Source organism: Saccharophagus degradans 2-40 (genome assembly GCF_000013665.1).
GTDB classification, from domain to species: Bacteria; Pseudomonadota; Gammaproteobacteria; order Pseudomonadales; family Cellvibrionaceae; genus Saccharophagus; species Saccharophagus degradans.
Genome location: NC_007912.1, coordinates 519043 through 576713 on the forward strand (window position 1 = coordinate 519043; position 57671 = coordinate 576713).

A 57671-nucleotide genomic window follows, 5' to 3' on the forward strand; every position below is an offset into this window, starting at 1 on the left:
TGGTTGTACTGCAACTTCGTAGGGCTAATAGTTAATATGAACTCGTCAACGAACCGCGTAATTATTGTTTACGATAACCGCGACTTAACCAATAGTGATATAGCCCCGTTTGTTGGTACCCGCCGCTACGGCGAAATTATTTACCAGCGCCAAACCTTAAAGCGAAAGCTAATAGACGCTTTACCACTTTGGGCGCAAAAAGAAATTGTATATTTAGAAAATAATGATGATGTCCAAGTACTGCGCGCCAAGCTAGAAGGTATAGGTAATGATGTTTCCCTGTTTGTTATGTCATCGGCGGCAGGCATTATTAATTTAGATGGTTTTGCACAACTGATAGAGCGCTTGCCCTATGCCGAAGAAGATTTTACCGATAGGCGATATAAGCCATTAGTGTGCTTTTTTAAAAGTAGTAAAAAGCTACTGGATGCGTGGCAGCAGTTCTTGGTTGCGCCTATCCATACTTGGACAGACCCGTGGTTAGACGTAGAGCAGCTATCCAGTGTGGATATTTTCGATTTGTCCACCATTCAAGACTTTCTTATGTTTATAAGTGGCGCAACGGAAGCGCGCCATTTTAATGCGATGAGTATTGGCACCTACTTCTATACCAAAACATCGACCGATAAACAGAAAATAGCTGCCGAATATACGTTTTTTAACTTGGTACCAGAAAGCATGCAGGTATGGCTAGTGCAGCCATTTGACTTTAAGCAAACGGTAGATAGTGCATCCTACAAAATGATGCGCTATTACTTGGCGGATGCCGCATTACAATGGGTGCATTCTGCATTTACCCCAGAAAGCTTCGAGCGATTTATAGAGCGCGTATTATTTTTTATCAATGAGCGCCCCAAAAAGCCCTGCGCGGCCAAAGACTCGCTTGCCTGTGCCGATGCACTGTACCTAGAAAAGCTCGACAAGCGATTTGGCGAATTAATTAATACCGCCGAAGGTAAAAAAGTAGATGCTTTGCTTAGTGGTGCGAACCCTGCACTTAACTTAGCAAATCAAATTACACGGTTAAAAACACTCTATACCAAATACCGGCCTGCATTCGCCGCAGAATATTTGGTAGTTGGCCATGGCGACCCGTGTTTCTCCAACACCTTGTACGATCAGCAGCGCTCAATATTAAAATTTATCGACCCCAAAGGGGCTGTGAACGAAGCAGATATTTGGACCCATCACCTCTACGATTTGGCGAAGATATCCCACAGCGTTATGGGTAATTACGATTTTATTAATAATGGCCTGTTTGAGCTGACGCTCGATAACGAAAACAATATTCAGCTGGCAACCCATGCGAAAAATCACGCACCGTTAAAAGCAATATTTCTGAACCACTTAAAACGCTACGGTTACGATTGGCGCCATGTAAGGCTTGCTGAGGCAACGCTGTTTCTTTCTATGTTGCCATTGCATATCGATCATCCTAAAAAGGTGGTGGCTTTTGTATTAACGGCGGCAGAAATATTAGACGAGATAGAAAATGACAAATGAATTGCACACCAACACTGATATGGCAGGGGGCAGTGCCCTATTAGACGATGCCTTAATTGACGGCGACGGCACCTTGGTTGTGGATATAGACGGCACACTTTGCCCCATTAAAGGTAAAGAAGAGTCCTATGCCGATTTAGTACCCTATAGCGATATGGTAGAAAAACTGCGCGCTTACCAAGCCAAAGGTTTTAACATATTGCTGTTTACTGCGCGCAATATGAATACGCATAAAGGCAACTTAGGTCGTATTAATAAATTTACCGCACCCGTGCTAATAGAGTGGTTGGCAAAATGGGATATCCCCTACGACGAACTTATGTTTGGTAAACCTTGGCCACAAAAGAAAGGCTTTTACATAGATGACAGAACCATTCGGCCACGTGAGTTTTTAGAATTGAATTTAGACGAAATAGAAGCGCTACTAGAGCGTGATAGGCTGCTTGAGCATAGTAAATAGTAACTCGGCAGCGGAAAAAGCTTTAATGCACAAATAATTAGTAGAATTTTATGTTAGAAAAAAACCACAGAACAAACGTTGTAATTACTATGGCTGGGCAGGGATCTCGTTTTTACAAGGCGGGCTATACGCAACCTAAATACGCTATTGAAGCCCATGGTCGTACACTGTTTGAGTGGTCGATGCTCTCCCTAAAAAATATTATTAACGCTGATAGCCGCTTAATATTTGTGTGCTTACAAGAGCATAACGCTACGACGTTTGTAAAAGAGCGTTGCTTAGCGCTTGGCTATAGCGATGTGCATATTGTAGAAATACAAGCCTTAACCGATGGCCAGGCAACAAGCGCTTTGCTGTCGCACCATTTATGGATTCCAAATACCCCTTTGTTAATTTACAACATAGATACGTATGTGCAGCCAAGCGCGTTAACGCTTAGCGATATGAAACCTGGCTCACAAGGGTGGGTGCCCTGTTTTCAAGTGCCGGGCGACCACTGGAGTTTTGTGAAGTTGGGCGAAGATGGATGGGCAACCGATTGCGCCGAAAAAACACGTATATCCGATTATGCATCTATCGGTTTGTATTGGTTTGCCTGTGGCGAAATTTATGCCGATGCATACCAAAAGTTTTTTAGTGATCCAGCCAATTTGGTAAACGGTGAACGTTACATTGCACCGCTATATAAGCAGCTTTTAGCAGATGGTAAAAAAGTTTCTATTGCTGATTTGCCCGTAACCAGCGTGCATGTAATTGGTACGCCCGCAGAACTAGATGTATTTAAAAATAAACCATTAGACCAAATTGGCTTATAACCTATTTTGTTTGCGAAGAACCATAACAATTAAAAAGTAAAATAAGCGCTTAAGCGTATTGTGGAAACATTAAAATGAATAACTCAATTAATAATACTGGCGATGTGGCCGCCGCAACCTTTGCTAATAGCGGTGGGTTTGCGGGCTGGTTAAAGCAATGTTTATGCTATTGTGTGAATCAGCATTGGTTCGCCATTAGTGCAGTTATAGCCCTTTCAACCATCGCTAATTTTATTTTAGTTTTTGGTTTTTCTGAGTATCAGCATTATTTAACAAGCGATATGCACGGTTATTGGGAGCGGGCTGTACAAATTTATGTTGGCGACGAGAAAACCCCCAACACTTGGGTGTCCAATGCACCTTTCTATCCGCGAGTTATAGCCGGTATATTTACATGGTTGAACTTGTTAGGTTTAAATGAATACCGATTAGATGTATTGCTATCCATAAATATTTTAATCTCCATTTTGGGTACGCTGGGTTTATATATGATAGGCCAGCAATTTAAGCCCAATACCCGCTTGGGTTTGTATATTGCTGGTGCCTATGCTTTTTCTTACCCCACAATGTACTTCAATACATTTTTACTTGGTGAGCCCTTTGCAATCCCGCTAATTATATTTTCAATAGCGTTATTATTTAAGTATTACAACAGCTATAAAATAGCGTACGTAGGCGTGCTTTTAGCGTTTGCGGTAGGCGTACGGCCATCGAATGGTTTGTTGGGCTTGCCTTTTGGTTTGTATATATTATTTGCAGGCATAAGTCTTACTTGGGCAAACAGAGAGCAGTGGATTAAGCTAATGTTCCCCCGCTGCTTAAAAGCAGGTGCTTTTTCGTTAGGTTTTCTAATAGTCATTATTGGTATTATCGCAGAGAACTACCGTATATCCGATGGCAAGCTACGCAATCTTACCGCCCACTCTGGGTACAATTTTTTCTTGGGGCAGTCGCAATCCCATAAAATTGTGAGCAGGTTTGAAGGCCTAGAATACGGCTTTGTTCCATCGCCTGTTGCCAATCATCCTGAATATGGCACGGTTTTTACTACAACGCCTATATACGATTCCAAAGCGTTCTACCAAATGGGGTGGGATATACTGCACGATCATCCGCATTTATATTGGAGCCACCTGTTAGACTATAAGAACCTCTATTTCGATAATCTATTCCCAGCAGTACCTAGCGTATGGGGGTTTAATACGCTTTACGATCCATTCCGGTATGTGTTGTTTATCCTTACTATTTTGTGTGGCTTGTTGTTTATACCGTTAAAAGAAAAAGATATTAAAGTAGCCCACGTGGCTTTCTTTACTGGATCTTTTGTTCTTTGTGCTGGTTCATTGTATTTCTTCACAATTACTCACCAATACTTTCAAAACTTTTCATACATTGTTTATGTGTTAGGTGTAACCGCCGCGTGGAGTTCTATACGGCACTATCATAAATATAAAAAAGGCATTTTCGTGTTCTGCGCTATTGTGGGTGTTGTAACTGCGGCTAACTACACTTACCAGTGGTACAGCAAAACTTTTTACACCCCTAAAATTGAGATAGTGGCCGAAAATAGTGATCAATATATTTATAACCTGTATCAAGATAAAAAAGTTAAAGATAGTAAAACCTTTACCGTAAACAACTTAGAGTTTTTTCAATCGGAAGATTTATTACACGGCACATTGGGTGAGCTAGGTTATAAAGATCATTTCTACCTAACGGCAAAAACCGTAATGCATGTAGAGAAAAGTGGTAGCTATACCTTTACGTTTTATGTGGACGACGGCTACGACGTACAAATTGACGGCAAGGTAGTGCATAGCGAGCCTGGGTTATCCAAACTGGATGAAGGTCAATTGCGTTTTACGCAATACTTATTAGAAGGTAAGCACGACATTGAAATTCGCTACTTTGAGAATGGCGTATTTTCGGGTTTGCTTGGCTACTATAAACGCGCCGATGCAACACCTGCGAAAGCTAGAAAAAGCCCATACGTGCCGCGTGGAGACAAAGGTGTATTGATTGGTGACGATAGCGAGTTTACTCGTTTCGAATTACCGAATTAAAAGCCGAATTAAAAGCCAAGGTAGAAAGCGCGGTAAAGGAAATGGTAACAGATACGATCGGAACCTAAAGAGCCGCTTGATAAATACCACTTCACCAAACTCAGTTGGTGAAGTGGTTGTATTGTTAAGCTACCGCATATAACGGTGCTAGTTCGCGCACTTTAGTTGGTGGCATGGGTGAAGGGGTTGTATCAGCCTGCTCGTGTTTATTTAGTTCATTCAGCTTACGAACTAATTGCTGGTTATCAATAGATGCAGTATTCGCTGTATCTAATGGGCTAGTTACCCCTCTTTCTTGTACCCCTACTACGTGTGTGTAAATTTGTGTTGTGGATATATCCGTGTGGCCTAGCATTTCTTGGATATTGCGAATATCCGTACCGGCACGTAATAAATTGGTGGCAAAACTATGTCGAAAGGTATGGCAGCCAGCTTTTTTATAAATACGTGCTTCTTTCAGAGCGATTTTAACCACGCGTTGCACGCTTTGCTCGCCCATATGATGGCGTCGTAATACGCCAGATCGAGGGTCCGTCGACAAATGATGAGCTGGGAACATATATTGCCAGGCTGGCTCTTTACTGGCGTTGGGGTATTTAACGTTCAATGCGTTAGGTAAATAGACAGAGCCATAACCATCGGCCAGATCTGCCTTATGTCGGGCTAGGGCTATGTCTCTATAAATGGTTAGCGGTTCAATCAACGATTTTGGCAGCAAGGTTCGTCGCCACTTCAACCCTTTGCTCTCACGTATCATCAAGCATTCGTTTGCAAAATCCACATCTTGCACCCGAAGCCTTACGGCTTCCATTACACGTAAACCACTACCGTACATAAGCATAACCAAAACTTGATGCACGCCCTGTAAGTGGCTGATTACACGCATGGCTTCATCATGGCTAAATACGGTAGGGAGTTTTTTATGCTTGCTGCTAGGCGTATAAGCCAAATCGCCGAGTTCGCGTTTTAAATAACGCTTAAATAAATAAGAAAGGGCATTAAGCGCAGTTTTTTGGGAGTTAACAGAACAGTTACGCTTGATGGCGAGGCTGCTTAAATATGCATCCACGTGCTCTGGCGTAAGCTCATCAGGGTGGACCATATTATTAAACCGAATAAAGTCCGCTATCCAATAACAATATGTTTTCTCGGTTTTATATGCCAACTGCCTACCGCGCATGTGCGCTCGCAATTTATCAAATAAACGAATGGGGTTATCTGGTAAATTTCCACGTACATCTCTCATTCTAAGCTATCTCCGTATATGTTTATATATACAGTATAGTTGCGGGGTGAAATGTGTAAAGTGCATTCCGCGCCAATGAGGGATAAAAATATTGAAAATTACGCCTGCTAGAAATACCTAATTATTTCAATAAGTTAAGCCCTAGCTAAGCGCATATATAAATAATTGATAGTTAGCCGTGCGACGGTATATTTACGGTATGATACTTATCGCATTAAGCTAGGAGGCAGGCTTTGCGTGACCTTCGAGAAAATCCATCGTACTATTGCAGGTACTAATCACACGTCGAGATACTAACTATTTTGAAATAAACGCCAATAGAGAGCTATTAACTGTGGCAATGAATCGATTGTTGCTAAGGTTTTGTTTTTACTAGGATATTTTCGTTATGAGAACTACAGAAATAAAATAGTTGGCTGATATTTGGTGTATTAAGATATTTTGGCGTTTGGACATATATTAAAATGTTATGTGAAAATTTGGAATCAGATAGAAAATGGAAATAATAGTTGGAGAAGACGATTTCGGAATTTTCGCAGAGGTTGAGAGCTATGATGACTTTGATCTATTAGAAGATATCCTCATTGAGAAATATTCAATTGATCCGATTGGTATAAAGCACGAAACTAAGGCGAAAGGATTAGGGTATAAGTTTTGGGTGTGCAAATCTTTAGATAAGCGAAAGTTTATTGAAGTCATAGATCAAATTCAAAAGTCGTACTAAAAGTTACTCACTTAACAAAGTTCGTTTAACTTATATGTATCAAAGTAATAGGTACACACATAACAAAACGCTAAAACACCGTTCCGGCCTATGGCCTCCACTGGACGCCCAAAGCTGCGCTTCTTTTGTGCATTTGCTTCGCAAATTATTGCACAAAAGCAGCTCTACTTTGTGCGCCGTTTAGCTATGCGTTATGAGCTACCAGCTATGTATCGCCAAGGTCGGTTTTAAGGTTTAAATTTAGGTTAATTTGTATGCGCTATGGAATGGCTTTTTCCTCGGTTTTTAACTTCTATTCCATCTGAAAAAGTACTAGGCTAAACGCAATTTTAGCGAGTATTTTCTTCGCTTTTTTGCAATTCCTACTTAAAGCGCAGAAGGTTGGTGCTACTGCTTTGGTGTAAAGGAAACGCGGCTATAAGCAAAATCAAAAGCATGTATGGGTTACTAATCAATTTAATTGGTAATAAAATATTTAAGGTGTTGCAGGTATGGTTCGTGGTCTCTCATAACAAAACGCTAAAACACCGTTCCGGCCTATGGCCTCCACTGGACGCCCAAAGCTCCGCTTCTTTTGTGCATTTGCTTCGCAAATTGTTGCACAAAAGCAGCTCCACTTTGTGCGCCGTTTAGCTATGCGTTATGTGGCCCCTTGGGTCATGAATATTACTTAAATGTATAAATGGCGAAAATGAAATTATTGGTATTAGTTTTAAAAATTATTGGGGTTATTCCAATTTTCATAGCCTTGATGGCTTTTGGTAGTGATCTTCTACCAGTAGGCGGAGTTCATTTTGGCGGTAACGAATCAATAGGTGGTAAGCACAAGTTTTATAAAATAGTACCAGCAGACGGTGTAAATCCTATTTATGTTGGTGTTACATTCTTAGTTGTTGGTGCCTGTTTAATTGGGGTATCTGCGCAAATAAAAAAATATTTGGTAAAGTAGCGTGGCACATAACAAAACGCTAAAACACCGTTCCGGGCTATGGCCTCCACTGGACGCCCAAAGCTCCGCTTCTTTTGTGCATTTGCTTCGCAAATTATTGCACAAAAGCAGCTCCACTTTGCGCGCCGTTTAGCTCTGCGTTATATTTTACCTAGATAAAGGAAGTGTAAGTGAGAAGAGTAATATTTTTTGTTTTAGCTATTTTTCTATCTATTAATAGCTTTGCTGGTGGTTGGACCGCGAAAGTAAAAATTGAAGGCGTTTACATTCTTAATGAGAATACAGGAATAATAAAACTGTCTAGTTTTAACGATCCTGAAGGTTGTTGGAAAACAAAACCTGGAAATGATATCGACGCTGGGCATGTCTATTTTGATCCTTCAGAGAAAAAATCATGGTACTCATTGATTTTGGCTACTTATATGGCACAAAAAGATGTAAAAATATATGTGTCTGGCGGATGTCAAGAAGTTTGGTCAGGTACTGGTTTTGCAAAGATGAGTCATTTTCGCAGTTACTAAAAATATAACCATCCGCTGCACCGGACAACCTTTGCTACGCTCAATTGTGTATGTCGCGGTGCTCCATTTTACACAATTGCTCTCCGCAAAGGTTGCCGGTGAGCTCAGCGTTATGAACTACCAGCTAGGTATCGCCAAGGTCAACATTAAGGCCTAAGTTTTGTATGTTTGTATTTGCTATGGAATGGCTATTTTCCTCTGTTTTTCACTTCCATTCCATTTATAAAAGTACTAGGCTAAACGCAATTTTGCCGAGTGTTGGCTTAGCCGTTTTATCGTTTCTACTTAAAGCGCAGAAGGTTGGTGCTATAGCTGTGGCTTTAATGCAACGCGGCTATAAGTGAAATCAAAAGCATGTATGGGTTACTAATCTATTTGGTTGGTAATAAAAATTTAAGGTAAAGCAGGTGTTATTGGTGGTCTCTCATAACAAAACGCTAAAACACCGTTCCGGCCTTCGGCCTCCACTGGACGCCCAAAGCTCCGCTTGTTTGTGCATTTGCTTCGCAAATTGTTGCACAAACCAGCTCCACTTTGTGCGCCGTTTAGCTCTGCGTTATGAGCTACCAGCTAGTTATCGCCAAGGTCAGTTTTAAGGCCTAAATTGGAATTGTTTTTTTAAGTGCTATGGAATGGCTATCTCCCTTTGATTTCCACTTTCATTCCATTTAAAAAAGTAATAGGCTAAAGCCAATTACAACGTGCTTTCGTAGCCCTTGGTTGGCAGTTTTAATCCGGTTTAACTAAATTGTAAAAACACACAAATTAGTTAAACCTCGTTGGTGTTAGTCATCAAGAGTGTGCCTGTTGGGTAAATAGTCTTCAGGCTCGTATTATTTTGTTGGCTTTTGAGCAACGCTGCTTTAAGTAAGGTCAAAAGCATCTATGGGTTACTAATCAATTTGGTTGGTATTAAAAAATAAGGTGTTGCAGGTGCGGTTAGTGGTCTCTCATAACAAAACGCTAAAACACCGTTCCGGCCTGTGGCCTCCACTGGACGCCCAAAGCTCCGCTTATTTTGTGCATTTGCTTCGCAAATTATTGCACAAAAGCAGCTCCACTTTGTGCGCCGTTTAGCTCTGCGTTATGAGCTACCAGTTAGGTATCGCCAAGGTCAGTTTTAAGGCCTAAATTGGAATTGTTTTTTTAGGTGCTATGGAATGGCTATCTCCCTTTGATTTCCACTTTCATTTCATTTAGAAAAGTAATAGGCTAAAGCCAATTACAACGTGCTTTCGTAGCCCTTAGTTGGCAGTTTTAATCCGGTTTAACTAAATTGTAAAAACACACAAATTAGCTAAACCTCTTGGTGCTAGTCATCAAGCTTGTGCCTGTTTGGTAAATAGTCCTCAGGTTCGTATTATTTTATTGGCTTTTGGGCAACGCTGTATAAGTAAGGTCAAAAGCATATTTGGGTTACTAATCTATTTGGTTGGTATTAAAAAATAAGGTGTTGCAGGTGGGGTGAGTGGTCTCTCATAACAAAACGCTAAAACACCGTTCCGGCCTTCGGCCTCCACTGGACGCCCAAAGCTCCGCTTGTTTGTGCATTTGCTTCGCAAATTGTTGCACAAACCAGCTCCACTTTGTGCGCCGTTTAGCTCTGCGTTATACGTAAAAATGAACGAAGAAACTCTACAGTACTTAGAAGCAAACTCACTAACTTCATTTATGAACAAAACGAAGTGGAATGAACTTGCCAATGGTCTTACATCTAACGAGCAATTTGAACCTGTTGTTAGTATCAAAATCTTGAGAGAGAAAGAGGCTTCCGGTTTTTCCTTACTGGATTGGGAGTGGGTAAAGCATGGAAATTCTAGCTGTATTGAGTGGATCGAAATAGACCCGATAAAACGAGAATCAATCGGAAGATTAGTGAAACCGAGAGAAACCGATTATTCGGAATTCGTATTGAGTGTTTTACTAAAGTTCAATATACCGTATTCGGTTAATGGTAATAATTATTTGGTGCGGGGATATGCAAGCGCTAATAATCAGCCAAAAAACGTATAACAATTCGCTCAAACACCGTTCCGGCCTACGGCCTCCACTGGACGCCCAAAGCTCCGCTTGTTTGTGCATTTGCTTCGCAAATTTTCGCACAAACCAGCTCCACTTTGTGCGCCGTTTAGCTATGCGTTATGTTTAAGTCGGCATGAACCAAATAAAAGACAATTGGCTATTTTACTCAGCGGGTATAGTGGTATTTTTATTGTTGCTCCGCTGGTTTGTCGTTTCTTCGTATCCGGTTCAGCTAGTTAATGAAGTTTACGAATGCAATTTGTCAATTTGCAAATATGAATTTGATCTTTTAAATAATTCAAGCCAGATTCAGAGCGGTGAGGTTTGGGTTAAGACCTATAGGAAAGGTGGCATTAAGTCTGACGTTTCGTTAGAAATCGTAGTAGAGCGTTACAGTTTGGCGGCCTATAGCAAACAAACTTTTCAAGGCTCAATCAATAGTGCTGGAGTAGTTGAAACACTTAGGTTTATTCATGCTAGTAAATAAACATAACAAAACGCTAAAACACCGTTCCGGCCTGCGGCCTCCACTGGACGCCCAAAGCTCCGCTTGTTTGTGCATTTGCTTCGCAAATTATTGCACAAACCAGCTCCACTTTGTGCGCCGTTTAGCTATGCGTTATATTTTCACCTATGAATAAACTTATCGTTTTGCTGCTACTTATTTCTAGTAATTCTTTTTCAATAGAAGATAATAATCGTTGTGCGAGCGAAAATGTAAGAGAAAAGCTTATTTCCGAAATATCTATTAGTAAATCGAGCCTCAGTAGCGGAACTATGGGGGTTGAGGTTTCGTTTCCAGAAGCTTATGAGGGCCTACCCTTCAATTTTACTTATTTGGTGTATAGTGCTGAAGGCGAAGAGGCACTTAGAGTCCCAATCAAAGATGAATCGCTTTCGGTTAGACCGAGTATCTATTTTACGGTAAATGAAAAACGTGCCGAATCTTTAGAGCTCGTTACTTTATATCGTAAGCAGTATCAAGAGGCTGCTTTTCATGTTCCGTACTGTGAAATTAACTTTAAAATATAACAAGGCGCATCAAGCACGCCACTTCGTGGCTGGACCTCCACTGCGTCGCTTGTTTTGTGGTTTAACGCTTACGCTACCACAAAACAACCAACTACGTTCCGGCCCTTGTGCGCGGCGTTATGCAAACTAAACCATGAATCAAGATAAAGTATTAGCCACTATAAAATCAAAATTTGACTTGGGTTATATCGTAGTTCTTGAAAGCGGAGAGGAAGCTCAGTTACGCGTTCTTGAGCAAAAAGGAAGAGAGCTTGAGTTCCATATTGCAGGCACTGAAGAAAAGCTCTATGGACAGCAAATTCTTGTATATATTACATATCGTGATGAAAGGTACTGCTCCGTAAGTCAGTTCTCACCAGCTGAAAGAGAAGAGCGAGAGGGACTCGAAAAGAAGAAAAAATATGCAAGGGAGACTTGTAAGGTTGGTGGCAGACATATTGTGGAGATAGAAAATGACTACGAGTGGGGATATCTATGTAGTGAAGTAAGTGGTTTTCTATCTGGAGCTATTAAAAAGCCAGCTCCATTACTAGTAGTTGGTCAAGTGATTGAAGCGGTAATAATAGGTAAAAACAAAAATGGGGCTCCGTACATGGAGGTCTATAATTCTAGCAATGCATAACAATTCGCTCAAACACCGTTTCGGCCTACGGCCTCCACTGGACGCCCAAAGTTCCGCTCGCTTGTGCATTTGCTTCGCAAATTTTCGCACAAACCAGCTCCACTTTGTGCGCCGTTTAGCTATGCGTTATGTGTAAGAAATAGTATGGGACCAAAAACTAAAGAGTTAGTAGAAGTTCTTGATCAATTGATCATTATCCTTGATGAAGATGAGATCGAAAATTGGGCTTCATACATGAGTCGGGCGCGGGAACTAATAGTCGCATCTGATTTTAGTGGTGTGGAGCGCGTGCTAAATGCATATGGCGGAATGGGTTCGTTTAATGATATTTCACTTAAAAAAATTACAAAGAAAAACTGTAATTTCAGCAAGCTTCATAATCGGGCATGGGAATTGTCCAAAGAGATTAGTCGCGCTCAATGAGCTATACACATAACAATACGCTAAAACACCGTTTCGGCCTGCGGCCTCCACTGGACGCCCAAAGCTCCGCTTGTTTGTGCATTTGCTTCGCAAATTGTTGCACAAACCAGCTCCACTTTGTGCGCCGTTTAGCTATGCGTTAAATTTCTTTTAATAGGATCGTTCATGGAAAATATAATTCTTGAGGCACCCAGTGGGGATGCGGTTGTAGGTTTTAAGCAGGTTGACGGATCAATATGCGATTATACATTTAATGTATCGGAAGATGGTGTGGTGCTAAATTACGTCAATTGTACAGCTGAAATATCGAAAACTGAGGATGGGGATCCCATAGCTGTGGATAGTGCTGGTACTGAATGGCCGTTTCTGGTTGTACGTGACCACACTATAATCTAGTGAAGAGTGTTGCTTGTAAAAAATTTAACAAGGCCCACCAGGCTCAGCCGCTTCGCGGCTTGGACCTCCGTTCCGGCGCTCGTTTTGTGCTTTTCGCTACGCTGGCACAAAACGTTCGCCTCCACTACGGCCCCTGTGGGCGGCGTTATGTTTAATCAGGTATATCAAGTATGTCATTAGCCCGGCATGGAAATCGTGTTATAAAGCTAAGCGGGGTAGTGTCACTCGTCACTTTATTGGGGTTTGTTTTATCTTGCTTGGTATCAATGCCGACAGCAAGCCTGTTAGTGGTTGGGGTAGTGTTGGCGGTATTTAATTTTTTATGTTTGGTTTTAAATTGGAGGTTTAACGGAGTATTTTACTTCATATATCTAATTCCGTTTATCGGACTAAGTATCTCGTTCCCCAACGGAATATTGGAAATATTGCAGTTATTTACTCTGGCTTATGGAGTTGCAATGGCGGCCGTATTTATATTAAAACCATTTATAGTAAAATATTTAGCGGCCAAAACATAACAAAACGCTAAAACACCGTTACGGCCTTTGGCCTCCACTGGACGCCCAAAGCTCCGCTTCTTTTGTGCATTTGCTTCGCAAATTCTTGCACAAAAGCAGCTCCACTTTGTGCGCCGTTTAGCTCTGCGTTAGGTGAGTCTGTGAAAGCTTGTCTCGTATTTGTTTTACTCTGTATTTGTTCTTGCTCAAGCAATAACGAGCTCAAGGTGGTTAATGATTTCTTTGATCTCTACTCAGAATACTCTAGGGATAATACGGAGGTAAAAATAAAAAGATGTACGCATAATGAGTATGTTAATAATTTTCATTGTGCTCCAAATGGAAAATCAAACAAGAATGGTTGTCTCGAACAAAACCTATTGAGTCAATGTCAATTTATATTGAGCGTTAGCAATGATGGGTGTCATTATACGGTTCTCAATGCTTTAGCATGCGAAAGTGGTATTTGTAAAAATATTTATGAATTTTATGGTGTTAATGTATGCAACTATTGCCGTACACACCTAACAAAACGCTAAAACACCGTTCCGGCCTGTGGCCTCCACTGGACGCCCAAAGCTCCGCTTGTTTGTGCATTTGCTTCGCAAATTGTTGCACAAGCCAGCTCCACTTTGTGCGCCGCTTAGCTCTGCGTTATGCACACACCATTCAATCAGGAATCCTAATGAAATTAAAGTCTATATTTTTATTGTTTGTTGCAATAATTGCAAATATTTCCAACGCAGGCGAGATGGTAACTTTGCCACTAAAAACCGAATTTGATTTGAAGGAAATAGAGTGGTTTAAAGCCGAAGGCTCGGCATCTATTACTGGAGAAGCAAGTTTGACTCTTAAAAATGGTACTATTTTAAATTGTAGCGGATATAGTATCGAGTTAATTCCTACATCAAAATATGCTGATGAACGAATATTTTTAACATATGGTAATAATGAATTTGGAAAAGTATATATTGAAGACAATCCACCAAAGTTCTCGCCTGATGCTCCTGAGTATCATTCAACTGTTAGAAAAACCATCTGTAACAGTGAAGGAGTTTTTAATTTCAGGAGTTTACCTGAAGGCAGTTACTATTTATTTGCTTTTTTATTCCCGCAAACGAAGAGTTCTGAAGATAGTACGAGAATTGAGGGTGGGGCTTTAATGCGTAAAGTCACTCTTCAAGAAAAAGAATATAAGAAGATCGAACTATTTAAGTAAGCTTGCATAACAATACGCTAAAACACCGTTTCGGCCTGCGGCCTCCACTGGACGCCCAAAGCTCCGCTTCTTTTGAGCATTTGCTTCGCAAATTTTCGCACAAAAGCAGCTCCACTTTGTGCGCCGTTTAGCTCTGCGTTATGTGCAAATCATGAAATGAAAGTATTCGATTTATTAAAGTGGATAATATGGCTTCCTGTACTAGCAATAGGTGTGGGAATCGCATTCTTTTCGCAGTTGCTTGAAAGGAGAATCAAAAGAAGTCGAGAGGAAGTGGAAGCTGTATTACTTAAAATGGAATCGGGAGTTGTAAGTGACGACCTTTGGGATGATTTCTTAAGTGTTCCAATTTTCGATAAGCAGCTCGATAAAGTCAGAGAGCGTGTAGAGGTTCTTTGGGCGTACGAAGATTTTCAAACAAAAAACGAAGATGGGTGCTACGTTTTGAACGAAAAAGGCCTGTTAGAACTCAGAGAGATACTTGGTGAACTTAGCAGTACATAACAAAAAGCTGCACCTGACAAATATTGCTACGCTCGTTTTTGTGTATGTCGCGTAGCTCCATTTTACACAAAAACGAGCGTAGCAATATTTGCAGGTGAGCTTGGCGTTAGGGCTCCCGTGTTGCGAGAGTTAGAATTATGAAATTAAAATTTATTGTAATTATATTACTTATAATCGTTTCACCATTTACGCGTGCCCAAGATACAGTTGGAATAATGCAAACGTTTTGCGAGCTACAAGATGGAAATAGCATGAAAACATACTGTTATTCTTATATTTCCGGAGTAATAGATGTTCAATCTTCATTTGGGTTAACTCACAAGAGTGAAACAATCTATACATGCTTTCCGGAGGGGGTTACCGCGCGGCAAGGTGCTGCAATATTTGTAAAATGGGCAAAGGAAAATCCAGAGCAGCATCATAAGCTCGCTCATTTTGGCGTAATAGAAAGTTTGAGAAGTGTATTTCCCTGTGGTCTCAAAAATTAGCCCTAACAAAAAGCTGCACCTGACATTTTTTGCTACGCTCAATTGTGTATGTCGCGTAGCTCCATTTTACACAATTGCTCTCCGCAAAAACTGCAGGTGAGCTTGGCGTTATGAGCTACCAGCTAGATGTCGCCAAGGTCGGTTTTAAGGCTTAAATTTAGGTTAATTTGAATGTGCTATGGAATGGCTTTTTCCTCGGTTTTTCACTTCCATTCCATTTGAAAAAGTACTAGGCTAAACACAATTTTAGCGAGTATTTTCTTGGCTGTTTTGCAATTCCTACTTAAAGCGCAGAAGGTTGGTACTACTGCTTTGGCTTTAAGGCAACGCGGCTATAAGCAAAATCAAAAGCATGTATGGGTTACTAATCAATTTAATAGGTAATAAAATATTTAAGGTGTTGCAGGTATGGTTCGTGGTCTCTCATAACAAAACGCTAAAACACCGTTCCGGCCTGCGGCCTCCACTGGACGCCCAAAGCTCCGCTTCTTTTGTGCATTTGCTTCGCAAATTTTCGCACAAAAGCAGCTCCACTTTGTGCGCCGTTTAGCTCTGCGTTACATGTAATCACTATGTCCGAAAAATATTGGCAATATCGCACTTGTAAAAATTGTGGTTTTGAAGAGCAGAGGGAAAATGAAAAACTTGTTGCTGCATTTGAATCAACAAGGAAGTGGGAGAGTATGTGTCCTAATTGCGGAGTGAAAAACGTAGAGCGTGCAGGATGGGCTATACCTGATTTAGATAGCGAATTACTTAGAGTGTGGGGAAAGGACGAAAGCCTACAATTTGACCAGCAAGATGAAGATATACTGCTAGCGGAAGAAGACAATATCGAGTTGCTTTTAAATGGCGTTGATTCAAAAGAATTACTCCATTCTAAAAGGTCAACATTGTTAGCTGCTTTATGCGTACTAGTTTATGATCATACTCCTGAAGGCGATGAGGAAGATCCAGATGTTAAACCGGAAATCTCTGCAAAAGTTACAGCAGAACTCAAAGATCGTATGCATCTCTTTAATGAATTGGATACAGTTTATATTTCTGAATATATTAAAGAGGTTGTGTATCCAAGGCTTGGCATTCCTCTGGCAAACATGTAACAATTTTGTCAGCAGGACATTTTTTGCTACGCTTCGTTTTGCGGTGGCTTCGCCACTTTAACGCAAAACTCCACTAGACAAAAAATGCCTGTTACAAAAGCGTTATGAGCTACCAGCTAGGTATCGCCAAGGTCGGTTTTAAAGTTTAAATATAGGTTAATTTGAATGTGCTATGGAATGGCTATCTTCCTTTGATTTTCACTTCCATTCCATTTGTAAAAGTAATAGGCTAAAGCCAATTACAACGTGCTTTCGTAGCCTTTGGTTGGCAGTTTTAATCCGGTTTAACTAAATTGTAAAAACACACAAATTAGTTAAACCTCGTTGGTGCTAGTCATCAAGAGTGTGCCTGTTAGGTAAATAGTCTTCAGGTTCGTATTATTTTGTTGGCTTTTTGGCAACGCTGCTTTAAGTAAGGTCAAAAGCATCTATGGGTTACTAATCAATTTGGTTGGTATAAAAAAATAAGGTGTTGCAGGTGCAGTTAGTGGTCTCTCATAACAAAACGCTAAAACACCGTTCCGGCCTGCGGCCTCCACTGGACGCCCAAAGCTCCGCTTGTTTGTGCATTTGCTTCGCAAATTATTGCACAAGCCAGCTCCACTTTGTGCGCCGTTTAGCTCTGCGTTATGTGCCTAAAGAGTTCACGTTAAAAATGAAAATTATATTTTTTATTCTGGTTATATTCTCCTCGGTTGATTTGTTAGCGAATGAATCTTATGTAGAGCGCTGGACTATGAGTAATGGGCTTGAGTGCTCAATAACTTTTGATTCGTCACATGAGCTTCGGTTGAGTACACATTGGGATGGCAATGGTGACCCACCAATAAAAATTAGTGAAGCCAAAAAGATAGTAAGTGATTGGGTTGCGAACGAATATCAAGGGAAGGTGTCAGAAGAAATTGTTCGTTATAGTTTAAGCTCGTATCGTGCTGAAGGCTTTAAAACTAATCAGTGGCTTTATAATATTAGTTTCGTGAAATTCCGTGGTGGTGAACCTGATCCAGATTTCAACGAAAATATTGTTGTTCTGATGGATGGTAGTACTTTAAGTAAACGGTGTAGAATCAAAGGCACATAACAAGTTTGTCAACAGGACATTTTTTGCTACGCTCCGTTTTGCGGTGGCTTCGCCATTTTACCGCAAAACTCCACTACACAAAAAATGCCTGTTACAAAGGCGTTATGAGCTACCAGCTAGGTATCGCCAAGGTCGGTTTTAAAGTTTAAATATAGGTAAATTTGAATGTGCTATGGAATGGCTATCTTCCTTTGATTTTCACTTCCATTCCATTTATAAAAGTAATAGGCTAAAGCCAATTACAACGTGCTTTCGTAGCCCTTGGTTGGCAGTTTTAATCCGGTTTAACTAAATTGTAAAAACACACAAATTAGTTAAACCTCGTTGGTGCTAGTCATCAAGTGTGTTCCTGTTGGGTAAATAGTCTTCAGGCTCGTATTATTTTGTTGGCTTTTGAGCAACGCTGCTTTAAGTAAGGTCAAAAGCATCTATGGGTTACTAATCTATTTGGTTGGTATTAAAAAATAAGGTGTTGCAGGTGCGGTTAGTGGTCTCTCATAACAAAACGCTAAAACACCGTTCCGGCCTGCGGCCTCCACTGGACGCCCAAAGCTCCGCTTCTTTTGTGCATTTGCTTCGCAAATTATTGTACAAAAGCGGCTCCACTTTGCGCGCCGTTTAGCTCTGCGTTATGGTTTGTATGAAAATGGACGATTGACGATGTTGGTAGGGTTAGCGATTTCATTTATGGCATTGATAGGTTTTGTATTCGCCATTGTCCTATTGTTAGCGGCTGCAATCAGATATGGAGTATTTCTATTTTCTACTAGGCAATCTACTTCGAGAGCCAAGCATGCAATTAGTTACATATTCTTTAAAGATCAATCTGATGATTTATCAATAGCAAAATTGTTTTATCTGTCGGTTTTTTTGTCTGTATTAGCCATTACAATGATCAGCATATTGGGCGGGTAAATTATTGGCTTCTAAGCACAAAAACCATAACAATACGCTAAAACACCGTTTCGGCCTGCGGCCTCCACTGGACGCCCAAAGCTCCGCTTCTTTTGTGCATTTGCTTCGCAAATTTTCGCACAAAAGCAGCTCTACTTTGTGCGCCGTTTAGCTATGCGTTATGAGCCCAGCACCGCTTGGATATGATATAAATGAAGAAGAAACGAAGAATACTAGCCATAAGAATCACATTGCTTATTGGAACTATCATTTCACTATTCTTCGTGCCATGGATTTTAGTAAAGGCTTGGATTTTACCGTTACCCGATACAGTTCAAGAGCAGGTGGATGAGGCTATTGGACACGGATTTGATGGCATGATTGTTTATGTGGACGAAGCAGGAAAACCTCCAGCGTTTTACACCGGTGGCTGGAAAGATCGAGAAAATAAAAAATCAGCAGACGCAAATTCCTTATTCAAAATTGCCAGTATTAGCAAATTGTATACGGCGGTAGCTGTAACAAAATTGGTCAAAGAAAAGCGATTATCCCTCGACGCACCCCTTGTAGATTACCTTCCAGAACTTAGAGGAAGAATCGCAAATTCAGAACAAATTACCTTAAAAATGATGGTTCAACATAGATCTGGAATTCCCAATTTCACAGATAATCCTGATTATTGGGAAAACGAACAGCAAAATGGTCATGCAGCCCTTGATTTTGCGCTCGACTTACCGCCGAGTTTTGAGCCCGACGAAGGTTATCAATATTCCAATACTAATTATTTGCTGCTTCGCAACATCATGGATGAGGTATTAGGATATAGCCACCAGCAATATATTAAGGAAAAAATATTGATCCCCCTCGAATTGAATAACACTTATTTTTCAATAAAGGAAGTTGACCTTGATGATGTAATGAGTGGGTATTACGTTGGACATGAGGAAGATTTTAAAGCTCGCGAGTATGGAATGTTAGCTACGGCAGAGGATGTGGGTATCTTCTTGCGTGCCTTAAACGATGGCTCAGTATTTGAAGAAGGAGAAGAGGAAATCTATCCTTATGTCTACGATCATGGAGGTTTGGTTGTCGGCTATCAGAGCCTCGCAAAATACAACAAAGATCTAGATGCGGTAGTGGTTCAATTTATTAATACGACGGATTTTAACGGATATGAATGGAATTTATCTGAAATTATAATTAACCGTATTATTAAAATACTGAGCAGAAAAAACTCATAACAAGTTTGTCAACCTGAACCAAATTACTACGCGGTTTTGTGTTCGCTGCGCTTTTAACACAAAGCCGCTCCGCAATTCGGTCCGGTTACAAAAGCGTTATGAGCTACCAGCTAGGTATAGCCAAGGTCGGTTTTAAGGTTTAAATATAGGTAAATTTGAATGTGCTATGGAATGGCTATCTTCCTTTGATTTTCACTTCCATTCCATTTGTAAAAGTAATAGGCTAAAGCCAATTACAACGTGCTTTCGTAGCCCTTGGTTGGCAGTTTTAATCCGGTTTAACTAAATTGTAAAAACACACAAATTAGTTAAACCTCGTTGGTGCTAGTCATCAAATATGTTCCTGTTGGGTAAATAGTCTTCAGGCTCGTATTATCTTGTTGGCTTTTGAGCAACGCTGCTTTAAGTAAGGACAAAAGCATCTATGGGATTACTAATCAATTTGGTTGGTATTAAAAAATAAGGTGTTGCAGGTGCAGTTAGTGGTCTCTCATAACAAAACGCTAAAACACCGTTCCGGCCTGCGGCCTCCGCTGGACGCCCAAAGCTCCGCTTCTTTTGTGCATTTGCTTTGCAAATTATTGCACAAAAGCAGCTCCACTTTGTGCGCCGTTTAGCTCTGCGTTATGCATAAAAAGGTACCGTTTGGTGGACGACTTATATAGCTTTAAATTAAGCAAAGCGGAGCTAGAAAAAATAAATAAAGATGAGCGAGCATTCTTTTTTGCTCTTGGTCATGTTGCGAATGAGATAACCATCTTGAGTAAGCAGACGGTTTGGTGTGAGAATAAAGTCGCCGTTGAAGATTATGACCGAAAAGCTCAAATAACAATGTCGCTATTTAATTATAGGATGCTTGCTGGAAAGCTAAACGAGGCTAACGAACTTATAAGGAAGTCCTTCCTGTCGAAACCATACTCCAAAATCTATATAGAAAAATTTAATGATGAGGCTAGTTCCAGCCTGGCTAAAATCAAGAAATATTTTGGATCTAAAAATGTCGTTAATATTATAAGAAACAATCACGCATTTCATTATTTGCAGGGTAATTACAATAGTTCATCGGACCAACTTCCAGAAGAGTTCGAAATGTTCATGCATAAATCACAGGGCAATTCGTTGTTCTATGCATCTGAAGAAATTGCTTTTAATTCGATGATGAATTCATTTCAGGAGAATGACTTATCTATCGATTTTGGTGAAGTGATAGATGAGCTTATAGCTATTTCCAAGATGATTATGTCGTTTTGCTACCAGTTTATTAATGCCTTTGTTACTGATTTTCATAGAGAAATAGTGAGTGATGAAATAAAGTCTATCAAAATAATAGATGCCACAAGATTTTTAGATGTCAGTATTCCTTGGTATGTAGAAATTGAAAAAGCATAACAAAGCAAATCAAAATCGCCAGCAAGCTGGCTGGACTCGCTACGCTCGCCTTTGTTTGCGGCGTTAGGCATAAATAGAATTTATAGTTTTATCAAAAAGGAGAAGTAAAATGAAAAAAAAGGGTATATCAATAATCGCTGGTACTTTACTTGGTCTGTCAAGTAGCATTGCTAATGCTTTGTTAATTGACCCATCTGATGATGGATCCATTTACAGTAACGGTAACGTATCAGATTCTGCATATCTAATGGCTAGCGGGTCAATTCAGGCTGTCGTAGAGTTTTCACTGAGTGGAGTTGGGAGCAGTGTTAGTAGTGCACAATTATCCCTCAACCCATACGGCTTGCCTTTATGGGACAAGACAGTAGATATATTTGGTTTTTCAAGTAATGATGGAATACTAACCTCATCAGATTATAACGCAGGTACTTTACTTGGGACGCTGACTCTGCGTGATGATTTGACCTACGGTGAAGATTCATTCTTTGATGTTACCGGTTTTATAAATTCTGTATCTAGCAGTTACGTTGGTTTCAATTTAAGAACTACTGGCACTGATGTGTTTAGTTCTCTTGAATACAATTATGGTCACTCTGCGCAGTTAAATGTTGAAAATGTAGACGTTCCAGAACCTTCAACATTAGCCATTATGCTATTAGGTTTAGGTGGTATTTTCACCACTAGATTCAAAAAAGCCTAACAAGTTGCTCCAGTCGGATTGCGGTGAACTGTCACCTCGTTTGCTACGCAGCGCGGCAAACAAGCCGCCAGTTCACCGCAACCGCTGAGCAAAGCGTTATGCTCGGCCATAGTTTATGAGAATTACCACAATAGTATTTATTTACTTTATGTTAAGCGGATGCGCTCACAAAGTCTTTGACGTTTCTTCTCATCCATATTTTTCTAATTACTCTGGTAATACTTTAAGCACTCAACGGGATGCGAAATTGTGCTTAAACATTGATGATAAGAACCACTTTACGTTTCGGCGCGTAAAGCTCGTCTCTGCAAGTGAGTGGTGCAGCTTTGAGGAATTAGCTATTATCCCTGCAGGTTCGACCGTATATGTTGAAGGAGTCAAAGAATACTGGGTTCCCTTTAGAGGTAGTCATTGGGTTGCTCTTGGTGTCGTAACAATTGCTGGTCAAACTTATAAATTTGAATTTATCTATGGTTACTTTAGTATTATTCGTGCTCCATGGGAAAACGATGAAGAACCTATTAGTAAGGCGGTACCGAAACAGTCAAAAGCATAACAATACGCTAAAACACCGTTTCGGCCTTCGGCCTACACTGGACGCCCAATGCTACGCTTGTTTTGTGCATTTGCTTCGCAAATTGTCGCACAAAACCAGCTACACATAGTGCGCCGTTTAGCTCTGCGTTATGAGCTACCAGCTAGGTATCGCCAAGGTCGGTTTTAAGGTTTAAATTTAGATTAATTTGTATGCGCTATGGAATGGCTTTTTCCTCGGTTTTTCACTTCCATTCCATCTGAAAAGGTACTAGGCTAAACGCAATTTTAGCGAGTATTTTCTTCGCTTTTTTGCAATTCCTACTTAAAGCGCAGAAGGTTGGTGCTACAGCTGTGGCTTTAATGCAACGCGGCTATAAGTAAAATCAAAAGCATGTATGGGTTACTAATCTATTTGGTTGGTAATAAAAATTTAAGGTAAAGCAGGTGTTATTGGTGGTCTCTCATAACAAAACGCTAAAACACCGTTCCGGCCTTCGGCCTCCACTGGACGCCCAAAGCTCCGCTTGTTTGTGCATTTGCTTCGCAAATTGTTGCACAAACCAGCTCCACTTTGTGCGCCGTTTAGCTCTGCGTTATGTGTGAATAGAAAAAATGAAAGTCGAACTGATAGAGAAAGATAGCCTAATTTATCAAAAAGCCTTAATGCTTCGATATGACCTATTTTTCAAAGAGCATAACTTGCCCTTTGAAATTCTCAAAGACGAAAACGAGGATAAAAGCTTCCATCTAGCCGCGTTCAATGAAGAATCTTTAGTGGGTTACAGCCGTCTTACTCGCTTCAGTCGTGATAGCTTTCAAATATCACAAATGGTTGTGTCGTCGAATTTTCAAGGTAAGGGTTGTGGTAGCCAAATGCTTTCAAAACTTATACAACTTGCACTAGGCCAAGGTGCAAAGAAAATATCATTAAATGCACGTAAATCGGCAATAGGTCTTTATGCTAGGCAAGGCTTTAATTGTGTAGGGGCGTATTTTTTCTCAAAACGTACAGGCGTTCAGCATATACAAATGGTTTACCATGCAAACACATAACAAGGCGCATCAAGCACGCCACTTCGTGGCTGGACCTCCACTGCGTCGCTTGTTTCGTGGCTTAACGCTTACGCTACCACAAAACAAGCAACTACGTTCCGGCCCTTGTGCGCGGCGTTATCACTAAAAGGACTCCGAGAAATGGAAAATATTCATATAGATAATTTCAAAGCAGCTATATCTAACTCAGAAAAGGCGATATACCTATCCTTCCTAATAGCTGTTTTTGTCTGGACAATTGCGCAATCACAGGCATTGAACGATTTTAACTTGCCAATACTGGGTTTTAATGTGGAAGCTAAAAAAGGGGTCCTAATTGTAATGTTGCTATATATGGCTCTAGGTGCGCAATCAACGTACTGCTTAAAAGTAGCAAAAGACAACATGAAAAAAATCAATTGCCCATATATACGTAGCGCGTTACTGATGTCTCCTTCGGTTCTAAACGGAGCTCTGCCAATACGAATATTGGCTGTTGTGGCTCCATTTATGGTACTTTTTTCAGCGATGTACATGGCTTTCGCTGGCCATGTTGGGCTTTCTTTTTTAGTGGCAGGTATATATTCAATATTCCATTTTGTCGCCGCAAGTTATTCTATTGAGGTAAAGTGATAACAATACGCTAAAACACCGTTTCGGCCTGTGGCCTCCACTGGACGCCCAAAGCTCCGCTTCTTTTGTGCATTTGCTTCGCAAATTTTCGCACAAAAGCAGCTCCACTTTGCGCGCCGTTTAGCTCTGCGTTATACGTAACTACAGATGAAGAGAAAACTGGAAGTAGAAGCTTTTAAGGAAGTGAGGAAAGTGGTTCATACATGGAAGCCAATAGCCTGGGCCGCTTACGATGATGATGAACCAGATTTAGACCCATCAGACCCAGATTATGAATCAGCTAAATCGATGTTGGAAGATGAACTTAATAGTACGATTAAATCTATTGTTAAGCAGCTTCATCGAGTAAAAACAGAAAACGATATGATATTTACACTTCATCGAGCGTTTACAGAGCTTGATAATAGAGTTGCGAAGATAGACTGTACTAAATATGGTAAAGACCTATTTTATACTTTAAAAAAAGTTGGAGCCATTTAGCGAGGTTACGTATAACAATACGCTAAAACACCGTTCCGGCCTTTGGCCTCCACTGGACGCCCAAAGCTCCGCTTGTTTGTGCATTTGCTTCGCAAATTTTCGCACAAACCAGCTCCACTTTGTGCGCCGTTTAGCTATGCGTTATGCGTCAATTCCAATAAAGGAGATAAAAATGAAGTTATGGAAACTGGTGGTAATTTCTTTAGTGTTGTTTGGGGCTGCTTGCTCTGACCGAACCACTAATGAATTAGAGCAGCCCAAAGAGACAAGTGGTGCGTTTCCCACTTTGCCTACGTCGTCGCACGAAGTTGTAACGTTATCTGGGAAAATGTCATTTTGGATGTACGAAGGGGACGCTGGTTGTTATGGGGCAATTACTGACGGCATAAATGAAATTCAGCTATGGGTTAATGTAGAAAAATGCGGAGATCGAGAATACGCAGAAAATGAAGCTGTATCGGTAGATGTAACTTTTAATAGCGATAACCAGTATGGTCCAGGTAAAACATACACCATCATTGCATTTAATTAATGCATAACAATACGTGTCAGTCGGACAGTTTGTTCCGTGGCTCTTTTTGTACTAGGCGCTACGCTAGCACAAAACGCCACTCCACAAACTGCCGCTGCACTCTGCGTTATGAGCTACCAGCTAGGTATCGCCAAGGTCGGTTTTAAGGTTTAAATTTAGGTTAATTTGTATGCGCTATGGAATGGCTTTTTCCTCGGTTTTTCACTTCCATTCCATCTGAAAAAGTACTAGGCTAAACGCAATTTTAGCGAGTATTTTCTTCGCTTTTTTGCAATTCCTGCTTAAAGCGCAGAAGGTTGGTGCTACTGCTTTGGTGTAAAGGCAACGCGGCTATAAGTAAAATCAAAAGCATGTATGGGTTACTAATCAATTTAGTTGGTAATAAAATATTTAAGGTGTTGTAGGTATGGTTCGTGGTCTCTCATAACAAAACGCTAAAACACCGTTCCGGCCTGTGGCCTCCACTGGACGCCCAAAGCTCCGCTTCTTTTGTGCATTTGCTTCGCAAACTTTCGCACAAAAGCAGCTCCACTTTGTGCGCCGTTTAGCTCTGCGTTCTGTGGCACCAAGAGTTTAAGTATGACAGGTCTAAATCACGATTTTCTTGTTATCGATAGTGAGAGCTTTTCTATCGATAATTATGAAGAATATAAGCAGAGCGATTACGTAGAAATTCATGATGATCTACTTAGTTATTTTGCTGACACTCTCGCTTGGCTTTCTTCATATAATCCGTGTATGGAAGAAGAAGCTACAGGTTTATGTTGGTATGGCCCAACGATAATTAAGTGCGAGAGTGCATCTAAGTTAAAATCAATACTGTCTGGGTGGTTACAAATACTATATGAAGCACCTGATATAGTTTCCTTAAAGGGAAGTTGGTCTTGGATTGAAGGAGAATCTCAGGATTCTGGAAGCTATGAAAAGCTGACTTTCAGTAAAAATGAGTTAGTTGTAAAACTAAAGAAATTGATATCTTTCTGTGAGTTGGTGAGAAGCAGCGGTGGTAATAAATGCTTACTTCATATCGGCATCTAGCACAGAACAAGTTGCTCCATTTGACGCAGCGGTCTACGTTCCTTTTGTGCCTTCGCTACGCTCATTGTTGCACAAAATCCACTACAACCGCTGCGCAAATGAGCAAAGCGTTATACACCCACATGCAGTTGAATACTTACAAATAGAAGCAAAGGACACACTCAGTTGAACAGTTTAAAACTAATAATCATCGTATGTATTTGCGCCTTAGCTGTACCGGTTATCGCGCTTGAAAGAGTTATCGGAACCAAAGTACAAATTGAACCACCTAGCTATCTAGAACCGACCGATCAATTTCCTGGCTTTGTAGATAGAGAATACGGTACATCTATTATGATTACTGAGATTCCAGGTCCCTTCACCAAAGTTTCACAGGGGCTTAATAAGAGCGAGTTAGCTAAACAAGGCATGACTGTAATTAGCAAGAAATCAATTAAGCTTGGGCAACAAGATGCTATATTGATTCGTGCTAGTCAAATAGCTTATGAGATTGCATTCTTAAAATGGATGATTGCATTTGGAGACGAAAACGAGTCTGTTCTAGTTACCGGTAGCTATCAAGAAGAATTAGACGAATCTCTTTCTGGAAAGATAAAAGAAACTATTTTATCGGTTAGATGGGCGAAAAACCAAGAAGTCGATATATTCGAAGGGCTAACATTTCGAATAAGTGAGACTAAAAACCTGAAAATTGCGGAAAAAATGGGAAACGCCATTATCCTTAACGTTGAAGGTCAAGTTCCGCAAATATCGGATATACAACCATATGCGATTATTGCCTCCTCATTTAACGATAATTTTAAAATAGACAACAAATTGGAGTATGCAAAAAAGCGGCTGAAGTCTATTAATAGCTTAAAAGATATAGAGATTGTTAGCGCCAAGGAAACCAAGTTAAGTAACGAGGACGCTATTGTTATCCTAGCCAATGCAATTGAAGGTAAATCTGGAAATGATAAATTTGTTTACTTTTCAATGGTGTACGCACACGGCGCATATTATGTAATGTATGCCGTATCCGAGAAAAAGGATAAGAACGAGTACGTAGGTGAATTTAAAAAACTTATTGATAGCTTCACTCTAAAAATATAATTCGTCAGGTATAACAAGTTTGTCCATTTGACGTTTTGGTCTATGCTCCGTTTTGGGGTGGCTACGCCACTTTACCCCAAAACTCCACTACAACCAAAACGCAAATGACAAAGGCGTTAGCTTCACGGAGCAAGTATGAAGTCACGAGCAAGGTCAATGCTTGATAAATCAATTGCGGCAATGCTCTCTGCAATTGAAATATATAATAAGCCTGACTTTAACTATCGGGAAGAGACATTCTCGGTGCTTTGTATTAATGCATGGGAGTTGCTACTGAAAGCTAAGGTTCTTCAGCTTGCTAGAAACCAAGTTACAAGTTTGTACGTCTGGGAATACCGAGAATTAAAGGCTGGCGGAAAGTCCAAGAAAAAATATATAAAAAATAATCGCGCTGGAAATCCGATGTCAGTAAGCCTCTTTGAAGCTCACAGAATAATTACAGAAGAGTACGGCGTAAAAATAAACAATGCGGTAAAAACTAATATAGCTACCCTTGCGGAGATACGTGACAACTCAATACATTTCATTAATGACGACCTTTCTTTATCTATTAAGGTTCAGGAAATCGGTACTGCTTCATTACAAAATTATTTGCATTTGGTGCAAGAGTGGTTTGGTCCCGTTTTAGATAAATACAACTTTTATCTTATGCCCATGGCATTCTTTAGGGGATTTGATTCTGTAAATGGTGAAACCCTTAATGCATCGGAGAAAAACCTCTTAAAGTATATTAAATCTGTAGAAAAAGAGTACGACAATGAGGCGCTTTCTGATTACAACTTGTCGCTGAGAATTGATGTAAACTTCAAAAAAGTTAAAAGCGGATCAGGTATCCCCGTTCAAATAACTAATGATGCAAAAGCCCCTGTCGTGAGGCTTGCAGAAGAAGAGATAATGGATAAGTACCCATGGGATTACGACGTTTTAACAACCCGACTGAAAAAGCGTTATTCGGATTTTAAGGCAAACGCCGAGTACCATTCAATTCGAAAATCCCATGAGAACAATGAAAAGTATTGCCACCAACGGTTATATAATCCATCAAACCCAAATAGTGGAAGCAAGGCGTACTTTAACCCTAATATACTGAAAGAATTTGACAAGCATTATACAAAGCAAAGCTAACAAACGGCTGCACCGGACAAATTTTCGCTGTCACCTTTTGTGCAAAAATACGCACAAAAGCCGCCATCAAAAATTTGCTCGGTGAGCCGGGCGTTATACGCCTGGTCGGCTTTAGTGAATATTAAAAAGGATTGGAAATGGATGTTAATAATTTGAATCAAGCTAATCCTCTGGGGCTTGAACCGAAAAGGGAAAAATCAGGAAGTGACACATTCCGAAAGTACAACTATCAATATCATTGGGCGTTCTGCCGCATCTTGGATGAGCATGAGGCTGGAAATGAGTTTGCTCTTTTTATTGAAGAGCACGAAGACGTTACTATTGCTGACTCACTTGATGTTAGCGAAACAGCGTTTGAACTGAATCAAGTTAAAGAGACATCCAAGAGACATACAATTCACAGCCTGACCAGCGTGTCCAAGGGTGAGTCCAAGTCCTTAATTGAGAAGTTAGCAGAGAGTTGTTGTGATAAGTCATATTCTCAGAGAATATCTAAAGTGAATTTTGTCTCAACTGGAGGTTACAGCTTTAATATCCATAAAAAAGGATATAGTTTTGAAGTAATTGGCTCTGGCGAGCTAAGCAATGAAGAAGTTAAAAAGGTAGAAGATACCATTTCAAACATATCTGGAGCCGAAGGTTTTATTCCTAAGTTAGCTTTTGTTATACCATCTTTACCTGAAAGAGGTTTTGATCTTGTTGTTGAAGGAAAAATTAGCTCGTTAATAAGCAAGATTGCCCCCGGACTAAAATACGATGCAAATTCTATATATGAATGTGTAATACGAGACCTCAACAGAAAAGGCGAGAATAGCTTTGACTATAAAAATTGGAATGACGCTCTTAAAAGAAAAGCCATAACTAGTGGACAATTATCTGAAGTTATCGAGCAGCATATTGGCCGAAAGCCAGATGAGAATATAGTTTCTGAGGTGATTCAAATCCTTAATGATGAATATTCATTAAAATCTTTAGCTAGAAGAAATGTTGTTAATGGATTTAATCGATACTATACGAGAAAGATTTCAAGCAGGGATTCAATTGTAAAAGAAGTTTCAAGCGATATTGTCAGATGCATAGAAAACAATGCTAAAAATCATACCAATGCGCGCGATCTAGAAGTTGATGTGAAGAAAGAATTAAGTGAAAAAACATTGGGTTTTTTTCAAACCCAAGAGGATATAACAGGCGCTTTCTTATATGAGCTTTTAGAGGGTGTTAAAATATGAGTGATGCTAAGTTTGATTATAAGAAATTAATTAGAAGTTTAAGGGAACGCGCTAATGAAAGAAATGTATTTCAATCGACTGACAATATTAAGCAAGACAGCCAAGAAAGCAGCCCAGTTCGACTTCTCAAAGAGCTACAACTTAATACTATCAAAACAAAAAAATAGCGTAGGTAAATCTTCGCTAGTAAAAAATATATTTTGGTGCTTTGGATGTGAGCCTCAGTTTGATGACAGCTGGAAGTCGCTAGATTGTCGTGTGATTTTGGATTTTGAGGTGAAAGGTAAGCTCTATCAAATTGCTAGGCATGGAAACCGATTTATTCTTAAGAACCATGAAGGTAAGTATAAAGTGTTTTCTGCAACAGGTGGTGATTTCTCAGTCGAGATCATGGCCTTGCTCGAGTTTGACGCTTTGCTGGCCGTACGAGATAAAGATGAAGTTGTAACACCACCACCAGCCTACTATTTTCTACCATTTTATATAGACCAAAAGCAAAGTTGGGCGAATGCTTGGTCTAGCTTCAATAATCTTGGTCAGTTCCCAAGTTGGAAAAAGACCGTAATACCTTACCATACTGGAATGATTGGAAAGGAATATTTCGATAAAACAAAAGAAATATGCTCAAAAAAAGTTGAGATGGCAGAAACTAATAAAGAAATAGACCGTTTTGACACCGCAATTTCTGTAGTAAGTGAGTTTTCAGCCAATAGCGGCATAGTTATCGAAGAAGTAGAGCTGGATGAAATTGAAGAAGAAATAAGTGTCGACATAATGGATCTACACTTCCAACAAGAAATTCTTTTTGAAGAGCTGGCAAACCTACGGGCAGAAAAGGCTCATGTAGAATCACAAATTGTCATAGCTAAACAATCGTTGGAGGATGTTGTTGCGGACTACGAATTTGCCGAATGTTTAGATGAGGATATCGAATGCCCCACGTGCGGCGTGGTTCATGACAATTCGATAGTGAATAGGTTCTCATTGTATCAGGATAGAAATCAAGCTGAAGAGATCATTAGAAGGTTTCAATCCGACTTAGTGCATCTAGAAGAAGCTATATTAGCTAAGGACTCTGCCTTTAAATCTGTGAGAGAGAAGATAGATCAATTAGATGAGAAATACTCCTCAGAGCAGGATGGTAATCGAACATTATCTTCTGTTCTTGATGCGATTTCATCTAAATCAGTAAGAAAGAAGGTTGAGGCTAATCGAAGTATAAAAATCGAGTCTTTACATCAGCTAGATGTCGATGAAAAGTTATTGGTTAAAGAGCGCACAGCTGCATCAAAGGAAACCAGAAAACTAGTTAAGGATGCTTTCCAGGAGTACTTCCCGCGATATCTTTCCAAGCTAAAAGCATTTGGTGTTAACACTAACTCCGTTAAGTCTCCAGAGAACCACGCAAAAGTTGCAGAAAGCGGTGGTGCCGCAGAATCAACAAGAGCAATGCTTGCTTATTACCTTAGCGTGTATAACCTTATTCATAAGTTTGGAAATCACGTTCTAAGTCCGCTTGTTATTGACACTCCAAATCAACATGAGCAAGCTACAAAGCATTATGAGAGTATCGTGTCGTTGCTAATTGATGATCTCCCAGAACAGTCGCAGCTATTTGTTTGCGGTATGGATTCTCAGAAATTAGAGCGTTTAAAGGCTAAAGCAAAAACTATATATTTAGATGTAGAGCATTCTTTACTTAATAGTGAAGATTTTGAAAAAATCGATTTTGAATACTCGGGACTATTTGAGAATGAAGAGAGCGTATAACAAGTCAAAGCACGCGGACTTGGTAAAGCTGTCATCTTTTTCGCTTGCGCTAAAAAGCCGCCATCTTCACCAAGCCGGTGTTTGAGGCGTTATGTTTATCCATTAATGTTTGAGTGCTATGTTAAATAATAAACCTAAAATTCCATTTGGATTAGTTGTTTGGAAATGCATCGAAAGCAGCATATTCATATTTCTAGTAATTCTGATTATGAATAACGAATGGGTGAGTGAGTTTTTTTGGTCACTTGACGCTCCTGAAATGTTCGGACTGGTTTTATTAATCTCAGCTGGTCTGATTGGTGTGTTGGTTGGGTATTTTATTCTATCTGAAAAAATTAAAAGAAAAATATGGTTTCAATATTTCGACAGTATGGAAATCTATGAAAGCTCTAAGTAAACATAACCAAACGCTAAAACACCGTTCCGGCCTGCGGCCTCCACTGGACGCCCAAAGCTCCGCTTGTTTGTGCATTTGCTTCGCAAATTGTTGCACAAACCAGCTCCACTTTGTGCGCCGTTTAGCTATGCGTTATGAGCTACCAGCTAGGTATCGCCAAGGTCGGTTTTAAGGTTTAAGTTTAGGTTAATTTGAATGTGCTATGGAATGGCTTTTTCCTCGGTTTTTCACTTCCATTCCATTTGAAAAAGTACTAGGCTAAACGCAATTTTAGCGAGTATTTTCTTGTCTTTTTTTGCAATTCCTACTTAAAGCGCAGAAGGTTGGTACTGCTGCTTTGGCTTTAAGGCAACGCGGCTATAAGTAAAATCAAAGGCATGTATGGGTTACTAGTCTATTTGGTTGGTAATATAAATTTAAAGGTGTTGCAGGTGCGGTTCGTGGTCTCTCATAACAAAACGCTAAAACACCGTTCCGGCCTGCGGCCTCCACTGGACGCCCAAAGCTCCGCTTGTTTGTGCATTTGCTTCGCAAATAATTGCACAAACCAGCTCCACTTTGTGCGCCGTTTAGCTCAGCGTTATATGCTAATCCGATGAAATATATCAATTTGTTTTTTATGGTCTTTTCACTTGAAGTTATAGCTGAAAGCTCAGAGGAAAGGTGTCTTAATTTTGTCGGCGTTGGGAATAATTTCCAAATAGCTCACGAAAACTCCGATTGCGTATCGGCTGCAAAATTGGGAAGTGGTTCTGCAATGTACTCAATTGGGTTGGGGTACGGTTTTGCTGGAAAACATAACCTAGAAAAGGCATATTATATTTTAGCCGCTGCAGAGGAGGTGCCTGCTGCATACTTAGCGCTAGGCAATATTTATCGTGAATCAGATATGGATCAGGCTATTGCATGGTATGTTCGTTTTGCGAATACCAAATCAGAAGGATATGGCTACGGCGCATATATGTTGTCCGGCATTTATCAAAAGCTAGAGCAGCCAGAAAAGGCTAGCTATTGGTTGTCTGTTTGTATTGAATCATCAATGGGCGCTGATTGTGTTAAATAGAAGGTCGCATATAACCAGGCTATCATGCTGACATTTTTTGCTACGCTCCGTTTTGGGGTGGCTACGCCACTTTACCCCAAAACTCCACTCCACAAAAAATGCAGCATATAGCGGCGTTAGGCTCAAATGTTTATAGAACATATTACAGAATTCGACGATAGGCTAAGTATAGTCGAGTGCATGCTAGATGAGATAGAAGGTATAACTACTAATAGCTTCAATATTAATCCGTATAGAGAAATTAAATCCCTATATTATCTGGGTTTTCAAGTAGATCTACCTGCCTGTGTACTGGAGGCTTATTCTGAAAGTGTATCAGAAGTTCTGATTCTAAACTTTGGATTGATTTCAAGTTTGCAAGGTGTTGGACTAGGGAAGCTGTTTCTTTTGAGTTTTGAGGAGTTGTTTCGAAATCAAGGGTATTCTAATATCTTATTAACGGCTACACCAAAATCACTAGGTTTTTATGCGGCTATGAATTATGTGAAAATCGGTAAAAGTGAGTTTTCGCTTGTAAAAAATATTCTAAACAAGCCTAACAAGTAGCTGCACGCTGACAACTTTTGCTACGCTCATTTTGTGTATGTCGCGTAGCTCCATTTTACACAAAATGCTCTCCGCAAAGGTTGCAGGTGAGCTAGGCGTTATATTTTAAGATTAAGGAGAAGCTATGCGATTAATTGTATTTTTATGGGTAGCTATAATTGCCGTGCCTGTGTTTTCAGAAACTACTCACTCGGATAAGAAAGTAAAGATTATTCATAGTGGTGATACCCGAGACTGTTTCTTTTTTCAGCTTGAAAATGTTAGTCAAGCAGACCCAGTAAGTCCAAATAATGAATGGTTTGCAGTGCCTTTTAGCAAAATGTCTTCAGATGCAGTCCTTAGCATTTTAATGGCTTCAAAAGCATCAGGCGGCTCAGTTAAGGTCAATACTACTGGTTCTACCGTGTGTGGTGCCTATGCTGAAGTTAAAAATGTATCTTGGTTGCCCTAAATATAACAATACGCTAAAACACCGTTTCGGCCTGCGGCCTCCACTGGACGCCCAAAGCTCCGCTTGTTTGTGCATTTGCTTCGCAAATTGTTGCACAAACCAGCTCCACTTTGTGCGCCGTTTAGCTCTGTGTTATGAGCTACCAGCTAGGTATCGCCAAGGTCGGTTTTAAGGTTTAAATTTAGGTTAATTTGTATGCGCTATGGAATGGCTTTTTCCTCGGAGTTTCACTTCCATTCCATCTGAAAAAGTACTAGGCTAAACGCAATTTTAGCGAGTATTTTCTTCGCTTTTTTGCAATTCCTACTTAAAGCGCAGAAGGTTGGTGCTACTGCTTTGGCGTAAAGGCAACGCGGCTATAAGTAAAATCAAAAGCATGTATGGGTTACCAATCAATTTAGTTGGTAATAAAATATTTAAGGTGTTGTAGGTATGGTTCGTGGTCTCTCATAACAAAACGCTAAAACACCGTTCCGGCCTGCGGCCTCCACTGGACGCCCAAAGCTCCGCTTGTTTGTGCATTTGCTTCGCAAATTATTGCACAAACCAGCTCCACTTTGTGCGCCGTTTAGCTCTGCGTTATGTAAAGGATTGAAGTGAAGAGAAGCACAACGAAAAAGGAAGTTTTTGCAGGGATAATCCTCGCGTTAGTTTTTACCGGATTAGCCGTGGCGGGTATTTATGGTATGACTCTCCCGCACTTCTCGATTGAACTAAAGAGAGGGGTGTATTGCTTCAGTGGCCTTACTAAAAATATTTTTCTTACATCACTGATCTTGTGGGCCCCGACGATAAATACAGTTATCTATTTGGGGCTTAGAATTCGGGCAGGTCATTCGGGCAGCATTATTCAAAACAAGCTTATGTCTGCCTTGCTGTTGGTTCTTTTCTTCAGCTCGGCAACTGGTATATTTGCTAGTCTATTTGTCGCGGGTAGGCAGTGTGGCTAATTTACATAACAAAAAGTTCAACCTGACCTCCGCTGCGTCGTTTGTTTTTGTGGCTTTACGCTTACGCTACCACAAAACCAAACAACTCCGCTCCGGCAGGTTAACTTGGCGTTATGAACTACCAGCTAGGTATCGCCAAGGTCAACATTAAGGCCTAAGTTTTGTATGTTTGTATTTGCTATGGAATGGCTATTTTCCTCTGTTTTTCACTTCCATTCCATTTATAAAAGTACTAGGCTAAACGCAATTTTGCCGAGTGTTGGCTTAGCCGTTTTATCGTTTCTACTTAAAGCGCAGAAGGTTGGTGCTATAGCTGTGGCTTTAATGCAACGCGGCTATAAGTGAAATCAAAAGCATGTATGGGTTACTAATCTATTTGGTTGGTAATAAAAATTTAAGGTAAAGCAGGTGTTATTGGTGGTCTCTCATAACAAAACGCTAAAACACCGTTCCGGCCTTCGGCCTCCACTGGACGCCCAAAGCTCCGCTTGTTTGTGCATTTGCTTCGCAAATTGTTGCACAAACCAGCTCCACTTTGTGCGCCGTTTAGCTCTGCGTTATGAGCACTATAGATATGAATAGAATTTCAGAAAATAAAAGTGTTTTAAACTCAATTTCAGGTGTGGTGGGAATACATTCAATTCTATTCGTTTTTCTGGTTGTTGCAGGGTTTCAATTAATTGCAATTTTGGCTAGCTTATTTTTAGCCAGTATTTCTATATATGGTTTATGTAGTTCCTATGTGGTTTACGCCGGGGAACATGAAATTAAGGTTGTTAGCTCTTTTGGCGTGGAGAGCGTTGTTCCAAAGGACAGAATTGTTAGAATGTTTAAAGGTGGTGGGGTGGCAGGCTCCTATACGATTGTTTGGGAAGGTGATAAAACCGGTAATCGTAGCGCATCTTTCGTTCCGAGGAGAGATGGAGTTTTGGGGAGGCATAAATTCTATGTTTCTTTTGAGGCCGAATTTCTTAAAAATTAGAAATAGCATAACAATACGCTAAAACACCGTTTCGGCCTGCGGCCTCCACTGGACGCCCAAAGCTCCGCTTCTTTTGTGCATTTGCTTCGCAAATTTTCGCACAAAAGCAGCTCCACTTTGTGCGCCGTTTAGCTCTGCGTTAGGCACTTCGAGTGTGTTCATGAAATATATATTATTTACATTTATATTGTTCTTGGTTGCTTGTCAGGATACACGGGTTAAATCTCCAAAAATATCCGATATCAAAGGTACTTGGGAAACTCTCAGTGTTATGCAGCTTTTGCCTTATGGTCTACTTGAGGTGAACGCAAAAGGCGAAGGTTCTTTAATCGCTGTAAGCGAGGAAATTACTGGCGAAGTAATAAGGTTCCATTCGTTCGAAAGTCGGGATAGAGAGTTTCGGGTGGTTTTGCACTTTCTGAAAGGTGGCGAATTGGATGAGGGGGCAGTAATTACTGGGTCAATAGATAGAGGGCAGCTTTGTTTCGATATTTCTGAAGAAGAAAATAATGAACGAAATTGGGTATGCTTCACGAAACATGAAAAGGTAGATGGGTTTAGAGCACGGGCTTTCGAGTATCTAAGTAATATGAAGAAAAATGCCTAACAAAACGCTAAAACACCGTTCCGGCCTTTGGCCTCCACTGGACGCCCAAAGCTCCGCTTCTTTTGTGCATTTGCTTCGCAAATTATCGCACAAAAGCAGCTCCACTTTGTGCGCCGTTTAGCTCTGCATTATGAGCTACCAGCTAGGTATCGCCAAGGTCAATTTCAAGGCCTAAATTGGAATTGTATTTCTAAGTGCTATGGAATGGCTATCTCCCTTTGATTTCCACTTTCATTTCATTTAGAAAAGTAATAGGCTAAAGCCATTTACAACGTGCTTTCGTAGCCCTTGGTTGGCAGTTTTAATCCGGTTTAACTAAATTGTAAAAACACACAAATTAGTTAAACCTCGTTGGTACTAGTCATCAAGTGTGTGCCTATTGGGTAAATAGTCTACAGGTTCGTATTATTTTATTGGCTTTTGAGCAACGCTGCTTTAAGTAAGGTCAAAAGCATCTATGGGTTACTAATCAATTTGGTTGGTATTAAAAAATAAGGTGTTGCAGGTGCAGTTAGTGGTCTCTCATAACAAAACGCTAAAACACCGTTTCGGCCTGCGGCCTCCACTGGACGCCCAAAGCTCCGCTTGTTTGTGCATTTTCTTCGCAAATTGTTGCACAAACCAGCTCCACTTTGTGCGCCGTTTAGCTCTGCGTTATGAGAAACTATGAATATCGTAATCGAATTTATAATGTTTTTTGTAGGAATACTTTTATTGGGATCTAATATTCTTTTTGTTTCTATCGTATTTCTTATGATTGTATCTTTTCCTTATGTAGCGCTAGTTCGTCTTTTTAATCCGGATATTGAGCGAGAAGGCGTAGTGCAATACATGCGGAAATATAATAGGGTTACGGTTAAAGTGGGGTGCATAGCTGTTGTGTCTGGAATGCTATTACTATGTATATGTTTTTTAAATATATTCCTGTATCCAGACTCAAAAAAAGGTGTTTTTGTCTTTCTTGAAAGATTTATTTAGGTACAGGTTTACTCATAACAAAACGCTAAAACACCGCTCCGGCCTTTGGCCTCCACTGGACGCCCAAAGCTCCGCTTCTTTTGTGCATTTGCTTCGCAAATTGTTGCACAAAAGCAGCTCCACTTTGTGCGCCGTTTAGCTCTGCGTTATGTGTAAAAGTATTATGCTAATTTTATTGCTTGTTTTGTCTTATGCTGCGGTTTGTTTACGAGCGGGTTTGGTATCCGATTTGTTACTAAAGTATCAATTTCAAAACTACTATGACTCATGGGTTCGTGATGGTAAACCACATGGAATGTTTTATGCTCCTAAGGGTAGCTCCACTATTTTTGCAATGAAAGCGAGTCTTAAAAAACATAATGAATTACCAGCATGGGCATATGATGATAATGAGGCAAAATCTATACATGCCAAGGTTGTTTTTTGGGAAAAGATTTTAAAATACTCTACAGTTGTTTACCTTCCGCTGGTCTTTGTACTTGTGTTTTGGGGGTAAGCATCACACATAACAAAGCGTTAAAACACCGCTGCGGCCTTCGGCCTACGCTGGACAGCCAAAGCTGCGCTCCTTTTGTGCATTTGCTTCGCAAATTATCGCACAAAAGCATCGCAACTTTGTCTGCCGTTTAACGCGGCGTTATGAGCTACCAGCTAGGTATAGCCAAGGTCGGTTTTAAGGTTTAAATATAGGTTAATTTGAATGTGCTATGGAATGGCTATCTTCCTTTGATTTTCACTTCCATTCCATTTGTAAAAGTAATAGGCTAAAGCCAATTACAACGTGCTTTCGTAGCCCTTGGTTGGCGGTTTTAATCCGGTTTAACTAAATTGTAAAAACACACAAATTAGTTAAACTTCGTTGGTGCTAGTCATCAAGTGTGTTCCTGTTGGGTAAATAGTCTTCAGGTTTGTATTATTTTGTTGGCTTTTGGGCAACGCTGCTTTAAGTAAGGTCAAAAGCATCTATCGGTTACTAATCAATTTGGTTGGTATAAAAAAATAGGGTGTTGCAGGTGCAGTTAGTGGTCTCTCATAACAAAACGCTAAAACACCGTTCCGGCCTTCGGCCTCCACTGGACGCCCAAAGCTCCGCTTCTTTTGTGCATTTGCTTCGCAAATTGTTGCACAAAAGCAGCTCCACTTTGTGCGCCGTTTAGCTCTGCGTTATGAGCTACCAGCTAGTTATCGCCAAGTTCAGTTTTAAGGCCTAAATTGGAATTGTTTTTTAAGTGCTATGGAATGGCTATCTCCCTTTGATTTCCACTTTCATTTCATTTAGAAAAGTAATAGGCTAAAGCCAATTACAACGTGCTTTCGTAGCCCTTAGTTGGCAGTTTTAATCCGGTTTAACTAAATTGTAAAAACACACAAATTAGTTAAACCTCGTTGGTGCTAGTCATCAGGTTTTTACCAGTTTGGTAAATAGTCTTCAGGTTCGAATTATTTTGTTGGCTTTTGGGCAACGCTGCTTTAAGTAAGGTCAAAAGCATCTATGGGTTACTAATCAATTTGGTTGGTATTAAAAAAATAAGGTGTTGCAGGTGCAGTTAGTGGTCTCTCATAACAAAACGCTAAAACACCGTTCCGGCCTTTGGCCTCCACTGGACGCCCAAAGCTCCGCTTCTTTTGTGCATTTGCTTCGCAAATTATTTCACAAAAGCAGCTCCACTTTGTGCGCCGTTTAGCTCTGCGTTAGCAGCCTCTGGTGAGTCTTGAGAAATATGGAATTTATTGTTACAAGAGTATTCTTCAGTATTACGTTTGTTTTTATTGGGTACTTTTTTCTCGCTGTACTACCAAGTCATATCAGTGGATTGCATTTAGTGGGTGTTGCTAGTTTAATTGTTGCCGGTTTAAATGTACTGGGTCTTACAGTTATCTTTTTAAATAAACGTATACAAGTTGTTTCTGGAATTGTTTTAGCTTTTACTTCTGTTATTCCAATAGTTGTATATGTAATAGTTACTACACCAAGTGGTCCAGGCAGCTAACAATGCCATCAAACCAAGCTGCTGCTAACGCAGCAGGGACTCGCAACAAGTTGCTCGCCGTTTATGGCGGGCGTTATGTGTAAATAGAGTTTAAGAATATGAGTAGTGAAATGATAAAAGAAAATGAATGGATTTATGTTGGTGATAATAGAATACCTGCGTATGTCATAAATATAATTTCAGCTACCGAAGTTTTAGCCGGCTACTATCAAAACAGCTCAAAAGCTATCAAAGAAGAATTTATATTGAAAAATGGGCAATGGGAGTTTAAAAGCTCGGGGCCATCAGGCTCCTATTTAAGTGGCTCGCTGGAGTCTATCGTAAAACGTGGGCCTTAGTATGCTTGTAACCACACATAACAATACGTGCCAGTCGGACAGTTTGTTCCGTGGCTCATTTTGTGCTGTTCGCTACGCTCGCACAAATCGCCACTCCACAAACTGCCGCTGCACTCTGCGTTATGAGCTACCAGCTAGGTATAGCCAAGGACGGTTTTAAAGTTTAAATATAGGTTAATTTGAATGTGCTATGGAATGGCTATCTCCCTTTGATTTCCACTTTCATTTCATTTAGAAAAGTAATAGGCTAAAGCCAATTACAACGTGCTTTCGTAGCCCTTGGTTGGCGGTTTTAATCCGGTTTAACTAAATTGTAAAAACACACAAATTAGTTAAACCTCGTTGGTGCTAGTCGTCAGGTTTTTACCAGTTTGGTAAATAGTCTTCAGGTTTGTATTTTTTTATTGGCTTTTTGGCGGCGCTGCTTCAAGTAGGCCAAAAGCATCTATGGGTTACTAATCTATTTGGTTGGTAATAAAAATTAAAGGTAATGTAAGTGTCGTTAGTGGTCTCTCATAACAATACGCTAAAACACCGTTTCGGCCTGCGGCCTCCACTGGACGCCCAAAGCTCCGCTTCTGTTGTGCATTTGCTTCGCAAATTTTCGCACAAAAGCAGCTCCACTTTGTGCGCCGTTTAGCTATGCGTTAGAATAAAACTAGAGTTAAGGATCTTTAAAAATGAATATAGATAAATATCTTGTAACATTTTCTGATTCACAGGGTAACGAAAGGGGCGTTGATGTTGAACTAATCGAAAATTTCAATGATGAAGATGTTGCTAGGTCAATTTGGCCCTTTATCAAAAAAGAAGTAAAGGATAAATTATTGCCTACTTCAAATCCAGAATCCACAGCGCCTTGGCAAGACCAAATTAAAGGTTATGGATATACAATAATTAGCTGTACAGTAATTGGCTAATTATTCTAACAATACGCTAAAACACCGTTCCGGCCTGCGGCCTCCACTGGACGCCCAAAGCTCTGCTTGTTCGTGCATTTGCTTCGCAAATTGTTGCACAAACCAGCTCCACTTTGTGCGCCGTTTAGCTCTGCGTTAAGCTCAATTAATTAGGATAGAGAATGAAGTACTTGTTTTTTTTATTAATGATAACAATCCCCAGTATAGCTAACGCAGAATGGATGGATTGTGGTCTTGTAACAGTAGATAAGGTTTACGTGCAGGCTTCGCGTGAAGATGGTGGCACGCATCAAAACTCGCTGTTAATTATACCGGGTAATGAAAAGAGTGCAGCTTGTGAAAATGTTACTTTTGCTCAGTTAAAAAATACGGAGCCAGCATACGATGGTGTTCTTTCAATGGCGCTCGTTGCATATACTTCTGGTACCAAGCTTAGACTAGTGGTTAACGCAACTGGTTCTGGTAACACTTATCAAATAGAGTGGGTAAATTTTAACTAGAAGCTTAACAATACGCTAAAACACCGTTCCGGCCTGTGGCCTCCACTGGACGCCCAAAGCTCCGCTTCTTTTGTGCATTTGCTTCGCAAATTTTCGCACAAAAGCAGCTCCACTTTGTGCGCCGTTTAGCTCTGCGTTATGTGAAAATTTGGAATCAGATAGAAAATGGAAATAATAGTTGGAGAAGACGATTTCGGAATTTTCGCAGAGGTTGAGAGCTATGATGACTTTGATCTATTAGAAGATATCCTCATTGAGAAATATTCAATTGATCCGATTGGTATAAAGCACGAAACTAAGGCGAAAGGATTAGGGTATAAGTTTTGGGTGTGCAAATCTTTAGATAAGCGAAAGTTTATTGAAGTCATAGATCAAATTCAAAAGTCGTACTAAAAGTTACTCACTTAACAAAGTTCGTTTAACTTATATGTATCAAAGTAATAGGTACACACATAACAAAACGCTAAAACACCGTTCCGGCCTATGGCCTCCACTGGACGCCCAAAGCTGCGCTTCTTTTGTGCATTTGCTTCGCAAATTATTGCACAAAAGCAGCTCTACTTTGTGCGCCGTTTAGCTATGCGTTATATTTTACCTAGATAAAGGAAGTGTAAGTGAGAAGAGTAATATTTTTTGTTTTAGCTATTTTTCTATCTATTAATAGCTTTGCTGGTGGTTGGACCGCGAAAGTAAAAATTGAAGGCGTTTACATTCTTAATGAGAATACAGGAATAATAAAACTGTCTAGTTTTAACGATCCTGAAGGTTGTTGGAAAACAAAACCTGGAAATGATATCGACGCTGGGCATGTCTATTTTGATCCTTCAGAGAAAAAATCATGGTACTCATTGATTTTGGCTACTTATATGGCACAAAAAGATGTAAAAATATATGTGTCTGGCGGATGTCAAGAAGTTTGGTCAGGTACTGGTTTTGCAAAGATGAGTCATTTTCGCAGTTACTAAAAATATAACCATCCGCTGCACCGGACAACCTTTGCTACGCTCAATTGTGTATGTCGCGGTGCTCCATTTTACACAATTGCTCTCCGCAAAGGTTGCCGGTGAGCTCAGCGTTATGTGGCCCCTTGGGTCATGAATATTACTTAAATGTATAAATGGCGAAAATGAAATTATTGGTATTAGTTTTAAAAATTATTGGGGTTATTCCAATTTTCATAGCCTTGATGGCTTTTGGTAGTGATCTTCTACCAGTAGGCGGAGTTCATTTTGGCGGTAACGAATCAATAGGTGGTAAGCACAAGTTTTATAAAATAGTACCAGCAGACGGTGTAAATCCTATTTATGTTGGTGTTACATTCTTAGTTGTTGGTGCCTGTTTAATTGGGGTATCTGCGCAAATAAAAAAATATTTGGTAAAGTAGCGTGGCACATAACAAAACGCTAAAACACCGTTCCGGGCTATGGCCTCCACTGGACGCCCAAAGCTCCGCTTCTTTTGTGCATTTGCTTCGCAAATTATTGCACAAAAGCAGCTCCACTTTGCGCGCCGTTTAGCTCTGCGTTATGAGCTACCAGCTATGTATCGCCAAGGTCGGTTTTAAGGTTTAAATTTAGGTTAATTTGTATGCGCTATGGAATGGCTTTTTCCTCGGTTTTTAACTTCTATTCCATCTGAAAAAGTACTAGGCTAAACGCAATTTTAGCGAGTATTTTCTTCGCTTTTTTGCAATTCCTACTTAAAGCGCAGAAGGTTGGTGCTACTGCTTTGGTGTAAAGGAAACGCGGCTATAAGCAAAATCAAAAGCATGTATGGGTTACTAATCAATTTAATTGGTAATAAAATATTTAAGGTGTTGCAGGTATGGTTCGTGGTCTCTCATAACAAAACGCTAAAACACCGTTCCGGCCTATGGCCTCCACTGGACGCCCAAAGCTCCGCTTCTTTTGTGCATTTGCTTCGCAAATTGTTGCACAAAAGCAGCTCCACTTTGTGCGCCGTTTAGCTATGCGTTATGTTTAAGTATGGGTAATAGATTGAAAATTATTTCAAGTTTGGCCGCAGTCATCGTGGGCGTACTGGTAGGGCTTAAGGTTTTAGCTGTTGCTCGTGCTGATATGTGTTTAGATTTGGGCGGTCGAGTATCAGGAAATACCTGCCAGTTCGTTGGTAGTCGCCCAGAAGTACTTTCAATGCCATTCTCTATGCTGGCTTTAGGTTTGGTTACGAGTTTAATTGTTTGTTGTTGTGTTAATTTAAGTATTAGAGGTGTGGCTAACCGTGTATCCAAAACATAACAAAACGCTAAAACACCGTTCCGGCCTGCGGCCTCCACTGGACACCCAAAGTTCCGCTTCTTTTGTGCATTTGCTTCGCAAATTATTGCACAAAAGAAGCTCCACTTTGTGCGCCGTTTAGCTCTGCGTTATATTTTACCTAGATAAAGGAAGAGTAAGTGAGAAGAGTAATATTTTTTGTTTTAGCTATTTTTCTATCTATTAATAGCTTTGCTGGTGGTTGGACCGCGAAAGTAAAAATTGAAGGCGTTTACATTCTTAATGAGAATACAGGAATAATAAAACTGTCTAGTTTTAACGATCCTGAAGGTTGTTGGAAAACAAAACCTGGAAATGATATCGACGCTGGGCATGTCTATTTTGATCCTTCAGAGAAAAAATCATGGTACTCATTGATTTTGGCTACTTATATGGCACAAAAAGATGTAAAAATATATGTGTCTGGCGGATGTCAAGAAGTTTGGTCAGGTACTGGTTTTGCAAAGATGAGTCATTTTCGCAGTTACTAAAAATATAACCATACGCTGCACCGGACAACCTTTGCTACGCTCAATTGTGTATGTCGCGGTGCTCCATTTTACACAATTGCTCTCCGCAAAGGTTGCCGGTGAGCTCAGCGTTATGCGTCAATTCCAATAAAGGAGATAAAAATGAAGTTATGGAAACTGGTAGTAATTTCTTTTGTGTTGTTTGGGGCTGCTTGCTCTGACCGAACCACTAATGAATTAGAGCAGCCCAAAGAGACAAGTGGTGCGTTTCCCACTTTGCCTACGTCGTCGCACGAAGTTGTAACGTTATCTGGGAAAATGTCATTTTGGATGTACGAAGGGGACGCTGGTTGTTATGGGGCAATTACTGACGGCAGAAACGAAATACAGCTATGGGTTAATGTAGAAAAATGCGGAGATCGAGAATACGCAGAAAATGAAGCTGTATCGGTAGATGTAACTTTTAATAGCGATAACCAGTATGGTCCAGGTAAAACATACACCATCATTGCATTTAATTAATGCATAACAATACGCTAAAACACCGTTTCGGCCTGCGGCCTCCACTGGACGCCCAAAGCTCCGCTTGTTTGTGCATTTGCTTCGCAAATTGTTGCACAAACCAGCTCCACTTTGTGCGCCGTTTAGCTATGCGTTATAACTCACTGGTGGGAAGATTGGAGAACGTAAAAGAAAGTGTCCTAAGTTTATTGCCTAATCGAGAAAAGGTATTTCACTTAATATGGGATACTCTCGAAGGGCCATTAGACCCTGAGCTTCATGAATTTCTACTCTCTAACGTTGAGCTCTATGGCTCATGGAAAGAGAAACACCGCAGTAATGGCAATCCTGCCTATAAGGGTTGGGTTTATAAACAACGAAAGCAAGGTCATTGGTTGTATTGGTATAAAAACGGAAAAGTTCATAAAGACGTATTTTATCGAAACAACGAATACCATGGAGTTTGTGAAGTACATAAAACTGACGGCAGTTACGAGGTCTGTGAGTATTACAAAGGTAAGTTAAATGGTGAGCGCCTTCGATACAATTCAGAAGGCATTCTGTTTCAAAAATGGCGCTATGAAATGGGTGAGTCTAAAGATTTCGAAGGGCCTGTTGAGCTTGGGCTATATAAGAATGGTCCCGAGTTATAACAATACGCTAAAACACCGTTCCGGCCTTTGGCCTCCACTGGACGCCCAAAGCTCCGCTTCTTTTGTGCATTTGCTTCGCAAATTATTGCACAAAAGCAGCTCCACTTTGTGCGCCGTTTAGCTCTGCGTTATGAGCTACCAGCTAGGTATCGCCAAGGTCGGTTTTAAGGTTTAAGTTTAGGTCAATTTGAATGTGCTATGGAATGGCTTTTTCCTCGGTTTTTCACTTTCATTCTAATTGTAAAAGTACTAGGCTAAACGCAATTCTAGCGAGTATTTTCTAAGCTGTTTTGTGATCTGTACTTAAAGCAAAGAAGGTTGGTGCTACTGTTTTGGCGTTAAGGCAACGCGGCTATAATAAAATCAAAAGCATGTATGTGTTACTAATCAATTTAGTTGGTAATAAAATATTTAAGGTGTTGCAGGTGTTGCAGGTGTGGTTCGTGGTCTCTCATAACAAAACGCTAAAACACCGTTCCGGCCTGCGGCCTCCACTGGACGCCCAAAGCTCCGCTTGTTTGTGCATTTGCTTCGCAAATTATTGCACAAAAGCAGCTCCACTTTGTGCGCTGTTTAGCTCTGCGTTAGGCATCAATGGCGAATATGCGAATACTTTTTCTAACCGTAACTATAATTTTATTGTCTGGATGTACTTCTCTCAGAGATAATCACAGCTCTGGAGTTTCTCATTGCACGTTGGATGGTATTGATGAGAGGTTAAAAAAATATAAGTACTCCTCTCCAAAAAGTATCGAACAAATTCTGGCGCTGTATAAAGTTGAGGTTCAGCCATACGAAAACGAGAAGCTAAAGGTTAAATGGGATCAGTTTCAGGATTCATTCAGTGCTGGTGACTGCGCATATTACTTTACTACTGATGAAAAAAGTTGGGCTAGTTTGGCTGGTTTAAAAGGGTATATAATATTTCGAGATGCCGAAGCGATTGAAGTCTTCATCGTTGCTAGGAGTTAAATGCCTAACAATACGCTAAAACACCGTTTCGGCCTGCGGCCTCCACTGGACGCCCAAAGCTCCGCTTCTTTTGTGCATTTGCTTCGCAAATTTTCGCACAAAAGCAGCTCCACTTTGTGCGCCGTTTAGCTATGCGTTAGGTGTACATGAAGATGAAAAAAATACGGATATTTCTAGTTGTCTGGGGCGTTGTTTGCCTTGTTACGCCTGTACTAAGTGCATTGGAATATCCGTTGATGAAACTTACTACTGAAGGTGCTATGCACTCAATTGAAAATAGATTTATCAATATTGATTTGATGGCCGCTGAAGATAAGAAAAGCTATGAATTTTCAAAATCATGGATTCTTGGTAACGACAAAATGTTAAAAAAGTCAGCCAAAGTACGTCAACAAGCTGTAATGTTTTTAGGTATATCAACATCCTTGTTGTGCTTTTTGGGTGCTATCTACCTTCCGCACCTAACAAAACGCTAAAACACCGTTCCGGCCTGTGGCCTCCACTGGACGCCCAAAGCTCCGCTTCTTTTGTGCATTTGCTTCGCAAATATTCGCACAAAAGCAGCTCCACTTTGTGCGCCGTTTAGCTTTGCGTTATGCATATTTGGGGCAGGTTCAATACCCATGTTTTTCTTGTTACCGGTTTTAATTATTCTAGGTTTGTCACCAGCATTGCTTGTTTGGGTGCTGGCTGCTTATTTTTCTCCAGAAGCGTATGATATAAAGCCTTTAAAAATGTTGGTTGTTTCATTTGTATTGTCTGTAGTCATTGGAATGAGCGTTAATATAGAGTTGGAGGCGGGAATGTTGTCGGGTATAGTCTTTATTTCTGTGGCCAGTTTCGCTTTGTCCTGTGTTCTAATTCCTTTAACTATCATATATAAATATGTTCGGTTACGGCTGGCCAAAAATGCATAACAAAGTTATAAACCTGACATTTTGGGCTACGCTTCGTTCTGTGCATTCGCTGCGCTCATTGTTGCACAGCACTACACTCCACCCAAAATGCAGGTTATAACGGCGTTATGAGCTACCAGCTAGGTATCGCCAAGGTCAGTTTTAAGGTTTAAATTTAGGTTAATTTGTATGCGCTATGGAATGGCTTTTTCCTCTGTTTTTCACTTCCATTCTAATTGTAAAAGTACTAGGCTAAACGCAATTCTAGCGAGTATTTTCTAAGCTGTTTTGTGAACTCTACTTAAAGAAAAGAAGGTTGGCGCTACTGTTTTGGCGTTAAGGCAACGCGGCTATAAGTAATATTAAAAGCATGTATGGGTTACTAATCAATTTAGTTGGTAATAAAATATTTAAGGTGTTGCAGGTATGGTTCGTGGTCTTTCATAACAAAACGCTAAAACACCGTTCCGGCCTGTGGCCTCCACTGGACGCCCAAAGCTCCGCTTCTTTTGTGCATTTGCTTCGCAAATTTTCGCACAAAAGCAGCTCCACTTTGTGCGCCGTTTAGCTCTGCGTTAGAGTTGCGAGCATCATAGTCATGAGCGATTTCAATTTAAAGGTAAAGAGTTCAGTTTTAAACGCTTTACTAGCAGCTGTTGGTGTTCTATCTCTTTCTTTTACGATTCTTGAAAACTTAGAGAATGCAATGGTTGTTCTTACCGGTATCGCGTTTATAACGGCATCTATATTTGGCTGGTTTTTCTCGGGATGGTATAAGCTTATTCCTGGCGAGCGCTTTCAATACGAGCCCTATGTTGCAACGGTAATTATAAGTTTTCCGTCAGCGCTCACATCAGGGTTACTATATATGGGCGCAATGGCAATTAGTTCAGGCTCTATACCAATTTTAGAAGCGATTATGGCCGGTACAATCGGTGGTTTAATGGGTGCTGTATTTGTATTGCCTATATCAATAATTCTTGGTGCTGCTTTGGGGCGGTATTTAATTAATGGCCAAAAACTCTAACAAGGCCCACCAGGCTCAGCCGCATCGCGGCTTGGACCTTCGTTCCGGCGCTTGTTTTGTGCTTTTCGCTACGCTTGCACAAAACAATCACCTCCACTGCGGCCCCTGTGGGCGGCGTTATACGAAACCAATATGAAAGAATGGCGTGATGTAAAAAAAGAATTAGAGCCAGAGGGTTCGTTAAGAGATATCTATATTGAAGATATCGATGAGTCCGTTTGGGATCTATTTCTACACAACATTCGTGGTTCGGTTTACGAATTGAAATTTACACATGGCCAAAATCTTGTTAGTTTACCGGAAAACTTTAATGAAATTAGGCATTTGCAAGAATCCGATCCCACAACGCTCGGCATTGTTTTAGAGAATGGCATTTGTATAAACTGCCATTTCTTCGTCGAATCGGAAATAGAGTTAGATCTTTCACCTAGAGAGATTGATAGCGAAAGTAAATTTAAAAGTCTAGTTAGCTTTTTAAGCTGACTGAATGTAAGTTTGTGTAAACCGGTTAAACTTACTCACGAAAACGCTCAAACTGAGGTTATCCTTTGTTTAAGTTAAAATCGTATAACAAGTCGTGCCAGTCGGACAGTTTGTTCCGTGGCTTTTTTTGTGCTTTCCGCTACGCTCGCACAAAACGCCACTCCACAAACTGCCGCTGCACTTTGCGTTAGGCAACTGAGGAGGAGAAATGCTCAGCTACCTCGAAAAGAAAGCAATTACCCGATACATCAAAAATAGAGTGGCGGCCTTTCCTAAAGAGGAGAAGGTTCACTTCATACAAGCAGGATATCAAATAGATCAGGCTGGTCTATTCTATCTTTACATAGACACAAATGAAGGTGCAGGCCCAGATGGTTCATGGACTCTCGAACTAGCCCAGGAAGAGGGCATCTTGTCGCTGCCCACGTTTCAAAGCTTCAAAGATTACGATGCCCAATCTGAGAAAAAAGGTGAATTAATAAAGAAAGTGATTCTAAAATTAAGAGACGAGGGTATATTTAAAGAACTCAATCTTGCAGAAGGGTGCGATATTGGGATTGAGGAGTTCGATGGAGGTTGGAGCTGGCCCGAATATGAAAAGCGTAAAACAGAAAACCTTGCCTAACAATACGCTCAAGCACCACTAAAACTAGCATCACGGTGGTTCATTCCTGGTTTTTATTTCACTCGCGCATCGGCTGCAAACTGTCGGCCGGTCGGTTTTTCTCCGTTGTGGATTATTATTTTCGTCTGTTGGTCCGCTGTTGTAGTTTATGGTTGTTCGCTGGGTATTGATTTCTGTGTGTGGTGAATCCGAATAGTCTTTGTTTTCGTTCGTTTTATTTTTCTCGGGTTGTCGCCAAGCCACGCGGTTCATTAACGTATTGATTTTGTTTTCTGTATGCATTTCAAATACGTCTGATAGTTGGGTGTATCGAGCTGTCGTATTAGGTGATACATGCCCCATTTCTTGTTGTATTTTTCTCAGGCTTATATTTGCTTCTGTCAACAGTGTTCCATAGCTGTGTCTAAGGGAGTGTATGGATATTTTTTTTCTAATCCCTGAGTGACGGACTATGCTTCTGAACTTCTGTTGTAGGCGACCTCTTCCCATGTGGATGGTGGCGTCTTGTCGCTGTGCTGCGGTATTACCGCTAGGAAATAGGTAGTTCGGATTACGGTGTGTTTTCCAGTATTTTCTTAGTGCTTGCAGTGCGGATAGGGGGAGTGTGACATAGCGGTCTTTTTTACCTTTTCCCTCACGAATATGTACTTTCATACGCTCGCTGTCTATATCTCCAACTTTTAGGTTTAGTGTTTCGCTTAAACGTAACCCCATGCTAAAGCAAACAAGTATAAATGTTTGATAGCGCAAGTCTTTGGCGCTATCAAGTAATCGATGTATTTCGTCAATGGTAAGTACGTCTGGCAGGACCTTCACAACAGGTGGTTTGACGATATTTACCCATTTCCATTCTTTTTGTAGTACGTATTTGTAGAAAAACTGGAGGCCGTTCCTATCGGTTTTTACTGTTGACCAAGAGTGCGTCTGGATGAGTGATTGGAAATATTTTTCGAAGTGATCTTGAGTCAACGTGTCTGGTGATTCGTCGAAAAAGTAAGTGATTCGACGTACTGCGCGAGAATAAGCGTCGATTGTTGTTGCGGCTTTTCCTTGTCGAATTAGCGCATTAATATGTTTATTGTAAAGCGCTTCATAACGTAATTGGTCCGTTTTTAACATCTGCAGTTCCTAGATTTTAGTTTGACTGAAAGTGCCTTAGTACTAGTAGGCGTGAATATTGATGAACAGGTGTGTTGTGGCTTGCAGCTAGGTAGGGGCGGTGAGGGTTAGTACTTAATTACGTGAGGTGGAGGTCTCGATTGCGGTTGAGTCCTGCGCTTTAGAGTGGTGGAAAAATGAGTATGGTCTTGGGATGACGGGGCTGGTTGGCGGGTTTGATTGTGATTGGTACGCCTAGAGTTTAATTTAAACTATATGGCTTGGGCTTGGCGATCAGTGTTAAGTCGTTCGATTGTTCTCGCTTTATATTTTTTGTGGGTCATCAGAAGCGGCTTTAATGGTTCGGTATTAATTTTGGGCTCATGTCGTGGGGCTTCTCCGTTGTGGTTATTCTTCCCGACGAGGTGAGACGTGTTTGATTGGCTTTTGACTTGTGTAGTTACTATGTCCTCTGTTTAAGTTGGTTTTTACCAAAAATTAAACATCCCCCCAAACAAATTGCAGAATAGATAGCGCTGCGATAGGGGCTGTTTCTGTTCTTAGTATTCGAGGGCCTAGTGCTAATGCATTAAAGCCTTTTCGTTCGGCATTTTGGATTTCGTTATCGGTCAAGCCGCCTTCTGGGCCAATGAGTAGAGCTGCGCTCTTAGGTTTGGTTATGTCACGCAATTTTTTGTGGGTGCGGTGATGTAGCACGAACTTTTGTTCGGCTTGTGTCGAGGCTAAGTACTCATCAAGAGGGCAAGCTGGTAGTAATGTTGGCAAGGTGTTACGTGTACATTGCTCGCAGGCTGAGATGAGTATTTGCTGCCAATGTTGCATTTTCTTTTCTAGGCGCTCGCCTTTCAATTTAACTTCAGATCGGTCCGCAAATAGCGGTATTATACGGCTAACGCCAAGCTCGGTGGCTTTTTGCAAAACCCAATCCATTCGGTCGCCCCGAGATATACCAATAGCTAATTCCGTTTGTAGGCTACTTTCGCTTTCGCGGGTGTTGTGTTTACCAACTTTGCAGAAAACATTTTTTTTACCTGCGCTTTCTATTACCGCGCTGTATTCACCGCCCTTACCATTAAATAAAATAAGTTCACGCCCGCTTTCCATCCGCAGTACTTTTAATAAGTAGTGAGCCGTTGGGCCATCTAGGTCTAGGTTTGCATTGGCGGTAATCGGTTTGTCGATATAGATGCGGGGAATACGCATGATAAATCCAATATTCGAATAGCTAGGCAATACTAAGTATGAGTAGCTAGTTACGTGTTGAAGGGATAATTTAGATGTTACTTGTGGGTTACAGTGATCTGGCTAAAAATAAATTTATACTTTAATGGACTAAATAGTCAACATGGCGACAAACTATAATTACTAGTTTTTATTAACCAGTAATTATAGTTTGAATTCAACACTTGACATAAAGTTTGGCAAAACCAAACTCACTGTTAGCTGTTAGCTGTTAGCTGTTAGCTGTTAGCTGTTAGCTGTTAGCTGTTAGCTGTTAGCTGTTAGCTGTTAGCTGTTAGCTGTTAGCTGTTAGCTGTTAGCTGTTAGCTGTTAGCTGTTAGCTGTTAGCTGTTAGCTAGCCCCTAATGTTCATGCCCACAACCTTCGTGGTTGTGTTCTTGCGCATCGGGTGCGTCTTCTAGCCCTAGGTTCTTAATAATAGTCGCCGTGGGCTCGGTTTGGTTCATGGTGTAGAAGTGTAAACCTGGTGCGCCGGCATCTAGTAATGTGTCGCACAGTTCGCTTATCCAATCTATACCAAACGATATTAACGCTTCTTGGTTGTCGCCAAACGATTCCATGCGTTTGCGCATCCAGCGAGGAATATCTGCTCCGCAGCTATCGCTAAAGCGTGCCAAGTTACGATAATTTAGAATGGGCATAATACCTGGGTAAATAGGTTGGTCTATGCCTTCTTTTTGGCATTGATCCATAAAGTAAAAATACGCATCGGGGTTAAAAAAGTACTGGGTAATAGCACTGTTGGCGCCCGCGTCGAATTTACCTTTTAGGTAGCGTACATCATCCAAGTAGGAGGTGGCCTCTGGGTGAATTTCTGGGTAAGCGGCTACTTCTAGATGGAAATAGTCGTCGAAATGTTTGCGAATGAATGCAACCAATTCGTTGGCATATACCAATTGCTGGGCGCCGCCTACGCCAGAAGGCATGTCGCCACGAAGGGCGACAATGCGGTCTACACCCATGTCTTTGTATTCTTGCAGTAGCGGTAAAATTGTTTGCTCTGTATCGCCGCCAAAGCTTAGGTGTGGGGCAACGTTTAGGCCTTCTTCGCGCATTTTTTTCACTATACCTTTAGTGTTGTCGCGGGTAGAGCCGCCAGCACCGTAGGTAACAGAGAAAAAGTCTGGGTGAATATCGTTTAGTTCTTTGCGCACGGTAATGAGTTTTTCTCTGCCCACGTCTGTTTTGGGCGGGAAGAATTCAAAACTCAACCGAAACTCTTGTTGTTCGCTCATAGCGATTACCTTCTTTAATAGTCCGTGCTGAGCGTGTCAGCACGGTAATTATTAATTTAAAGCCTACAGGTGTTGTTTAGTACTTGTAGGATTCTGGCTTGTATGGGCCATCTATTTCTACGCCTATGTATTCAGCTTGTGCCGGGGTAAGTTTGGTCATTACGCCGCCAAAACCTTCTACCATGGCTTTTGCTACTTCTTCGTCTAATTTTTTAGGCAGTACTTTTAAGTAAATGTTTTCTGCTTTTTTGTCAGCTGGTAAATCGGCAAATTTGGCTTCGTAAAGGTACATTTGCGCCAGTACTTGGTTGGCAAACGAGCCATCCATAATGCGTGAAGGGTGGCCAGTAGCGTTGCCCAAGTTCACCAAGCGACCTTCAGATAATAAAATTAAATGGTCGTTAGTAGCGGCGTTGCGCACAACTTTATGTACTTGTGGTTTAACTTCTATCCACTCCCAGTTTTTGCGCATAAAGGCGGTATCTATTTCGTTGTCGAAATGGCCAATGTTACACACTACTGCGCCGCTTTTTAGAGCTTGCAGCATAGCGCTATCACATACGTTTGCGTTACCGGTTGTGGTGACAATTAAATCGGTTTTGCCGAGTAAATCTTTGTCTACGTTTTCTAGCTTGCCGGTGTTTTCGCCGTTGATGTAAGGCGATACAACTTCATAGCCATCCATGCACGCTTGCATTGCGCATATTGGGTCGATTTCAGTTACTTTTACAATCATGCCTTCTTGACGCAAAGACGCTGCAGAGCCTTTACCCACATCGCCGTAACCAATAACCAATGCTTTTTTACCTGATAACAAATGGTCCGTACCGCGCTTGATTGCGTCGTTTAAGCTGTGGCGGCAGCCGTACTTGTTGTCGTTTTTAGATTTGGTTACTGCATCGTTAACGTTAATAGCGGGTACTTTTAGTGTGCCCTTTTTAATCATCTCTGCTAAACGGTGAACACCCGTGGTGGTTTCTTCAGAAATACCGTGTATTTTATCTAGCATTGCTGGGTATTTGGTGTGAACCATTTCGGTTAGGTCGCCACCGTCATCCAAAATAATATTGGCATCCCAAGGTTTGCCGTCTTCTAAAATGGTTTGTTCTATACACCATAAAAATTCTTCTTCGGTTTCACCTTTCCATGCAAACACTGGAATACCTGCGGCAGCAATGGCTGCTGCTGCGTGGTCTTGCGTGGAGAAAATGTTGCACGAAGACCAGCGCACTTGTGCTCCTAGCTCTACTAAGGTTTCAATAAGTACAGCGGTTTGGATTGTCATATGGATACAACCCATAATTTTTGCACCGGCTAATGGCTGCTCGGCTTTGTAGCGTGTACGCAACGCCATTAGCGCAGGCATTTCGCCTTCGGCAATTTCAATTTCGCGGCGGCCGTACTCGGCATCTTTTTTAAATTCTTCAGCCGTTTTTGCTGCAACTTTGTAATCGGTAAATGTTGTCATAATAATATCCAAATAAGTGTGTGCTGCGGCAGTTTGTGTTTGTAAACTGCCGGCGGTAATGGGTTGATTAGCCTTGTAGTGCGGCCACTTTGTCGGTTTTTTCCCAGGTAAACTCGGGCTCTTCGCGACCGAAGTGACCATAGGCAGCCGTTTTGCGATAAATAGGACGCAATAAATCCAGCATTTCTATAATGCCGCGTGGGCGCAGGTCAAAGTGCTGGGCAACTAATTTGCTAATTTCGCTATCGGCAATGGAGCCTGTTCCAAATGTGTTTACAGAGATAGATGTAGGCTCTGCCACACCAATTGCATAGGACACTTGAATTTCACAGCGCGACGCAAGGCCAGCAGCAACAATATTTTTAGCCACATAGCGACCAGCGTATGCCGCAGAGCGATCCACTTTGGACGGGTCTTTACCCGAGAATGCACCGCCACCGTGACGAGCCATGCCGCCGTAAGTATCTACAATAATTTTGCGACCGGTTAAACCGCAATCGCCCACTGGGCCACCAATAATAAATTGGCCTGTTGGGTTAATGTGGTATTTGGTATCGGCATGCAGCCACTCTGCAGGTAACGTGGTTTTAATAATTTCTTCCATTACCGCTTCGCGAATAGTTGCTTGCGATACATCTGGGTTGTGTTGGGTAGACAGTACAACCGCATCTACTGCAACAGGTTTGCCGTTATCGTAACGCAAGGTTACTTGGCTTTTTGCATCTGGACGCAACCAATTTAATTTGCCGTTTTTGCGCAGCTCTGCTTGTTTTTCTACTAAGCGGTGCGAGTAGTAGATGGGTGCTGGCATAAGCACATCGGTTTCGTTGGTGGCATAGCCGAACATTAAACCTTGGTCGCCTGCGCCTAGGTCTTTATTGTTAGCTTCATCCACACCCATGGCGATATCGGCAGATTGTTTGCCAATTGCATTTAATACCGCACAGGATGCGCCATCAAAGCCCACGTCGCTGCTGTTGTAGCCTATATCTAAAATTACATCGCGAATTAAGTCTTCTAAGTCGATATAGGTAGAGGTGCGCACTTCACCGGCAACAATGGCCATACCGGTCTTCACCATGGTTTCTACCGCAACGCGTGCGTTTTTATCATCCGCTAAAATTGCATCTAAAATTGCGTCTGATATTTGGTCGGCCATTTTATCTGGATGGCCTTCGGATACGGATTCCGAAGTAAATAAAGAGTATTGCGCCATGAGTGTTTCCTATCTAGAGGTAAGCGGGTTAGCAATGAAATTAAGTGTTAATACGTTTAGTAAATTGTTGGATCTGAATTTGAAAACCGTTGCGCAGGGCAAAATAAATATTTTGCTCGGCGTAGAGATTGTGTTCTTTTGCCCATGCACTGAGATCGGCGGGGGCAAAGCCTAACCAAATATCGCCGCAGGCTTGTTTGGCCCAGTCTTGATCGTGTTCGCACAGTTCACACACAATTAATGCGCCGCCGGGTTTAAGCGATTGGCTTACATCGGCAAATATTTGGTTGGGCGACGGTGTGTGGTGCAGCACCATGTTTATTACCACGCAATCCAAACTGTTTGGTTGTTGGCTGCAGTAACTGGTGTCGTTCAATACAAACTGAATATTGTTTAAGGCTTGTTGCTCGCTATAAGCCTGCGCTTTTTGCAGCATAGTGCTGGCGTTGTCGAGCGCAATAACGTTATTAAAGCGCTTGCTTAAGTAAGGCAAAAAGTCGCCTTCGCCCGGGCCTATTTCTAGCGCGCGCTGGTGGCTGGGCAGTTTAAGCGTAGCCAATAACTCGTCTATTTGCGGGCCGTACACATCAAAGCCGGCTATTAAATCTTGCTGCTGTTTAAAGCTGCCTGCTTGCTCGGCAAAAAATATGCGCGAAGCTTCGGCGCGCTGTTTGTAAATACCGGCTTTGCGTTCGGCAACTTCTGGGCTGAGCGGCAGGGCGTCTATGCTGCTAAAAAGCTCGGCTTTTAGTTGGCTAAATTCGCCGGATGCCGACAGGCTATCGCGGCGATAAAAAATCGAATTGCCCTCACGGCGCGTACACACCAAGCCCGCGTTTGCCAGCACCTTTAAATGGTGGCTCATACCCGATTGCTTGGTTTCGAATACTTGGCACAGCTCTAAAACACCAAAGGAGTCGGTGGAAAGGGCGCGTAAAATATCCACTCGCAACTCGTCACCCGCCGCTTTTAGCAGGCGCACAAGTGCGCTTTGTGTGCTGTCTATGGGGCTGGCGCCGTTTGTTGTGGTGTTGAGAGGTGCATTCATGGGCGCAAGTTTAGCAGTCTAGCCCACCTATATCAAAAAATATTGATATAGGTGGGCTATGAATATGGTTTATATATAATATAATACTACCTAATGTGCCATTTTCTTGCTCGATTTGCGGATTCCGCTTATTTGTAGTTAAAAAGACTATAAGGGGAGTTTACGATTTGGGCATAGTAAGAGAGAATAGCCGCACTTTTTTCTGGCTGGATGCACGTACCAAGGCTGTAGCTTGCCAAGATAGGGCTAAGATGTATCTAAATTTACGCCTCGCCACAATACCTAACCCTACATAATCAGGAGTTAAACCCCAATGTCTTCACGCAGAGAACTTGCGAATGCCATCCGTGCATTAAGTATGGACGCCGTACAAAAAGCAAATAGTGGTCACCCAGGTGCACCAATGGGAATGGCCGATATTGCGGAAGTGCTGTGGAATGACTTCCTCAAGCACAACCCAAGCAACCCTAATTGGGCCGATCGCGACCGTTTTGTATTGTCAAACGGCCACGGCTCTATGCTTATTTATTCTTTGTTGCACCTTAGCGGTTACGACTTGCCAATGAGCGAGTTGGCTCAGTTCCGTCAGTTGCACTCTAAAACCCCAGGTCACCCAGAGTTGGGTTATACCCCAGGTGTAGAAACTACCACTGGCCCACTTGGCCAAGGTATCAGTAACGCCGTAGGTATGGCGCTTGCCGAAAAAATGTTGGCTGCGCAGTTTAACCGCGATGGTCACGATATTGTTGATCACTACACCTACTGCTTTTTAGGTGATGGCTGTTTGATGGAAGGTGTTTCTCACGAAACCTGTTCACTTGCTGGCACCTTGGGCTTGGGCAAATTAATTGCCTTTTGGGACGACAACGGTATTTCTATTGATGGTCACGTAGAAGGCTGGTTTACCGATAATACCCCAGCACGTTTTGAAGCTTATGGCTGGCATGTTATCCCAGCGGTAGATGGTCACGACCCAGAAGCTATTAAAGCGGCGGTAGAAGCTGCGCAAGCAGAAACAGGCAAGCCAACGTTGATTTGTACTAAAACCACCATTGGTTTTGGTTCACCTAACAAGAGCGGTTCTCACGATTGTCACGGCGCACCATTAGGCGATGCAGAAATTGCCGCAGCGCGCGAATTTTTGGGCTGGCCTCATGCGCCATTCGAAATTCCAGACAACGTTTACGCTGGTTGGGATGCGAAAGAAAAAGGTGCAGCGGCACAGTCTGCATGGGAAGCCAAGTTTGAAGCATACAAGGCTGCACAGCCCGCTTTGGCGGCCGAGTTTGAGCGCCGCGTATTAAACGGTGACTTGCCTGCAGATTTCGAAGCTAAAGCCGATGCGTTTATTAAAGCT

At 41.2% G+C, this 57671-nt stretch carries 64 protein-coding genes (2 of these 64 only partly in view); 57 read left to right on the forward strand and 7 right to left on the reverse strand.

Features of this window, described 5'->3' with window-relative positions:
• The 5 genes from SDE_RS02205 to SDE_RS02225 all read left to right on the forward strand — a co-directional run.
• A protein-coding gene (locus SDE_RS02205; protein ID WP_011466908.1) for a lysylphosphatidylglycerol synthase domain-containing protein crosses the window boundary here: on the forward strand, window positions 1-35 show its 3' end. 859 nt of this gene lie to the left of the window's left edge; only the last 35 of its 894 coding nucleotides appear in the window; the start codon falls outside the window, past its left edge; it ends in the stop codon at window positions 33-35.
• Window position 36: 1 nt separating this feature from the next.
• Window positions 37-1503 carry a hypothetical protein gene (locus tag SDE_RS02210; RefSeq protein WP_011466909.1) on the forward strand — a complete coding sequence of 489 codons (1467 nt, stop codon included), beginning with the start codon at window positions 37-39 and terminating at the stop codon, window positions 1501-1503.
• Window positions 1493-1963, forward strand: a complete 471-nt coding sequence (locus SDE_RS02215; protein WP_011466910.1) for a hypothetical protein — start codon at window positions 1493-1495, stop codon at window positions 1961-1963. Before SDE_RS02210 ends, SDE_RS02215 begins: the two co-directional genes overlap by 11 nt.
• Before the next feature lie 50 nt (window positions 1964-2013).
• Window positions 2014-2778 carry a glycosyltransferase family 2 protein gene (locus tag SDE_RS02220; protein ID WP_011466911.1) on the forward strand — a complete coding sequence of 255 codons (765 nt, stop codon included), beginning with the start codon at window positions 2014-2016 and terminating at the stop codon, window positions 2776-2778.
• A gap of 74 nt (window positions 2779-2852) precedes the next feature.
• A complete protein-coding gene (locus SDE_RS02225) occupies window positions 2853-4841 on the forward strand; it encodes a PA14 domain-containing protein (RefSeq protein ID WP_011466912.1) in 1989 nt (662 codons plus the stop codon).
• Window positions 4842-4965: 124 nt separating this feature from the next.
• Here SDE_RS02225 and SDE_RS02230 read toward each other — a convergent pair whose 3' ends face one another.
• On the reverse strand, window positions 4966-6087 hold the full coding sequence (locus SDE_RS02230) for an integron integrase (protein WP_011466913.1): 1122 nt from the start codon (window positions 6085-6087) through the stop codon (window positions 4966-4968).
• Window positions 6088-6583: 496 nt separating this feature from the next.
• On the opposite strand from SDE_RS02230, the gene SDE_RS02235 reads away from it, so the two are divergent.
• The 51 genes from SDE_RS02235 to SDE_RS02540 all read left to right on the forward strand — a co-directional run bounded on the left by SDE_RS02235 (window position 6584) and on the right by SDE_RS02540 (window position 48986).
• The gene (locus SDE_RS02235; RefSeq protein WP_041324047.1) at window positions 6584-6811 is read left to right on the forward strand and encodes a hypothetical protein; all 228 of its coding nucleotides are present in this window, start codon (window positions 6584-6586) and stop codon (window positions 6809-6811) included.
• A 691-nt stretch (window positions 6812-7502) separates the two neighbouring features.
• Window positions 7503-7760: a hypothetical protein gene (locus SDE_RS02245; protein WP_041324049.1), complete on the forward strand. Its 258-nt coding sequence runs from the start codon at window positions 7503-7505 to the stop codon at window positions 7758-7760.
• A 170-nt stretch (window positions 7761-7930) separates the two neighbouring features.
• Window positions 7931-8281, forward strand: a complete 351-nt coding sequence (locus SDE_RS02250; RefSeq protein WP_011466915.1) for a hypothetical protein — start codon at window positions 7931-7933, stop codon at window positions 8279-8281.
• Window positions 8282-9901: 1620 nt separating this feature from the next.
• Window positions 9902-10294, forward strand: a complete 393-nt coding sequence (locus SDE_RS22790; protein WP_011466916.1) for a DUF6678 family protein — start codon at window positions 9902-9904, stop codon at window positions 10292-10294.
• Window positions 10295-10436: 142 nt separating this feature from the next.
• A complete protein-coding gene (locus SDE_RS22795; protein ID WP_041324052.1) occupies window positions 10437-10790 on the forward strand; it encodes a hypothetical protein in 354 nt (117 codons plus the stop codon).
• Window positions 10791-10936: 146 nt separating this feature from the next.
• On the forward strand, window positions 10937-11335 hold the full coding sequence (locus SDE_RS02270) for a hypothetical protein (protein WP_011466917.1): 399 nt from the start codon (window positions 10937-10939) through the stop codon (window positions 11333-11335).
• A gap of 133 nt (window positions 11336-11468) precedes the next feature.
• Complete coding sequence (locus tag SDE_RS02275) at window positions 11469-11957, forward strand: hypothetical protein (protein WP_011466918.1); 489 nt, start codon at window positions 11469-11471, stop codon at window positions 11955-11957.
• A 144-nt stretch (window positions 11958-12101) separates the two neighbouring features.
• Entirely contained in the window at window positions 12102-12380 is a 279-nt protein-coding gene (locus tag SDE_RS22800) for a DUF6966 domain-containing protein (protein ID WP_041324054.1), read from the forward strand.
• A 165-nt stretch (window positions 12381-12545) separates the two neighbouring features.
• The gene (locus SDE_RS02285) at window positions 12546-12776 is read left to right on the forward strand and encodes a hypothetical protein (RefSeq protein ID WP_041324055.1); all 231 of its coding nucleotides are present in this window, start codon (window positions 12546-12548) and stop codon (window positions 12774-12776) included.
• A 1182-nt stretch (window positions 12777-13958) separates the two neighbouring features.
• On the forward strand, window positions 13959-14492 hold the full coding sequence (locus SDE_RS02300) for a hypothetical protein (RefSeq protein ID WP_041324061.1): 534 nt from the start codon (window positions 13959-13961) through the stop codon (window positions 14490-14492).
• Window positions 14493-14648: 156 nt separating this feature from the next.
• Complete coding sequence (locus SDE_RS22805; RefSeq protein WP_011466920.1) at window positions 14649-14996, forward strand: hypothetical protein; 348 nt, start codon at window positions 14649-14651, stop codon at window positions 14994-14996.
• A 137-nt stretch (window positions 14997-15133) separates the two neighbouring features.
• Entirely contained in the window at window positions 15134-15484 is a 351-nt protein-coding gene (locus SDE_RS02310) for a Rap1a/Tai family immunity protein (RefSeq protein WP_041324062.1), read from the forward strand.
• Window positions 15485-16056: 572 nt separating this feature from the next.
• Window positions 16057-16587 (forward strand): hypothetical protein, encoded by a 531-nt coding sequence (locus SDE_RS02320; RefSeq protein WP_041324065.1) that lies wholly within the window; start codon window positions 16057-16059, stop codon window positions 16585-16587.
• A 655-nt stretch (window positions 16588-17242) separates the two neighbouring features.
• The gene (locus SDE_RS22810; RefSeq protein ID WP_041324067.1) at window positions 17243-17668 is read left to right on the forward strand and encodes a hypothetical protein; all 426 of its coding nucleotides are present in this window, start codon (window positions 17243-17245) and stop codon (window positions 17666-17668) included.
• A gap of 1106 nt (window positions 17669-18774) precedes the next feature.
• Window positions 18775-19803: a serine hydrolase domain-containing protein gene (locus SDE_RS02335; protein ID WP_011466923.1), complete on the forward strand. Its 1029-nt coding sequence runs from the start codon at window positions 18775-18777 to the stop codon at window positions 19801-19803.
• Between the two features lie 648 nt (window positions 19804-20451).
• Window positions 20452-21192 (forward strand): hypothetical protein, encoded by a 741-nt coding sequence (locus SDE_RS02340; RefSeq protein WP_011466924.1) that lies wholly within the window; start codon window positions 20452-20454, stop codon window positions 21190-21192.
• Window positions 21193-21301: 109 nt separating this feature from the next.
• Window positions 21302-21892 carry a PEP-CTERM sorting domain-containing protein gene (locus SDE_RS02345; RefSeq protein WP_011466925.1) on the forward strand — a complete coding sequence of 197 codons (591 nt, stop codon included), beginning with the start codon at window positions 21302-21304 and terminating at the stop codon, window positions 21890-21892.
• A gap of 115 nt (window positions 21893-22007) precedes the next feature.
• Entirely contained in the window at window positions 22008-22448 is a 441-nt protein-coding gene (locus SDE_RS02350) for a hypothetical protein (RefSeq protein ID WP_011466926.1), read from the forward strand.
• A gap of 593 nt (window positions 22449-23041) precedes the next feature.
• On the forward strand, window positions 23042-23482 hold the full coding sequence (locus SDE_RS02355) for a GNAT family N-acetyltransferase (RefSeq protein WP_011466927.1): 441 nt from the start codon (window positions 23042-23044) through the stop codon (window positions 23480-23482).
• Between the two features lie 141 nt (window positions 23483-23623).
• Window positions 23624-24094 (forward strand): hypothetical protein, encoded by a 471-nt coding sequence (locus tag SDE_RS02360; protein WP_041324071.1) that lies wholly within the window; start codon window positions 23624-23626, stop codon window positions 24092-24094.
• 147 nt (window positions 24095-24241) lie between these two features.
• Window positions 24242-24574: a hypothetical protein gene (locus SDE_RS02365; RefSeq protein ID WP_011466928.1), complete on the forward strand. Its 333-nt coding sequence runs from the start codon at window positions 24242-24244 to the stop codon at window positions 24572-24574.
• Between the two features lie 172 nt (window positions 24575-24746).
• Entirely contained in the window at window positions 24747-25106 is a 360-nt protein-coding gene (locus SDE_RS02370) for a hypothetical protein (RefSeq protein WP_011466929.1), read from the forward strand.
• Window positions 25107-25685: 579 nt separating this feature from the next.
• Window positions 25686-26144 (forward strand): hypothetical protein, encoded by a 459-nt coding sequence (locus SDE_RS22815; protein WP_011466930.1) that lies wholly within the window; start codon window positions 25686-25688, stop codon window positions 26142-26144.
• Window positions 26145-26309: 165 nt separating this feature from the next.
• Complete coding sequence (locus SDE_RS02380) at window positions 26310-27236, forward strand: hypothetical protein (RefSeq protein ID WP_011466931.1); 927 nt, start codon at window positions 26310-26312, stop codon at window positions 27234-27236.
• A 135-nt stretch (window positions 27237-27371) separates the two neighbouring features.
• Window positions 27372-28361 carry a DUF3644 domain-containing protein gene (locus tag SDE_RS02385; RefSeq protein WP_011466932.1) on the forward strand — a complete coding sequence of 330 codons (990 nt, stop codon included), beginning with the start codon at window positions 27372-27374 and terminating at the stop codon, window positions 28359-28361.
• A 137-nt stretch (window positions 28362-28498) separates the two neighbouring features.
• Window positions 28499-29590 carry a DUF4297 domain-containing protein gene (locus tag SDE_RS02390; protein ID WP_011466933.1) on the forward strand — a complete coding sequence of 364 codons (1092 nt, stop codon included), beginning with the start codon at window positions 28499-28501 and terminating at the stop codon, window positions 29588-29590.
• 54 nt (window positions 29591-29644) lie between these two features.
• On the forward strand, window positions 29645-31360 hold the full coding sequence (locus SDE_RS02395; protein ID WP_011466934.1) for a hypothetical protein: 1716 nt from the start codon (window positions 29645-29647) through the stop codon (window positions 31358-31360).
• 208 nt (window positions 31361-31568) lie between these two features.
• On the forward strand, window positions 31569-31757 hold the full coding sequence (locus SDE_RS02400) for a hypothetical protein (RefSeq protein WP_041324766.1): 189 nt from the start codon (window positions 31569-31571) through the stop codon (window positions 31755-31757).
• A gap of 595 nt (window positions 31758-32352) precedes the next feature.
• On the forward strand, window positions 32353-32820 hold the full coding sequence (locus SDE_RS02405) for a hypothetical protein (RefSeq protein WP_041324074.1): 468 nt from the start codon (window positions 32353-32355) through the stop codon (window positions 32818-32820).
• A 180-nt stretch (window positions 32821-33000) separates the two neighbouring features.
• Window positions 33001-33366, forward strand: a complete 366-nt coding sequence (locus SDE_RS02410; protein WP_143710828.1) for a hypothetical protein — start codon at window positions 33001-33003, stop codon at window positions 33364-33366.
• Window positions 33367-33490: 124 nt separating this feature from the next.
• Window positions 33491-33817, forward strand: coding sequence for a hypothetical protein (locus SDE_RS02415; RefSeq protein WP_011466936.1), 327 nt, complete (start codon window positions 33491-33493; stop codon window positions 33815-33817).
• A 1509-nt stretch (window positions 33818-35326) separates the two neighbouring features.
• Complete coding sequence (locus SDE_RS02430) at window positions 35327-35749, forward strand: hypothetical protein (protein WP_011466937.1); 423 nt, start codon at window positions 35327-35329, stop codon at window positions 35747-35749.
• A 160-nt stretch (window positions 35750-35909) separates the two neighbouring features.
• Complete coding sequence (locus SDE_RS22930) at window positions 35910-36356, forward strand: hypothetical protein (RefSeq protein ID WP_011466938.1); 447 nt, start codon at window positions 35910-35912, stop codon at window positions 36354-36356.
• Between the two features lie 1141 nt (window positions 36357-37497).
• Window positions 37498-37830 (forward strand): hypothetical protein, encoded by a 333-nt coding sequence (locus SDE_RS22820; protein WP_158303846.1) that lies wholly within the window; start codon window positions 37498-37500, stop codon window positions 37828-37830.
• A gap of 1225 nt (window positions 37831-39055) precedes the next feature.
• A complete protein-coding gene (locus SDE_RS02450; RefSeq protein ID WP_041324080.1) occupies window positions 39056-39325 on the forward strand; it encodes a hypothetical protein in 270 nt (89 codons plus the stop codon).
• A 98-nt stretch (window positions 39326-39423) separates the two neighbouring features.
• Window positions 39424-39663 (forward strand): hypothetical protein, encoded by a 240-nt coding sequence (locus tag SDE_RS02455; RefSeq protein WP_011466941.1) that lies wholly within the window; start codon window positions 39424-39426, stop codon window positions 39661-39663.
• Between the two features lie 680 nt (window positions 39664-40343).
• Window positions 40344-40583 carry a hypothetical protein gene (locus SDE_RS02460; protein WP_011466942.1) on the forward strand — a complete coding sequence of 80 codons (240 nt, stop codon included), beginning with the start codon at window positions 40344-40346 and terminating at the stop codon, window positions 40581-40583.
• Between the two features lie 161 nt (window positions 40584-40744).
• The gene (locus SDE_RS02465; RefSeq protein WP_011466943.1) at window positions 40745-41083 is read left to right on the forward strand and encodes a hypothetical protein; all 339 of its coding nucleotides are present in this window, start codon (window positions 40745-40747) and stop codon (window positions 41081-41083) included.
• 165 nt (window positions 41084-41248) lie between these two features.
• The gene (locus SDE_RS02470) at window positions 41249-41476 is read left to right on the forward strand and encodes a hypothetical protein (RefSeq protein WP_041324047.1); all 228 of its coding nucleotides are present in this window, start codon (window positions 41249-41251) and stop codon (window positions 41474-41476) included.
• Window positions 41477-41697: 221 nt separating this feature from the next.
• Window positions 41698-42048 carry a hypothetical protein gene (locus SDE_RS02475; protein WP_011466915.1) on the forward strand — a complete coding sequence of 117 codons (351 nt, stop codon included), beginning with the start codon at window positions 41698-41700 and terminating at the stop codon, window positions 42046-42048.
• 161 nt (window positions 42049-42209) lie between these two features.
• Window positions 42210-42467, forward strand: a complete 258-nt coding sequence (locus SDE_RS02480) for a hypothetical protein (protein ID WP_041324049.1) — start codon at window positions 42210-42212, stop codon at window positions 42465-42467.
• 613 nt (window positions 42468-43080) lie between these two features.
• Entirely contained in the window at window positions 43081-43341 is a 261-nt protein-coding gene (locus SDE_RS22400) for a hypothetical protein (protein ID WP_143710829.1), read from the forward strand.
• A 158-nt stretch (window positions 43342-43499) separates the two neighbouring features.
• Window positions 43500-43850, forward strand: coding sequence for a hypothetical protein (locus SDE_RS02495; protein WP_011466915.1), 351 nt, complete (start codon window positions 43500-43502; stop codon window positions 43848-43850).
• A gap of 141 nt (window positions 43851-43991) precedes the next feature.
• A complete protein-coding gene (locus tag SDE_RS02500) occupies window positions 43992-44351 on the forward strand; it encodes a hypothetical protein (RefSeq protein ID WP_011466944.1) in 360 nt (119 codons plus the stop codon).
• A gap of 155 nt (window positions 44352-44506) precedes the next feature.
• On the forward strand, window positions 44507-44983 hold the full coding sequence (locus tag SDE_RS02505; protein WP_041324084.1) for a toxin-antitoxin system YwqK family antitoxin: 477 nt from the start codon (window positions 44507-44509) through the stop codon (window positions 44981-44983).
• A 696-nt stretch (window positions 44984-45679) separates the two neighbouring features.
• Window positions 45680-45955, forward strand: a complete 276-nt coding sequence (locus tag SDE_RS02510; protein ID WP_041324086.1) for a hypothetical protein — start codon at window positions 45680-45682, stop codon at window positions 45953-45955.
• Window positions 45956-46107: 152 nt separating this feature from the next.
• Complete coding sequence (locus SDE_RS02515; RefSeq protein ID WP_226986464.1) at window positions 46108-46431, forward strand: hypothetical protein; 324 nt, start codon at window positions 46108-46110, stop codon at window positions 46429-46431.
• Between the two features lie 147 nt (window positions 46432-46578).
• Window positions 46579-46872, forward strand: coding sequence for a hypothetical protein (locus SDE_RS02520; protein ID WP_041324090.1), 294 nt, complete (start codon window positions 46579-46581; stop codon window positions 46870-46872).
• 685 nt (window positions 46873-47557) lie between these two features.
• Window positions 47558-47878, forward strand: coding sequence for a glutaredoxin (locus SDE_RS02530; protein WP_226986465.1), 321 nt, complete (start codon window positions 47558-47560; stop codon window positions 47876-47878).
• A 132-nt stretch (window positions 47879-48010) separates the two neighbouring features.
• Window positions 48011-48361 carry a hypothetical protein gene (locus tag SDE_RS02535; RefSeq protein WP_011466949.1) on the forward strand — a complete coding sequence of 117 codons (351 nt, stop codon included), beginning with the start codon at window positions 48011-48013 and terminating at the stop codon, window positions 48359-48361.
• Between the two features lie 208 nt (window positions 48362-48569).
• The gene (locus tag SDE_RS02540; protein ID WP_011466950.1) at window positions 48570-48986 is read left to right on the forward strand and encodes a hypothetical protein; all 417 of its coding nucleotides are present in this window, start codon (window positions 48570-48572) and stop codon (window positions 48984-48986) included.
• 30 nt (window positions 48987-49016) lie between these two features.
• Here SDE_RS02540 and SDE_RS02545 read toward each other — a convergent pair whose 3' ends face one another.
• The 6 genes from SDE_RS02545 to SDE_RS02570 form a co-directional block, all read right to left on the reverse strand.
• On the reverse strand, window positions 49017-50105 hold the full coding sequence (locus tag SDE_RS02545; protein ID WP_011466951.1) for a tyrosine-type recombinase/integrase: 1089 nt from the start codon (window positions 50103-50105) through the stop codon (window positions 49017-49019).
• Between the two features lie 477 nt (window positions 50106-50582).
• On the reverse strand, window positions 50583-51308 hold the full coding sequence (locus tag SDE_RS02550) for a 16S rRNA (uracil(1498)-N(3))-methyltransferase (RefSeq protein ID WP_011466952.1): 726 nt from the start codon (window positions 51306-51308) through the stop codon (window positions 50583-50585).
• A 380-nt stretch (window positions 51309-51688) separates the two neighbouring features.
• The gene (gene metF, locus SDE_RS02555; RefSeq protein WP_011466953.1) at window positions 51689-52582 is read right to left on the reverse strand and encodes a methylenetetrahydrofolate reductase [NAD(P)H]; all 894 of its coding nucleotides are present in this window, start codon (window positions 52580-52582) and stop codon (window positions 51689-51691) included.
• Window positions 52583-52658: 76 nt separating this feature from the next.
• Window positions 52659-54050, reverse strand: a complete 1392-nt coding sequence (ahcY, locus tag SDE_RS02560) for an adenosylhomocysteinase (protein ID WP_041324095.1) — start codon at window positions 54048-54050, stop codon at window positions 52659-52661.
• Between the two features lie 67 nt (window positions 54051-54117).
• Window positions 54118-55266, reverse strand: coding sequence for a methionine adenosyltransferase (gene metK / locus SDE_RS02565; protein ID WP_011466955.1), 1149 nt, complete (start codon window positions 55264-55266; stop codon window positions 54118-54120).
• A 40-nt stretch (window positions 55267-55306) separates the two neighbouring features.
• A complete protein-coding gene (locus SDE_RS02570; RefSeq protein WP_011466956.1) occupies window positions 55307-56314 on the reverse strand; it encodes an ArsR/SmtB family transcription factor in 1008 nt (335 codons plus the stop codon).
• A 313-nt stretch (window positions 56315-56627) separates the two neighbouring features.
• On the opposite strand from SDE_RS02570, the gene tkt reads away from it, so the two are divergent.
• A protein-coding gene (tkt, locus tag SDE_RS02575) for a transketolase (RefSeq protein ID WP_011466957.1) crosses the window boundary here: on the forward strand, window positions 56628-57671 show its 5' portion. It continues 960 nt past the right edge of the window; the window shows 1044 of its 2004 coding nt (coding positions 1-1044); it begins with the start codon at window positions 56628-56630; its stop codon lies beyond the right edge, outside the window.

Coding starts and splice junctions, on each gene's coding strand:
- SDE_RS02225 (WP_011466912.1), top strand. CDS start 2,853: ATGAATAACTCAATTAATAATACTGGCGATGTGGCCGCCGCAACCTTT.
- SDE_RS02390 (WP_011466933.1), top strand. CDS start 28,499: ATGGATGTTAATAATTTGAATCAAGCTAATCCTCTGGGGCTTGAACCG.
- SDE_RS22930 (WP_011466938.1), top strand. CDS start 35,910: ATGAAATATATATTATTTACATTTATATTGTTCTTGGTTGCTTGTCAG.
- SDE_RS02465 (WP_011466943.1), top strand. CDS start 40,745: ATGAAGTACTTGTTTTTTTTATTAATGATAACAATCCCCAGTATAGCT.
- SDE_RS02410 (WP_143710828.1), top strand. CDS start 33,001: ATGCTAGATGAGATAGAAGGTATAACTACTAATAGCTTCAATATTAAT.
- SDE_RS02480 (WP_041324049.1), top strand. CDS start 42,210: ATGAAATTATTGGTATTAGTTTTAAAAATTATTGGGGTTATTCCAATT.
- SDE_RS02400 (WP_041324766.1), top strand. CDS start 31,569: ATGAATAACGAATGGGTGAGTGAGTTTTTTTGGTCACTTGACGCTCCT.
- SDE_RS22810 (WP_041324067.1), top strand. CDS start 17,243: ATGAAAATTATATTTTTTATTCTGGTTATATTCTCCTCGGTTGATTTG.
- SDE_RS02210 (WP_011466909.1), top strand. CDS start 37: ATGAACTCGTCAACGAACCGCGTAATTATTGTTTACGATAACCGCGAC.
- SDE_RS22795 (WP_041324052.1), top strand. CDS start 10,437: ATGAACCAAATAAAAGACAATTGGCTATTTTACTCAGCGGGTATAGTG.
- SDE_RS02460 (WP_011466942.1), top strand. CDS start 40,344: ATGAATATAGATAAATATCTTGTAACATTTTCTGATTCACAGGGTAAC.
- SDE_RS02520 (WP_041324090.1), top strand. CDS start 46,579: ATGTTTTTCTTGTTACCGGTTTTAATTATTCTAGGTTTGTCACCAGCA.
- SDE_RS02220 (WP_011466911.1), top strand. CDS start 2,014: ATGTTAGAAAAAAACCACAGAACAAACGTTGTAATTACTATGGCTGGG.
- SDE_RS02570 (WP_011466956.1), bottom strand. CDS start 56,314: ATGAATGCACCTCTCAACACCACAACAAACGGCGCCAGCCCCATAGAC.
- SDE_RS02540 (WP_011466950.1), top strand. CDS start 48,570: ATGCTCAGCTACCTCGAAAAGAAAGCAATTACCCGATACATCAAAAAT.
- SDE_RS02415 (WP_011466936.1), top strand. CDS start 33,491: ATGCGATTAATTGTATTTTTATGGGTAGCTATAATTGCCGTGCCTGTG.
- SDE_RS02515 (WP_226986464.1), top strand. CDS start 46,108: ATGAAAAAAATACGGATATTTCTAGTTGTCTGGGGCGTTGTTTGCCTT.
- ahcY (WP_041324095.1), bottom strand. CDS start 54,050: ATGACAACATTTACCGATTACAAAGTTGCAGCAAAAACGGCTGAAGAA.
- SDE_RS02395 (WP_011466934.1), top strand. CDS start 29,645: ATGAAAGAAATGTATTTCAATCGACTGACAATATTAAGCAAGACAGCC.
- SDE_RS02365 (WP_011466928.1), top strand. CDS start 24,242: ATGAAGAGAAAACTGGAAGTAGAAGCTTTTAAGGAAGTGAGGAAAGTG.
- SDE_RS02355 (WP_011466927.1), top strand. CDS start 23,042: ATGAAAGTCGAACTGATAGAGAAAGATAGCCTAATTTATCAAAAAGCC.
- SDE_RS02245 (WP_041324049.1), top strand. CDS start 7,503: ATGAAATTATTGGTATTAGTTTTAAAAATTATTGGGGTTATTCCAATT.
- SDE_RS02545 (WP_011466951.1), bottom strand. CDS start 50,105: ATGTTAAAAACGGACCAATTACGTTATGAAGCGCTTTACAATAAACAT.
- SDE_RS02345 (WP_011466925.1), top strand. CDS start 21,302: ATGAAAAAAAAGGGTATATCAATAATCGCTGGTACTTTACTTGGTCTG.
- SDE_RS02310 (WP_041324062.1), top strand. CDS start 15,134: ATGAAATTAAAATTTATTGTAATTATATTACTTATAATCGTTTCACCA.
- SDE_RS02285 (WP_041324055.1), top strand. CDS start 12,546: ATGGAAAATATAATTCTTGAGGCACCCAGTGGGGATGCGGTTGTAGGT.
- SDE_RS02455 (WP_011466941.1), top strand. CDS start 39,424: ATGAGTAGTGAAATGATAAAAGAAAATGAATGGATTTATGTTGGTGAT.
- SDE_RS02335 (WP_011466923.1), top strand. CDS start 18,775: ATGAAGAAGAAACGAAGAATACTAGCCATAAGAATCACATTGCTTATT.
- SDE_RS22805 (WP_011466920.1), top strand. CDS start 14,649: ATGAAAGTATTCGATTTATTAAAGTGGATAATATGGCTTCCTGTACTA.
- SDE_RS02275 (WP_011466918.1), top strand. CDS start 11,469: ATGAATCAAGATAAAGTATTAGCCACTATAAAATCAAAATTTGACTTG.
- SDE_RS02215 (WP_011466910.1), top strand. CDS start 1,493: ATGACAAATGAATTGCACACCAACACTGATATGGCAGGGGGCAGTGCC.
- SDE_RS02550 (WP_011466952.1), bottom strand. CDS start 51,308: ATGCGTATTCCCCGCATCTATATCGACAAACCGATTACCGCCAATGCA.
- SDE_RS02320 (WP_041324065.1), top strand. CDS start 16,057: ATGTCCGAAAAATATTGGCAATATCGCACTTGTAAAAATTGTGGTTTT.
- SDE_RS02235 (WP_041324047.1), top strand. CDS start 6,584: ATGGAAATAATAGTTGGAGAAGACGATTTCGGAATTTTCGCAGAGGTT.
- SDE_RS02500 (WP_011466944.1), top strand. CDS start 43,992: ATGAAGTTATGGAAACTGGTAGTAATTTCTTTTGTGTTGTTTGGGGCT.
- SDE_RS02230 (WP_011466913.1), bottom strand. CDS start 6,087: ATGAGAGATGTACGTGGAAATTTACCAGATAACCCCATTCGTTTATTT.
- SDE_RS22815 (WP_011466930.1), top strand. CDS start 25,686: ATGACAGGTCTAAATCACGATTTTCTTGTTATCGATAGTGAGAGCTTT.
- SDE_RS22800 (WP_041324054.1), top strand. CDS start 12,102: ATGGGACCAAAAACTAAAGAGTTAGTAGAAGTTCTTGATCAATTGATC.
- SDE_RS02405 (WP_041324074.1), top strand. CDS start 32,353: ATGAAATATATCAATTTGTTTTTTATGGTCTTTTCACTTGAAGTTATA.
- SDE_RS02530 (WP_226986465.1), top strand. CDS start 47,558: ATGGTTGTTCTTACCGGTATCGCGTTTATAACGGCATCTATATTTGGC.
- SDE_RS02360 (WP_041324071.1), top strand. CDS start 23,624: ATGGAAAATATTCATATAGATAATTTCAAAGCAGCTATATCTAACTCA.
- SDE_RS22790 (WP_011466916.1), top strand. CDS start 9,902: ATGAACGAAGAAACTCTACAGTACTTAGAAGCAAACTCACTAACTTCA.
- SDE_RS02370 (WP_011466929.1), top strand. CDS start 24,747: ATGAAGTTATGGAAACTGGTGGTAATTTCTTTAGTGTTGTTTGGGGCT.
- SDE_RS02535 (WP_011466949.1), top strand. CDS start 48,011: ATGAAAGAATGGCGTGATGTAAAAAAAGAATTAGAGCCAGAGGGTTCG.
- SDE_RS02430 (WP_011466937.1), top strand. CDS start 35,327: ATGAGCACTATAGATATGAATAGAATTTCAGAAAATAAAAGTGTTTTA.
- SDE_RS02385 (WP_011466932.1), top strand. CDS start 27,372: ATGAAGTCACGAGCAAGGTCAATGCTTGATAAATCAATTGCGGCAATG.
- SDE_RS02350 (WP_011466926.1), top strand. CDS start 22,008: ATGAGAATTACCACAATAGTATTTATTTACTTTATGTTAAGCGGATGC.
- metF (WP_011466953.1), bottom strand. CDS start 52,582: ATGAGCGAACAACAAGAGTTTCGGTTGAGTTTTGAATTCTTCCCGCCC.
- SDE_RS02270 (WP_011466917.1), top strand. CDS start 10,937: ATGAATAAACTTATCGTTTTGCTGCTACTTATTTCTAGTAATTCTTTT.
- SDE_RS22820 (WP_158303846.1), top strand. CDS start 37,498: ATGCTAATTTTATTGCTTGTTTTGTCTTATGCTGCGGTTTGTTTACGA.
- SDE_RS02470 (WP_041324047.1), top strand. CDS start 41,249: ATGGAAATAATAGTTGGAGAAGACGATTTCGGAATTTTCGCAGAGGTT.
- SDE_RS02450 (WP_041324080.1), top strand. CDS start 39,056: ATGGAATTTATTGTTACAAGAGTATTCTTCAGTATTACGTTTGTTTTT.
- SDE_RS02300 (WP_041324061.1), top strand. CDS start 13,959: ATGAAATTAAAGTCTATATTTTTATTGTTTGTTGCAATAATTGCAAAT.
- metK (WP_011466955.1), bottom strand. CDS start 55,266: ATGGCGCAATACTCTTTATTTACTTCGGAATCCGTATCCGAAGGCCAT.